51 protein-coding genes and 1 pseudogene (2 of these 52 running past the window's edge) are annotated in these 57,671 nt (G+C 61.8%); 35 read left to right on the forward strand and 17 right to left on the reverse strand.

Annotation, left to right across the window (positions count from 1 at the left end; translation table 11 throughout):
• Positions 1-468, reverse strand: the start of a protein-coding gene (locus AC15MQ_RS01035; RefSeq protein ID WP_483079072.1) for a PAS domain S-box protein. The gene continues 3,675 nt to the left of window position 1, outside the view; 468 of the gene's 4,143 nt are visible here — the first part of the coding sequence; the start codon lies at positions 466-468; its stop codon lies off the left edge, out of view.
• Between the two features lie 464 nt (positions 469-932).
• On the opposite strand from AC15MQ_RS01035, the gene AC15MQ_RS01040 reads away from it, so the two are divergent.
• The gene (locus tag AC15MQ_RS01040) at positions 933-1,355 is read left to right on the forward strand and encodes an ACT domain-containing protein (RefSeq protein WP_287654592.1); all 423 of its coding nucleotides are present in this window, start codon (positions 933-935) and stop codon (positions 1,353-1,355) included.
• A gap of 228 nt (positions 1,356-1,583) precedes the next feature.
• On the opposite strand, the gene AC15MQ_RS01045 is transcribed toward AC15MQ_RS01040, so the two are convergent.
• The 4 genes from AC15MQ_RS01045 to AC15MQ_RS01060 form a co-directional block, all read right to left on the reverse strand.
• Positions 1,584-4,010, reverse strand: a complete 2,427-nt coding sequence (locus tag AC15MQ_RS01045; protein WP_483079073.1) for a tetratricopeptide repeat protein — start codon at positions 4,008-4,010, stop codon at positions 1,584-1,586.
• Between the two features lie 235 nt (positions 4,011-4,245).
• Positions 4,246-5,280, reverse strand: a complete 1,035-nt coding sequence (locus tag AC15MQ_RS01050; protein WP_483079074.1) for an HAD family hydrolase — start codon at positions 5,278-5,280, stop codon at positions 4,246-4,248.
• Positions 5,281-5,375: 95 nt separating this feature from the next.
• Positions 5,376-6,977, reverse strand: coding sequence for an arylsulfatase (locus AC15MQ_RS01055; RefSeq protein ID WP_483079224.1), 1,602 nt, complete (start codon positions 6,975-6,977; stop codon positions 5,376-5,378).
• A gap of 363 nt (positions 6,978-7,340) precedes the next feature.
• Positions 7,341-7,928, reverse strand: a complete 588-nt coding sequence (locus AC15MQ_RS01060) for a DUF5610 domain-containing protein (RefSeq protein WP_287654588.1) — start codon at positions 7,926-7,928, stop codon at positions 7,341-7,343.
• A gap of 393 nt (positions 7,929-8,321) precedes the next feature.
• On the opposite strand from AC15MQ_RS01060, the gene AC15MQ_RS01065 reads away from it, so the two are divergent.
• Positions 8,322-10,964: a response regulator gene (locus tag AC15MQ_RS01065; protein WP_483079075.1), complete on the forward strand. Its 2,643-nt coding sequence runs from the start codon at positions 8,322-8,324 to the stop codon at positions 10,962-10,964.
• A 164-nt stretch (positions 10,965-11,128) separates the two neighbouring features.
• On the opposite strand, the gene AC15MQ_RS01070 is transcribed toward AC15MQ_RS01065, so the two are convergent.
• Complete coding sequence (locus AC15MQ_RS01070; protein ID WP_483079076.1) at positions 11,129-14,053, reverse strand: Rne/Rng family ribonuclease; 2,925 nt, start codon at positions 14,051-14,053, stop codon at positions 11,129-11,131.
• A 400-nt stretch (positions 14,054-14,453) separates the two neighbouring features.
• Here AC15MQ_RS01070 and AC15MQ_RS01075 point away from each other — a divergent pair, with 400 nt between their 5' ends.
• From AC15MQ_RS01075 to AC15MQ_RS01090, 4 genes are all read left to right on the forward strand, one after another.
• Positions 14,454-15,446, forward strand: coding sequence for an RluA family pseudouridine synthase (locus AC15MQ_RS01075; protein WP_350496103.1), 993 nt, complete (start codon positions 14,454-14,456; stop codon positions 15,444-15,446).
• On the forward strand, positions 15,430-16,086 hold the full coding sequence (locus AC15MQ_RS01080) for an HAD family hydrolase (RefSeq protein ID WP_483079077.1): 657 nt from the start codon (positions 15,430-15,432) through the stop codon (positions 16,084-16,086). Before AC15MQ_RS01075 ends, AC15MQ_RS01080 begins: the two co-directional genes overlap by 17 nt.
• Complete coding sequence (locus AC15MQ_RS01085; protein ID WP_287654167.1) at positions 16,065-16,433, forward strand: Rieske (2Fe-2S) protein; 369 nt, start codon at positions 16,065-16,067, stop codon at positions 16,431-16,433. The genes AC15MQ_RS01080 and AC15MQ_RS01085 overlap by 22 nt, the downstream gene beginning before the upstream one ends.
• Before the next feature lie 99 nt (positions 16,434-16,532).
• On the forward strand, positions 16,533-17,498 hold the full coding sequence (locus AC15MQ_RS01090; RefSeq protein ID WP_287669464.1) for a S49 family peptidase: 966 nt from the start codon (positions 16,533-16,535) through the stop codon (positions 17,496-17,498).
• Positions 17,499-17,518: 20 nt separating this feature from the next.
• Here the strand turns inward: AC15MQ_RS01090 and AC15MQ_RS01095 are convergent, their stop codons facing one another.
• Positions 17,519-18,238 carry an SAM-dependent methyltransferase gene (locus AC15MQ_RS01095; RefSeq protein ID WP_332336407.1) on the reverse strand — a complete coding sequence of 240 codons (720 nt, stop codon included), beginning with the start codon at positions 18,236-18,238 and terminating at the stop codon, positions 17,519-17,521.
• 25 nt (positions 18,239-18,263) lie between these two features.
• Entirely contained in the window at positions 18,264-18,848 is a 585-nt protein-coding gene (locus AC15MQ_RS01100) for a Maf family protein (RefSeq protein WP_332336406.1), read from the reverse strand.
• Positions 18,849-18,975: 127 nt separating this feature from the next.
• On the opposite strand from AC15MQ_RS01100, the gene AC15MQ_RS01105 reads away from it, so the two are divergent.
• The 9 genes from AC15MQ_RS01105 (at position 18,976) to AC15MQ_RS01145 (ending at position 25,613) form a co-directional block, all read left to right on the forward strand.
• A complete protein-coding gene (locus tag AC15MQ_RS01105) occupies positions 18,976-19,467 on the forward strand; it encodes a YceD family protein (RefSeq protein ID WP_287654171.1) in 492 nt (163 codons plus the stop codon).
• A 24-nt stretch (positions 19,468-19,491) separates the two neighbouring features.
• Complete coding sequence (rpmF, locus tag AC15MQ_RS01110) at positions 19,492-19,671, forward strand: 50S ribosomal protein L32 (RefSeq protein WP_287654172.1); 180 nt, start codon at positions 19,492-19,494, stop codon at positions 19,669-19,671.
• Between the two features lie 69 nt (positions 19,672-19,740).
• Positions 19,741-20,754, forward strand: a complete 1,014-nt coding sequence (gene plsX, locus AC15MQ_RS01115) for a phosphate acyltransferase PlsX (RefSeq protein ID WP_287654173.1) — start codon at positions 19,741-19,743, stop codon at positions 20,752-20,754.
• A 1-nt stretch (position 20,755) separates the two neighbouring features.
• Positions 20,756-21,715 carry a beta-ketoacyl-ACP synthase III gene (locus AC15MQ_RS01120; protein ID WP_287654174.1) on the forward strand — a complete coding sequence of 320 codons (960 nt, stop codon included), beginning with the start codon at positions 20,756-20,758 and terminating at the stop codon, positions 21,713-21,715.
• 15 nt (positions 21,716-21,730) lie between these two features.
• Complete coding sequence (gene fabD, locus AC15MQ_RS01125; protein WP_483079078.1) at positions 21,731-22,672, forward strand: ACP S-malonyltransferase; 942 nt, start codon at positions 21,731-21,733, stop codon at positions 22,670-22,672.
• Between the two features lie 6 nt (positions 22,673-22,678).
• On the forward strand, positions 22,679-23,419 hold the full coding sequence (gene fabG / locus AC15MQ_RS01130; RefSeq protein WP_483079079.1) for a 3-oxoacyl-ACP reductase FabG: 741 nt from the start codon (positions 22,679-22,681) through the stop codon (positions 23,417-23,419).
• A 154-nt stretch (positions 23,420-23,573) separates the two neighbouring features.
• Complete coding sequence (acpP, locus tag AC15MQ_RS01135; protein WP_287654177.1) at positions 23,574-23,810, forward strand: acyl carrier protein; 237 nt, start codon at positions 23,574-23,576, stop codon at positions 23,808-23,810.
• Between the two features lie 111 nt (positions 23,811-23,921).
• Positions 23,922-25,160, forward strand: a complete 1,239-nt coding sequence (gene fabF / locus AC15MQ_RS01140) for a beta-ketoacyl-ACP synthase II (protein WP_483079080.1) — start codon at positions 23,922-23,924, stop codon at positions 25,158-25,160.
• 18 nt (positions 25,161-25,178) lie between these two features.
• Positions 25,179-25,613: a protein YgfX gene (locus AC15MQ_RS01145; protein ID WP_483079081.1), complete on the forward strand. Its 435-nt coding sequence runs from the start codon at positions 25,179-25,181 to the stop codon at positions 25,611-25,613.
• Here AC15MQ_RS01145 and nadB read toward each other — a convergent pair.
• The 4 genes and pseudogenes from nadB to AC15MQ_RS01165 all read right to left on the reverse strand — a co-directional run bounded on the left by nadB (position 25,585) and on the right by AC15MQ_RS01165 (position 29,582).
• The gene (nadB, locus tag AC15MQ_RS01150) at positions 25,585-27,168 is read right to left on the reverse strand and encodes an L-aspartate oxidase (protein WP_287654180.1); all 1,584 of its coding nucleotides are present in this window, start codon (positions 27,166-27,168) and stop codon (positions 25,585-25,587) included. The genes AC15MQ_RS01145 and nadB overlap by 29 nt on opposite strands.
• 61 nt (positions 27,169-27,229) lie before the next feature.
• Positions 27,230-28,114 carry a UTP--glucose-1-phosphate uridylyltransferase GalU gene (gene galU, locus AC15MQ_RS01155; protein ID WP_287654181.1) on the reverse strand — a complete coding sequence of 295 codons (885 nt, stop codon included), beginning with the start codon at positions 28,112-28,114 and terminating at the stop codon, positions 27,230-27,232.
• 223 nt (positions 28,115-28,337) lie between these two features.
• On the reverse strand, positions 28,338-28,658 hold the full coding sequence (locus AC15MQ_RS01160; protein WP_287654182.1) for a hypothetical protein: 321 nt from the start codon (positions 28,656-28,658) through the stop codon (positions 28,338-28,340).
• A 97-nt stretch (positions 28,659-28,755) separates the two neighbouring features.
• Positions 28,756-29,582, reverse strand: a pseudogene (locus AC15MQ_RS01165) (class I SAM-dependent methyltransferase).
• A 129-nt stretch (positions 29,583-29,711) separates the two neighbouring features.
• Here AC15MQ_RS01165 and ylqF point away from each other — a divergent pair.
• The 13 genes from ylqF (at position 29,712) to AC15MQ_RS01230 (ending at position 43,699) form a co-directional block, all read left to right on the forward strand.
• Positions 29,712-30,683: a ribosome biogenesis GTPase YlqF gene (ylqF, locus tag AC15MQ_RS01170; protein WP_287654219.1), complete on the forward strand. Its 972-nt coding sequence runs from the start codon at positions 29,712-29,714 to the stop codon at positions 30,681-30,683.
• A gap of 110 nt (positions 30,684-30,793) precedes the next feature.
• Complete coding sequence (locus tag AC15MQ_RS01175) at positions 30,794-31,693, forward strand: acyltransferase (protein WP_287669446.1); 900 nt, start codon at positions 30,794-30,796, stop codon at positions 31,691-31,693.
• Positions 31,694-31,830: 137 nt separating this feature from the next.
• Positions 31,831-34,521: a winged helix-turn-helix domain-containing protein gene (locus AC15MQ_RS01180; protein ID WP_483079082.1), complete on the forward strand. Its 2,691-nt coding sequence runs from the start codon at positions 31,831-31,833 to the stop codon at positions 34,519-34,521.
• Positions 34,522-34,784: 263 nt separating this feature from the next.
• Positions 34,785-35,450: an AAA family ATPase gene (locus AC15MQ_RS01185; protein ID WP_483079083.1), complete on the forward strand. Its 666-nt coding sequence runs from the start codon at positions 34,785-34,787 to the stop codon at positions 35,448-35,450.
• A gap of 35 nt (positions 35,451-35,485) precedes the next feature.
• Positions 35,486-36,148, forward strand: coding sequence for a hypothetical protein (locus AC15MQ_RS01190; RefSeq protein WP_350496109.1), 663 nt, complete (start codon positions 35,486-35,488; stop codon positions 36,146-36,148).
• Positions 36,149-36,468: 320 nt separating this feature from the next.
• The gene (locus AC15MQ_RS01195; RefSeq protein ID WP_287654187.1) at positions 36,469-37,107 is read left to right on the forward strand and encodes a DUF47 domain-containing protein; all 639 of its coding nucleotides are present in this window, start codon (positions 36,469-36,471) and stop codon (positions 37,105-37,107) included.
• A 13-nt stretch (positions 37,108-37,120) separates the two neighbouring features.
• Positions 37,121-38,134 (forward strand): inorganic phosphate transporter, encoded by a 1,014-nt coding sequence (locus AC15MQ_RS01200; protein WP_287654188.1) that lies wholly within the window; start codon positions 37,121-37,123, stop codon positions 38,132-38,134.
• A 110-nt stretch (positions 38,135-38,244) separates the two neighbouring features.
• Positions 38,245-38,880: a DUF47 domain-containing protein gene (locus AC15MQ_RS01205; protein WP_483079084.1), complete on the forward strand. Its 636-nt coding sequence runs from the start codon at positions 38,245-38,247 to the stop codon at positions 38,878-38,880.
• A gap of 351 nt (positions 38,881-39,231) precedes the next feature.
• The gene (locus AC15MQ_RS01210) at positions 39,232-39,912 is read left to right on the forward strand and encodes a TIGR00153 family protein (RefSeq protein ID WP_287654190.1); all 681 of its coding nucleotides are present in this window, start codon (positions 39,232-39,234) and stop codon (positions 39,910-39,912) included.
• Between the two features lie 88 nt (positions 39,913-40,000).
• Positions 40,001-41,281, forward strand: coding sequence for an inorganic phosphate transporter (locus tag AC15MQ_RS01215; protein ID WP_483079085.1), 1,281 nt, complete (start codon positions 40,001-40,003; stop codon positions 41,279-41,281).
• 50 nt (positions 41,282-41,331) lie between these two features.
• Positions 41,332-41,946: a serine/threonine protein phosphatase gene (locus tag AC15MQ_RS01220; RefSeq protein ID WP_287669434.1), complete on the forward strand. Its 615-nt coding sequence runs from the start codon at positions 41,332-41,334 to the stop codon at positions 41,944-41,946.
• On the forward strand, positions 41,943-43,403 hold the full coding sequence (locus tag AC15MQ_RS01225; protein WP_483079086.1) for a metallophosphoesterase: 1,461 nt from the start codon (positions 41,943-41,945) through the stop codon (positions 43,401-43,403). Before AC15MQ_RS01220 ends, AC15MQ_RS01225 begins: the two co-directional genes overlap by 4 nt.
• A gap of 92 nt (positions 43,404-43,495) precedes the next feature.
• On the forward strand, positions 43,496-43,699 hold the full coding sequence (locus AC15MQ_RS01230; RefSeq protein WP_287654194.1) for a SlyX family protein: 204 nt from the start codon (positions 43,496-43,498) through the stop codon (positions 43,697-43,699).
• A 14-nt stretch (positions 43,700-43,713) separates the two neighbouring features.
• On the opposite strand, the gene AC15MQ_RS01235 is transcribed toward AC15MQ_RS01230, so the two are convergent.
• Complete coding sequence (locus AC15MQ_RS01235) at positions 43,714-45,609, reverse strand: peptidase U32 family protein (RefSeq protein ID WP_483079087.1); 1,896 nt, start codon at positions 45,607-45,609, stop codon at positions 43,714-43,716.
• Positions 45,610-45,794: 185 nt separating this feature from the next.
• Here AC15MQ_RS01235 and AC15MQ_RS01240 point away from each other — a divergent pair, with 185 nt between their 5' ends.
• The gene (locus AC15MQ_RS01240; RefSeq protein ID WP_287654197.1) at positions 45,795-46,079 is read left to right on the forward strand and encodes a hypothetical protein; all 285 of its coding nucleotides are present in this window, start codon (positions 45,795-45,797) and stop codon (positions 46,077-46,079) included.
• A gap of 744 nt (positions 46,080-46,823) precedes the next feature.
• Here the strand turns inward: AC15MQ_RS01240 and dnaQ are convergent.
• From dnaQ to AC15MQ_RS01255, 3 genes are read right to left on the reverse strand one after another with little or no spacing between them, the layout of a single operon-like run.
• Positions 46,824-47,543 carry a DNA polymerase III subunit epsilon gene (gene dnaQ, locus AC15MQ_RS01245; RefSeq protein ID WP_287669428.1) on the reverse strand — a complete coding sequence of 240 codons (720 nt, stop codon included), beginning with the start codon at positions 47,541-47,543 and terminating at the stop codon, positions 46,824-46,826.
• 58 nt (positions 47,544-47,601) lie between these two features.
• Positions 47,602-48,069, reverse strand: a complete 468-nt coding sequence (rnhA, locus tag AC15MQ_RS01250) for a ribonuclease HI (protein ID WP_287654199.1) — start codon at positions 48,067-48,069, stop codon at positions 47,602-47,604.
• Positions 48,059-48,784 (reverse strand): class I SAM-dependent methyltransferase, encoded by a 726-nt coding sequence (locus AC15MQ_RS01255; RefSeq protein WP_287654200.1) that lies wholly within the window; start codon positions 48,782-48,784, stop codon positions 48,059-48,061. Before AC15MQ_RS01255 ends, rnhA begins: the two co-directional genes overlap by 11 nt.
• A 27-nt stretch (positions 48,785-48,811) precedes the next feature.
• Between AC15MQ_RS01255 and gloB the strand changes: the two genes are divergently transcribed.
• Entirely contained in the window at positions 48,812-49,573 is a 762-nt protein-coding gene (gloB, locus tag AC15MQ_RS01260) for a hydroxyacylglutathione hydrolase (protein ID WP_287654224.1), read from the forward strand.
• Positions 49,574-49,581: 8 nt separating this feature from the next.
• Here the strand turns inward: gloB and AC15MQ_RS01265 are convergent, their stop codons facing one another.
• Positions 49,582-49,989: a response regulator transcription factor gene (locus AC15MQ_RS01265; protein ID WP_287654201.1), complete on the reverse strand. Its 408-nt coding sequence runs from the start codon at positions 49,987-49,989 to the stop codon at positions 49,582-49,584.
• 168 nt (positions 49,990-50,157) lie between these two features.
• On the opposite strand from AC15MQ_RS01265, the gene AC15MQ_RS01270 reads away from it, so the two are divergent.
• The 5 genes from AC15MQ_RS01270 to AC15MQ_RS01290 form a co-directional block, all read left to right on the forward strand.
• Positions 50,158-50,424: a DUF748 domain-containing protein gene (locus tag AC15MQ_RS01270; RefSeq protein WP_483079088.1), complete on the forward strand. Its 267-nt coding sequence runs from the start codon at positions 50,158-50,160 to the stop codon at positions 50,422-50,424.
• 14 nt (positions 50,425-50,438) lie between these two features.
• Complete coding sequence (locus AC15MQ_RS01275) at positions 50,439-53,549, forward strand: DUF748 domain-containing protein (protein ID WP_483079225.1); 3,111 nt, start codon at positions 50,439-50,441, stop codon at positions 53,547-53,549.
• A 58-nt stretch (positions 53,550-53,607) separates the two neighbouring features.
• Positions 53,608-54,957, forward strand: a complete 1,350-nt coding sequence (locus AC15MQ_RS01280; protein WP_483079089.1) for a DNA recombination protein RmuC — start codon at positions 53,608-53,610, stop codon at positions 54,955-54,957.
• Positions 54,954-55,397 carry a DUF3293 domain-containing protein gene (locus AC15MQ_RS01285; protein ID WP_350496118.1) on the forward strand — a complete coding sequence of 148 codons (444 nt, stop codon included), beginning with the start codon at positions 54,954-54,956 and terminating at the stop codon, positions 55,395-55,397. The genes AC15MQ_RS01280 and AC15MQ_RS01285 overlap by 4 nt, the downstream gene beginning before the upstream one ends.
• 87 nt (positions 55,398-55,484) lie before the next feature.
• On the forward strand, positions 55,485-57,671 hold the 5' portion of the coding sequence (locus AC15MQ_RS01290; RefSeq protein WP_287669416.1) for a serine/threonine protein kinase. The gene runs 228 nt beyond the window's last position; 2,187 of the gene's 2,415 nt are visible here — the first part of the coding sequence; it begins with the start codon at positions 55,485-55,487; its stop codon lies beyond the right edge, outside the window.

Raw genomic sequence — 57,671 nt, forward strand, 5'->3', positions numbered from 1 at the left:
GAATGTCGTGCCGTCGCGTTTGACCATCCGCAGTTCACACACCTGCCGTACACCGGTGTCGAAGAGTTGCTTCCGATACTGGTAGTAGCTGTTCTGGTCTTCATCCAGGACGAACGCGGAGAACGGCTGCTTGAGCAACGCCGCGCGCACTACACCCACCAGGGTCCCCGCGACGAGGTTGGCCTCCAGGATCAGCCCCTTCTTCGAGAGGGTGCAAAAGCCTATCGGCGCCAGTTCGTAGAGGTCGAAATAGCGTGCCCGTGCGTCCTCCAGTTCCCCCTGGATCCGGCGCAATTCCTCATTCTGCATCTCCAGTTCGACCTGATACACCCGCAGATCATGCAGTGACGCGCGCAGGGCCGCGGGCGACATCGCTTCAACCTGGTCGGAATACCTGGTCTTGCGAAGAAACGCTTCAGCGTGTGAGCGCAATACCTGTTCATCGGAACTCTTGTCCTCGGTACTCACGGGCTACCCCCTGCACGCATTGCGGCCGCAATGCGGCCGCTCTCCCTTCCGGGCCGGCAATCGCGCGCCGCCGCCCCGCCTCTCCGGAAGCGGCGCACAAGGAATCGATTTGTCGGCACGGGAATCCCTCTTGATGTCATCTGCAGCAGTGCTCAGGTCTTGTCCCCTGCTACGCAGGCCTTGCCGCCACAGGCCGGCGACCCGGCGCGTACCCCGACGCCGTGTGCTCCAGCCATCCGCAGTTCGACGAGCAATCTCACTATAAGCCCTCTGGCGGGTTCTCGCCACGGCAACGACGAACGATCGGGTCATGGCCAGCGATTGAGGCCTTGCCTGCGTTGCCGGACGGTTCTCCAGTTTCCGGCGCGCCTGCGATCGCTTCTAGGCCCCGGCAGCTTGATGAGCAGGCGGCCTTGGTATATAAGTCGACATTCAGCAGTGGTTTCGTGAGTGGAGGCGTGGAAGTGGACCTTATCGTAGAGCATGCGGAAGTCTGGGCAGGGACTATCGACGACCAGCCCGGTGCCCTGGCCGGCGCGCTGGCGGTGTTGAACCGGGCCGGAGCCGATCTGCAGTGCGTGATTTCCCGGCGATCGCCTGATCAGCCCGGGAAGGGGGTGGTTTTCGTCACCCCGCTGCTGGGTGATGGCGAAACCGCCGCAGCCGCACAGATCGGTTTCAACGTCAGCCAGACCTTGCACTCGGTGCGCATCATCGGGCCGAACCAGCGGGGCATTGTCGCGGAGCTGACCGAGAAGCTGGCGGAAGCCGGCATCAACCTGCGCGGTTTTTCCGCCTCGGTGATCGGCGCACGCTTCATTGCCTACGCGGCGGTCGACTCGCATGCGGACGCCAGGAAGGCGATCGAAATCCTGGGGTGGGATTGATCGCTCCGGCCGGCGCGCGCGTCGCCGCGTCGTAGCCGGCGAGCGCATCGTCGCAAGGTATGGGCCGATCGCCGTCGGCGCCATTCGCTTGTTTCGTGGCCTGACGGGATGCCATCGATGACCGGGTCGAAAGCAGGGGTCTGCGGAGCGCCGCACCCGGCCGCGGGCGGATCGGGGAAGACCAGATTTTCCGCCTGGAAAATCTCGCGGGCTACTGTCGCGCGGCATTCATCTGACGCCGCTGTGGGCGCGGCGGTCGGCATTGTCCGGTAACAGCATGGCAGCTTCGCGGGCATAGCGCAGTGAGGCCTGCAGGTCACCTGCTTCGCGGTTGATCGAAACCAGCGCCCCGAGGATGTCCAGGTCCTGCGGGTGGCGCTTGTTGGCGCCACGCAGGACGGCCAGCGCTTCAGCACGCCGGCCGGCAGAATGCAGTGCGATGGCCTGGACGAAGGCGTAACGCGCGTTGTCGGGCGCCAGCCGGGCGGCCTCGACCAGTTCCTGCATGGCGCCGTCATGGTCATGCCGACGCACCAGCAGCAGGCCCAGCGCATAGTGCAGTTCGGCGTCCCGCGGCATGACCGCCAGCCCCTGGCGCAGCACCTTCTCCGCCTCCGCTTCGCGTCCCTGCTGGCGCCAGGCGTCGGCGAGGTTGATGTAGGCGCCGGGGAAACGCGGGTCAAGCCTGATGGCTCGCTCGTAGGCGGCCAGCGCCGCGTCGATCCGGCCCTGACGCAGGCGCAGGTTGCCGAGATTGACGTTGGTCGCCGGCCAGTCGGACTCCTGCGCCAGCGAGGCCTCGTATTCCTGCAAGGCAGCCTGGCGGGCTGCACGCTTGTCGTCCGGAAGCCGACTGTCGGGCACATCGGCGAGGATTTGTGCCGCCTCGATGCGCACCCCGCGCACCGGATCGCCAAGCAACGGCACGCTAGCCGCCACGCGCTCCGGCACGTCGAGCGGCGCCAGCAGGCCGAGCGCCGCTATGCGCACCAGCGGGTCGGAGTCGTGCAGCAACGCCCGCGCCGCCGGCTGCGTGGCGGGGGTGGCGTAAGGCTGGGCGAGTGTCGCCGCAGTGGCGCGGACGATCGCCGGGGCGGTCGGGCTGGCGGCCAGTTCGAGCAAGCCGGTCAGGGCCGGTGCGCCGCGCGTCTCGCCGGCATGCAGCGTCGTGCCGTACTGCGGGCGTTCGCGCCATGCCTTGCCGTACCACTTGTCCATGGCATTCGCCGCCCATGCCGGCTTCTTGTCCGTATGACACTGGCTGCAGGCATTCGGGCTACCGAGCGACTGCGACAGGTCGGGACGCGGGACGCGCAGGCTGTGGTCCTGGCGGGCATGGATCACCATGTAGTTCTGCGTCGGCATGTGGCAGGTCACGCACTGGGCGCCCTTGCCGCCGGCCTGGTGGTGGTGGTGCCTGGGGGCGTCGAATTCGGCGGCGTTGTGGCAGCGCGTACACAGCGCATTGCCCTCGGCACGCAGCTTCAGGGCATGCGGCTCATGACAGTCCATGCACGTGACGCCGTTCTGGGACATCCTGCTTTGCAGGAAGGAGCCCCAGACGTAAACCTCCTCGCGCTGCTGACCGTCGGCGTGGTAGTTGGGCGCGGTCAGCATGGCCAGCCGGTGGCTGTCTTCGAGCGCCGCGCCCGGCTGGCGTTCCTCGCTCAGCGTCGAGCGGCGGGCGTGGCAGGCCGCGCAGGTGTTCATGCCGGCGCGGTCGGCCGGCTGGTCGCGCACGGCAATACGGGCATCGCTGGCCGGGAATTTCCAGGCCTCGTTCCAGCGCGTAGCCAGCGACGGCAAGCCCTTGTCGCCGCGCTGTGCCGTGTCGGATGGCCGGGCATTCCGCGCCCGGTCGACATGCCGGGAACCCTGGCCGTGGCAGGCCTCGCAGGCGACATTGATTTCGCTGTAGGTCGTTTGGTAGGTGTCGCTGGCCGCAGCGTAACCCTTCTTCAGATCGGTCGAATGGCATTCGGCGCACTGCAGCGCCCAGTTCTGGTAGCGGCCGGTCCAGTGCAGCGGATCCTGGTGATCGATCTTCTCGCCTTGCTGAAGATGGAACCAGCGCTGGCCGCCCTGATCCTGCGGCCGCGCATCCCAGGCGATGGGTAACGCCTGGTAACGCCCGCCGGGAAAGGGGATCAGATATTGCTGCAGCGGATAGACGCCGAAGGTGTAGGCGATCGGGTAGTCGGCAAGCTTGCCGTCGGGGCCGTCGGTGCGCACCATGAACCGGTTGTCACGCTTGAAGAAGGTCGATTCGACGCCCTGGTGCCGGAACCTGACGTCGGCGAAATCGCCGAGAACGCTGTTCTGCGTCGCCTCCTGCATGGCCAGAGCGTGATGCGATCCTGCCCAGGCCTGGTATTCGGCTGCATGGCAGGTCATGCAGACCGCGCTGCCGACGTGGGTGGCCAGCTCGCCGGAAGGCGCGGGGGTGAGCGGGTTGGGTGGCCCGGATGGGCTGTGCGACAGGGATGGCTTGACCATGCCCGCCAGGAGATAGACGCTCGCGCAGCCGATGGCAACCAGCAGCAGGATGACGGTGGCTAGCTGTCGCCGGCGCTGTTTGTTGCTCTGCGTCGAGTCGGGTACTGGTACCCCATCGGGAACCGGGTTGATGGGCCTGTTTCTGGATTTCCTGGTCAAGGTCAATTGTCCGTTGTCGTCAGCCAGCTACTGAATTGGTTATGCGCTGAGCAAGCCGATTTCCTCCGGCATCCCTCTCGAAGCGAATCAGGGCATCAGTTCGGCACCAACGGCACGCATTCGGCAACCAGCCCGATACACGCTTCCAGCAGCCCAGGTGGAACTTGCTGAACCCGTGTAGTGGTGACGCGACTCCGCCTGTACAGAGCACTCGTTAAGCGCGGCGGCGTGGCCATCACTCGAAGGCAAAAACTTTTCTCCAGTCATTCTTCATGCTGACGACCGTCCAGCCCTGCTTCTGCGCCTCGTCGTAAAGCGGCTGCGTGAAGTTGCCCACCTTGGTTGCCGGCAAGCCCTGCGCCGGTCCGTAGGCATATTCGCGCCTGGCATCGTCGTGCAGGACCAGCATCGCCAGCCGTGCCCCGTCGCCGGTCCTGGTGTATTCGAGCATCTGCTGGTCGCCGATCGAGTTGCCGACCGCCATGTTCGGGCGACGCCCGATCATCAGGTGGATGGCTTCCGGCTTGCCGGCGTTGTTGTCGTTGAGCAGCAGTTTCGGTGCCTTGGTCAGGAAGGGTTTGCCGTCCTTGCCATAACCGTAGGTGGTGCCGAAGGCGGTGCCGACCACCTGTTCCGGTGGGATTCCGTAGGTGGCTTCGGCATACGCGCGCACGAAGTCCTGGCCGCCGCCAGTGACGATGTAGGTCTTGTAGCCGCTGGCACGGAGGTATTTCAGCACTTCCTGCATCGGCAGGTAGGTCAGGTCGGTATAGGGCTTTTTCCAGCGCGGATCCTTGGCCTCGGCCAGCCATTTCTGCGCCTCGCCCTGGAAAGTCTCGACCGGCATGCCGCTCAGCGTTGCGCCAGCCAGTTTCGTGAGGTCGGACAGGGTCAGCCTGGCGATAGCCGAACGATCCCCCTTCAGGATCTCCAGCACGGTAGAGAACGGTGCTACCTTGGCCAGTTCGGGCTTGGTCCTGACCAGCGCGGGTACACGCTCGAGGATAAACATCACCTGCGAATACATCGGCTGTTCGACCCACAGCGTGCCATCCTGGTCGAAGGTGGCGACGCGCTCGGCGGTCGGTACGAAATTCGGACTGCCCTGGGTCGTGGTCGTGTGAACGAAGTCGAGGATTGCCTTCTTGGCGGGTCCATCATTCCATGAGGGCAGCGGGTCGGATTGGGCGCTGGCCAGGCCACCAAACGCGATGCAGGCGGCCAGCACCAACGCTCGGACAAAGTGGGGTCGATTGAAACCGATCTTCATGATTGTTGCTTTCCTGATATGCGCACGCACGGGGGCGGTAGTCTGCCGCCCCCGTGCCTTTCCAACAAGTACTATCTTTCGCCTTGCTGGTGTGCTTAGTTTCCGGTCGGTATGCCGATGTTTATCCCATCCTTCTGGAGTTGTTCCCGCACCGATTGAAATTTCTGGAACTTTGACAACTCGATCGGCCCATCATAGCCCATGCTCTGCAACTTGCGCGGCGGGTGCTGGATGTAGGTCTTCATCAGCTTTTCGATCGCCTGGGAGATCGGCACCAACGTCCATGTGCGCTCGGTGAAGTTGTTCATGAACAAGTCATAGCGCTCCTGCGGATCCTGCCAGAGGTCGAACACCTGCGGCACGGTCGCCACGTATTTTTCAGCCCCTTTCCAGCCCAGGTTGGAGTCGACGGCCAGACCGCCGGTTGCCTGCCCGTTGTCGCCACGCAGGTTGAACACCGCCTTGTAATTGCCGACACGCGCTGCGCCCGGCGACAACTCGTTTTCGGTAAAGTAGAACCACTCGTTGCGCGGTGACTTGCCGGAGCCGAACAGGACCGGGGTGATGTCGTAGCTGTCGAAGACCATCGACTTGCCTTCGCGGTCGTTCTGCGGGAGTTTGACCCCGGCGAGCGCTGCAAACGTGGCCATGAAGTCGAGTCCGCCGACGATCTCGTGATTGACGGTCCCCGCCTTGATGTTCGGCCCCCAGGCAATCGATGGAACCCGATTGCCGCCCTCGCGAACGGTACCCTTGGTGCCGCGGAACGGGGTGTAGCCGGCATCCGGATAGACGTCCTGCCAGGCACCGTTGTCGGTGGTCCAGAAAATGTAGGTATTCTTGTCAAGGCCGAGCTGACGGACCTTTTCAATGACGCGGCCGATCCGGGTGTCGTTCTCGACGATGGAATCGGCATACTTGCTCTTGGACATCGACTTGTGCACAAAGTCCGGGTGCGGCATGTTCGGCTGGTGCACCTTCATGAAATTGACGCTCATGAAGAACGGCTTGCTCGATTTCGCCACCTTGTCCAGGTGCTCGATGGTCGCCTTCTCGACATACTCGTCGAAGAAAGGAATGCCGACCACGCCTTTCTCGGGGGTGTTGACGTACTGCCCGTTGATCTTGAAGTCCTCGCTGACTTTACCGCCCGCCGTGCCGGAAAGGGCGCCCTTGGTCACTTTCTGGAACATCTCGCGCAACTTCGGATCCATGTCGGGGAACCAGGTCGGATCAGCGTAGGTGTAGGCATTGAGGTGGTAGAGACCGACATATCTCATTTCGTCGTAGCCGTGGGCTGTGGGCAATGCGTAATCGGCTTCGCCCAGATGCCATTTGCCGGTAAAGAAGGTCTGGTAGCCACCCTGCTTGAGAACGGAAGCCAGGGTCCACTCCGCCTTCGGCAGCCCGCCGCCCTGGCCCTGGAAGGCGACGGTCGTCATGCCGCTGCGGTTCGGGATGCGCCCCGTCTGTACGGCGGCGCGACCGGGGGTGCAACTGGGTTGGGCATAGAACGAGTGGAACGTCATGCCCTCCTTCGCCAGCCGGTCAAGGCTTGGCGTCGGCATGCCCCGCCCTTCGCCGCCGCCATAAGGGCCAGAGTCACCGTAGCCGAAGTCGTCGGACAGGATGAGGATGATGTTGGGTTGCTTGGCCGCTGCGCTGGACTGAGCCACCGCCGTAGACATTGCCGACATGGCCAAGACCGTCGATGCCAAGGTGCACCCGAGCAAACGGACGAATGGGTTTGTGTGATTCATGTGGCGCTCTCCATACAGAATCAAACGATCCGCGACCCAGCCCGGTCGCATCACTGAAAGTTGCCGGACCCATAATACCGATTTCAGACGTAAGGTCAATGGCCGAGTTGAGTTCACGGATCGACCTGGTCAACCGGCGAAACCAACCTGTTGACGGCAAGCGGCACGGAGAGCAAGCCGCGTGCGACGGCTAACCGATATAACGACGCCAGTTCCCGGAAAGTCGGCAACAGGCCAGGCAGCGAGGGAAATAAGTAGATAACAGCGACCGGGTCTGAGACCCGTTCTGGTCGTGCTGCTCTAGTTTTCCGCAGTCACCGACTGAGTACCGCTGATCCTGCTGCTCTGAGCCGCTTCGAAGTCCGCGTAACCCTGTTGCACCAGTTCATAGGTCTTGCCGATACCGCTGGCGACATCACCGTTCAGCACATTGAGGCCTTGAAGAATGTTGCTCGCTTCCTTGTAGCCCTGCTCGAAGCCGCCTCGCAGGGTGGTCATGAAATTCTTGAGTACGGTCGCCTCATCTTCACCGACATGCTGGTTCTTGAAGGCTTCATAGAACCCGGTGGATAGCGACACGATGCGTCCCGCCGTGCCTTCGGCGGTGTTGTCCTGGCCCGCCGCACGCTGCAGGGCATTCTCGCCAAACTCGGGTTGCAGCAGGTCGTTGATGCCGGTGATCGCGGTCTTCAGCAGTAATGCCAGCGGTTCATTCTGTGAATTGATCGCGACTTCGAAAGAAGCGGTGATAATCGACGCATTCAGTTGCGAGCGGGCCTGCGCCGGCGTGGCAATCTTTTCGCCCGGTTTTGCCGCGGTTGTTGCCGCTTTCGGGGTGTTGACGTCCGCTAACTGAAGCGAACTGCTGGCAGTGATGGACAAGGACATGCCGATCTCCCTGGTTTCGTCTGTGGATCGATGACGGCTGGCTTGCTTCCCCCGTACAGCAACTCGCCAGCGGTAGTGGTCCCCCTTGCGATGACCCGACCCGAAAAGTCATACACTGTCTTCACTTTACGCCGATGCCATTGGCCGCACAATGTTGTTGCAATCAGGTCGGCACGTGAGAGTCCGGAGGGTATGTTCCATGGTAGACCATTCGTTCCTCCTTTGCCTGGCTGATGGCCGGTCTGTGGCGATAGAATGGATGGGAGTGGACGGCACGATCGCTCGCGCCGGCGCCTGGATGTTGTGGCATTGGGCTGAGGGTAGGCTTGGCGGCGATCGACCGGTCTTTGCTCGCCAGGAAAGGGAAAGCATGCAGACCACAGGGGATTGCCCGTGCGCGGTTTCTGGCCGTCACCGAGTCACCGCGCAGCGACTGCGGGTGAGCCGTTGCCGTCCTGGCGCGCAGTGCGCAAGCGGTTGCTGGCGATGAACGATTCACCGCTGCTTCGCCGACTTGCCGGCGCACTTGGCGGGGACACCGGCAGTGGGCTCGCGCAGTTGATGCGGGCGCTCTCCAGCCGGGAGCCCGAACTTGCCGGTAGGGTGTCCCAGGTCCTGGAAGGCGTTGATGTCCTGCTGGCCAGGCATGCCCGGCTGCGCAGCGTGCAGGCCCACCTGTCGGGCGACGCCTTTTCCGATTGGCACTTGCGCAGCGGTCGCATCGAGTCCGGTCGGGGCTGGAAAGCGTTGCTCGGTTACCCGCCGGATGAACTGGCAGACAGCATCGCGGCGTGGCAGAGCCTGATGCACCCGGATGACTTGACGTTGTTCAGGACGGCGATCGCGGTGCACGCTCAGGGAAAGACGCCGATTTTCGAAACCGCCTGCCGTCTGCGCAGCAAGGCCGGGCCCTGGCGGTGGCTGCTGCTGAAGGGACGCATCGTCGCCCGCGACGACCGCGATGAGCCCCTGCGCATGCTGCTCCTGCAGCGCGACATCACGGCCTTCAAGCAGGCCGAGCAGGCGGCGGTGGTGGCCAGGGACGCTGCCGAAGCGGCCAACCGGGCGCGTGGCACCTTCCTGGCCAACATGAGCCACGAAATTCGCACGCCGATGAACGGAATTATCGGGATGACCGATCTGGCGCTCGATACCCGGCTCGACGCCGAGCAGCGACGTTACCTGAAGACGGTCAAGGCGTCGGCTGAATCGCTGCTGGCCATCGTCAACGACATTCTGGACTTTTCCAAGATCGAAGCGGGCAAGCTGCGATTCGAGGAAGTTCCCTTTGCCTTGTCCAACCTGGTCTATGAGGTGATCCGCGCGCAGGCGGTGACCGCTCACCTGAAAGGCCTGGAAATCCTCGTTTCGGTCGCGCCCGAGGTGCCCGCGCGCGTGATCGGTGATCCGGCGCGACTTCGCCAGATTCTCGGCAACCTGGTCGGGAACGCGATCAAGTTCACCGAGCGGGGAGAGATCGGGGTCACGGTTTCGCTCGAAGGATCCGCTGCCGACGCGCCGACGCTCCGTTTTGCCGTGCGCGATACCGGCATCGGCATCCCGGTGGACCGGCAGCGCGCAATTTTCGACGCGTTCGCCCAGGGCGACGATTCGACGACCCGTCGTTTCGGTGGTACCGGGCTGGGCCTGACGATCTGCAGCCACCTGGTGCAGATGATGCATGGCCGGCTGTGGCTGGACAGCTCCGAGGGCCAGGGGTCGTGTTTTTACTTCACCTGCCGCTTCGGCAACGCCGCGGGTACCGCCGTTGCCCCTGCGGCGCTGCAGTTCAGTGGCCAGCGGGCGCTGCTGCTCGAACAGCATCCGGCGGTTGCCGAGCAACTGGTGGCGATGCTTGCCCGCCACGGTATCGAGGCGTCGGTGATCAGCAGCGCCGCGAAGGCGGTGCAGGTGATCGAGCAGTCGCGGGCGGTCGGTTTTCCGTACGACTACGTGCTGGTTGACGCCCTGATGCCGCCTCCCGGAGGTCTGACGCTCGCGGACTCGTGGCGGGAGGGGGCTTGCCCGGAGAAGCTGATGGTCTTGCTGACCACCGAACAGCAGCGCCAGAACATCGAGCGTCTGCGTGCTCTCGAAGCGGTTACACATCTCGTCAAGCCGGTTTCACCGGAAGATCTGCTGGCCGCCCTGCAACTGCTCTGCGAGCCGTCGGGCGGTGAAAAGCTGATGCTGGCGCCTTTCGAGTTTGAAGCGCCGGCGCTGACGAGCAACGCGCGGACGATTGAGGTCCTGCTGGTGGAAGACAATCCGGTCAATCAGGAACTGGCCAGACGGTTGCTGGAAAAGCGCGGCTATCGTGTGACGCTGGCCAACAATGGTGCGGAGGCCGTTGATTGCTTCGAACAGGGGCGTTTCGAGTTGATCCTGATGGATATGCAGATGCCGGTGATGGGCGGCATCGAGGCGACTGAGTCGATTCGGGCACGCGAGATGCGACGGAGCTGGGTGATGTCGCAGGAATTCAGTCCGGTGCAGATCATCGCCATGACCGCCAACGCCATGGATGGTGACCGTGATCGTTGCCTGCAGGCGGGTATGAACGACTATGTGGCCAAGCCGATCAGTTCGCAGGAACTGTACGCGGCGATCGATCGTTGCCTCGTCGCGCGCACTGAAGGGGAACTGCTGCGATCAGGCGCCGGCGTGGCACTCACCGCCACTTCGCTCGACCTCGCGGCGGCAGCGCGCGATCTGGGCGATAACGATCTGTTGTCGAGGATGGCGGACATGCTGCTCGGCGAATGGGATGATCACCTGCTGCAGATCCGCTCGAACCTCGGCCACCGCGATGCACCGCAATTGTCCATGGGCGCGCATACACTCAAGAGTCTGCTCGCCATCTTCCATGCCGAAAAGGCGCGGTGCCTGGCCCTCGATCTCGAACGCGCGGCGCAGGCGGCTGCGGGGAGCGTCGATTGGCCGCGCTGCGCGGGAATCGCTACCGCGCTCTCCGAGGAAATGGACCGTTTGAAGCCCGAAATGGAACGTTTCGTCCGCGGCGATCTGCCACTGTAGGTCGGTGTTGCCTTTGACGTGGCACGATGATGACACCGCCCCGGCCACCTTTCGGCAGTCGGGGCGGTGTGCATCTCTTTCAGTACTGGCCTGGATTTCCTGCGGAGTGGCGGACAATCTCCCTGGGACCGCCGGGAGATTGTCCTGAGCCTGGTGGGACTGGCTTACCGGCGGGTTTCGACCAGTACCAGGGGTTCGTCAGGAATCTCCACCACGGTTCGCCGGCGGCGCGGAGGCGTCGCCGCAGGTTCCTCGCTGCTTGCCTGGGTTGGCATCGCGGCGATGTCCCGGCGCGTTTCGACCATGATCAGACCGCTTTGCTCGATCGCTTGCTGGATGGCGAGTGACGGTGTCGTCGCTGGCGCCGGTGCGACAGGATCGGGAACGTCGTCCGCCGGGGAGGCATGGTCGAGGGCGGCAGCGGTTGTGCTGCTGGTCGACACGGTGCTGGTCTCCGGGAGCGGCGATTCTGCCACCGTGGGCGTTGCCGGAGGCGTTGCGGCCGCGCCTGCCGGCTCGACGAACTCCGCCATCGCCGGCGTTGCCGGCGTATCGGACTCGGCAGGCGGGACAGCAAGGGGAGCGGGATCGGCGTCTGCCAGAGCGGCATGCACCTCGTCGGCAGGAGCCGGAGTTGCCGCCGTTGGGACGGATTCGGCAATCACCGCAGGAAGTTCCACGCTGACGACAGCGGCCGGCTCTGCGACAGCAACTGCCGGGCTGGACGCCGGTTCCTCGGGAGCACCGGTTAGCGGTGCAACGGCGAGCTTGCTGTCGGCGGGAGCGCTGCTGACAGCATTTTCCGCGGCGATCGCGCGGTTGTGCAGCTCAACCGGGTCTTCCATCCTTTCTCCGCGCTCACGGCGGCCACCGCGACGCCCCCGTCGACGGGTGTTGTTGCCGGACTCTTCGCTGGTTTGCCCAGGCTCGGACGCGGCCAGCACGGGCGCGGTCGCCGGTGGCGCAAGGTCGGTGCCGGTCGCCGCGACGGCGGTGGCCGTTGGCGGCCGCCGCTCGCCGCGTGGTGGCTGACGGCGGGGTTCGCGCGCCACCCCTGGCTCACGCGCTGTCCCCGCCTCGCGTGGCGTGCCGGCAGCCGCCGGTTCACGCGGCTCACGTGGGGGGGCCGGCTGACGAGCGCTCGTCGCCTCGCGTGGCTCACGCGGTTTCTGCACGCCGTTGCGATCGGCTGCAGCCGTCTGCCGTGATGTTTCCCTGTTCTCCCGGCTGCCGCGCGTCTCACCCTCGGGAAGCTCGCGCGTCTCGTCACGGCGTGGTCCGCGGACACTGGGTCGACGCGGGTCGCGCGTGCCATCACGGGCAGGTGTGCCGGCGCGTGTTGATGGTGGGGGTTGTGGAACCGCTGCGGGCTCGTCCTTGCGGCGGAACCAGGAAGCGATCCACTTCAGGAAGCGACTGATGACCGTGCCGGTCGGTTCCGGTTCGAGCGCTGTTTTTTCGGCGACGATCGGCGCCGGCTGCGACGCTGTGACGCCCTTGATCGCCGCCTCAGCGCGCGGCGTCCTGTTTTCCGGAGTGGACGCGGCGTCCTTGCCGTCATCCGCTGTCGGCAATGCGACCATCCGGTAGGAGGCCTGCTGCAGATCCTCCTGGGCGGCGTCGTCGTTGCGAACGCGTGTGATGGTGTGCTGCGGCGTTTCGAGGTGAATGTTGGGAATCAGGAGGATGGTGACCTTCTGCCGCAACTCGACCGCCTGGACATCGGTACGTTTCTCGTTGAGCAGGAAGGTGGCCACATCAACCGGCACTTGCGCATGCACCGCCGCGGTGTTGTCCTTCATGGCTTCCTCTTCAAGGATGCGCAGGATATGCAGGGCGGCGGATTCGGTGCTGCGAATGTGGCCCGTGCCCGAGCAGCGCGGGCAGGGGATGTAGCTGGTCTCGGCGAGTGCCGGGCGCAGGCGCTGGCGCGACAGTTCGAGCAGGCCGAAGCGGCTGATCTTGCCGGTCTGCACGCGCGCGCGGTCGAAGCGCAGCGCCTCGCGGACGCGGTTCTCGACTTCGCGCTGATTGCGCTGATTTTCCATGTCGATGAAGTCGATGATGATCAGGCCGCCGAGGTCGCGCAGGCGCAACTGCCGGGCGACTTCTTCGGCGGCTTCGAGGTTGGTCTTGAGTGCGGTTTCCTCGATGTCGGCACCACGTGTCGAGCGGCCGGAGTTCACATCGACCGATACCAGCGCTTCGGTGTGGTCGATGACGATCGCCCCGCCCGAGGGCAGGCTGACCTGGCGCGAATAGGCGGACTCGATCTGATGCTCGATCTGGAAACGCGAGAACAAGGGCACATCGTCGCGATAGCGCTTGATGCGGTTGACGGTGCCCGGCATCACATGTTCCATGAACTGCTGCGCCTGGTCGAAGACCTCGTCAGTGTCGATCAGGATCTCGCCGATATCGGGCTGGAAGTAATCGCGGATCGCGCGGATCACCAGGCTGCCTTCCTGGTAGATCAGGAAGGCGCCTTTCTGCTGCTGGGCAGCGGCCTCGATGGCCTTCCACAACTGCAGGAGGTAGTTGAGGTCCCACTGCAGTTCTTCGGCGTTGCGTCCGATCGCTGCGGTGCGCGCAATCAGGCTCATGCCCGGCGCGACCAGCAACTGATCCATCACTTCCCGCAACTCGGTGCGCTCGGTGCCCTCGACGCGCCGCGAAACACCGCCGCCGCGCGGATTGTTGGGCATCAGCACCAGATATCGTCCGGCGAGACTGACGAAGGTGGTCAATGCCGCACCCTTGTTGCCACGCTCGTCCTTGTCGACCTGGACGATCAGTTCCTGCCCTTCGCGCAAGGCCTCCTTGATGGTCGCGCGCCCGGCTTCCACGCCCGGCTGGAAGAACGCGCGCGAAACTTCCTTGAAGGGCAGAAAGCCGTGCCGTTCCGATCCGTAATCGACGAACGCCGCTTCCAGGCTGGGTTCCAGGCGGGTAATGACCGCTTTATATATGTTGCTTTTTTTCTGTTCCTTGTTGGCCGATTCGATGTCCAGGTCAATCAGCTTCTGACCATCGACGATGGCGACACGGAGTTCCTCGGCCTGTGTCGCGTTAAACAGCATGCGTTTCATATTTTGGCTCCCGCGCGCTATCACGGGGGCAGGGCCTTGTGCAGGCAGTAACGGATTAATTGCGGCTGGGATGCCTGAGAGGCTTTCCGGCAAGGCAACTAATAGGGGTATCTCGCCGACTCGACTGCTCGTCGGGCCTTCAACGTCAAGGACTCGGGAATCTGCCTGGGCCACGCCACAGGTGCTCGGCGCGCGCAGTTCAAGTAGTATCGCTACTTTGTGGTGAGCGTACTTAACCAGGTGTTTGGCGTTGAGTGATCTTGCGCAGGTGGCGCAAGCGAGGCGGCTGAGGCCTGCCGGAAAGTGCGTCGCAATGGCTTTAGATTCGGCGTCGCTCGACGGTCTCACGGGTCAGCGCCTCTTTCAACCCAAGACGCAAAACGAATGAAGTATATTCAAAATGGCCGAAGTTAGCAAAAACTCCGTTACCACGACGCTGATTACCGAGAATGAGCACGGACAGCGGCTCGACAATCTGCTGCTGAAGAAATGCAAGGGGGTGCCCAAGAGCCACGTCTATAGCATCGTGCGCAGCGGCCAGGTGCGCGTCAATGGTCGGCGCGCGGAGGTTTCCTACCGCCTGCAGAGCGGTGACCTGCTGCGCATGCCGCCGCTGCGCATCGCCGTCGCTGAACACGAAGTCGTTGCCGGTGCCGAGTTGAAGGTGCACCTGCCGGTGATCTTCGAAGACGATGGCCTGCTGGTGGTCGACAAGCCGGCCGGCATCGCCGTGCATGGCGGCAGCGGCGAAAGCTTCGGTGTAATCGAGGCCTTGCGCCGACAGCGGCCACAGGCGCGTTTTCTCGAACTTGCACACCGGCTGGACCGTGAAACCTCCGGCGTCCTGCTGCTTGGCAAGAAGCGCTCGGTGCTTCTGGCGCTGCACGAGATGTTTCGTGCCGGCGGTCTCGGCGGCGGCGCGAGGGGCGCCGACAAACGTTACCTGGTGCTGGTCTGCGGCCGCTGGATGGACCCGCTGCGCAATGTTCGGCTGCCGTTGCTCAAGTATCTGCAGGCCTCGGGTGAGCGGCGGGTGCGTGTTTCCGAGGAGGGCAAGGCGGCGCATACGGTGTTCCGGCTGCTCGCGCGCTGGCAGCACTTCAGTCTGCTCGAAGCGGAACTGCGGACGGGGCGAACGCACCAGATCCGCGTGCATCTCGCGCAACTGGGCTATCCGATCGCCGGCGACGAGAAATATGGTGATTTTGCGCTGAACAAGGCCTTGTCCAGGGAAGGTCTGAAGCGGATGTTTCTGCACGCCTGGAAGATGCGCCTGCCACATCCGTTGCACGGCACAGAGTTGCGGCTGGAAGCGGCGCTTCCAGCCGCCCTGAACGGCTTCCTGCAGGGAATTTCGGTGAAGGAAACGCAGGACTATGGCGAGAAGATTTGAATTGCTGGTGTTCGACTGGGACGGCACGCTGCTCGACTCGGCGGCGGCCATCGTCGCCGCCATCAAGGCCGCCTGCCGCGATCTGGGGTTGCCGACACCGGACGATGAACGGGCGCGGCATGTGATCGGACTCGGGCTGCACGACGCCTTGCGGCACGTGTCGCCCGCCCTGCCCGAAGAGCGCTACCCGCAGATGGTCGCGCGCTACCGTCATCACTACCTGTCGCACGACCACGAGTTGCAGTTGTTCGCAGGGGTGGCGGAGTTGATCGGCGAACTGGCCGAGGCGGGTTACCTGCTGGCCGTGGCCACCGGGAAGAGCCGTCTCGGTCTCGATCGCAGCTTGCGCATGAGTGGCCTGGGCAGGTATTTCCATGCTTCGCGTTGTGCGGACGAGTGTTTTTCGAAACCGCACCCGCAGATGCTCGAAGAACTGCTGGCGGAGATGTCGATCGACGCCGGGCGGGCGCTGATGATCGGCGACACCACGCACGATCTGCAGATGGCCAGGAACGCCGGCGTCGCGTCCCTGGCCGTGGCCTACGGTGCGCATCCGGCGGTGGCGCTGGACGCACTGCAACCGCTGGGGCGGGTGCGCACGCCCGGGGAATTGTCTGCATGGCTGCGCACGCACGCCTGATCTGCCGTTCGGAGGACCTGGTCGACGGGGGGCCGGGGGTCCGGTTTACGGTCGCCGGCGAAGGGGCGGAAGAACCGGCATTTGTCGTGCGTTACCAGGGCCGTGCGTTTGCCTATCTCAATCGCTGCGCGCACGTGCCGATCGAACTGGACTGGCAGCCCAATGAATTCTTCGCCGATTCCAAGTTATACTTGATCTGCGCGACGCATGGCGCGCTCTATGCGCCGGAATCCGGTCGTTGTCTGGGCGGCCGTTGCAACGGCAAGGGCCTGACGCCAGTACCCGTCGAAGAACGTGATGGCGCGGTGTACTTCACGCCAACGGTGATGGACTGCTTCCAGGACTGAACCGCATGCGCGTTGCGCACCCCCGTCCCACTGCCGCTTGCGGGAGTGGGGAGTTTCGTGAGCCGTTGACACGGCGCTTACAGTAGGCGAGCAGAAATCTTGAGTACCCCTGAAGAAGCACCACCCTGGGAACGGCAGTTGCTGGAGAAGGTCGCTTTTGCCGCCTTGCACGAGCAGCGGGCGAAGCGGCGCTGGGGAATCTTTTTCAAGCTCGCGGGCTTGTCGTATCTGGTCGCGGTGCTGGTCCTGGTGGTCGATTGGGGCGGTTCCGAGCAGCTTGCCGACGGCCGTCATACTGCGGTCATCCATCTGCATGGCACGATCGAGGCGCAGGGCGAGGGCAGTGCCCAGAACATCAACGACGCGCTGCAGGCGGCCTTCGCTGACAAGGGCACTGCTGGCGTCATTCTGCGGGTCAACAGCCCGGGCGGCAGCCCGGTTCAGGCCGGACTGGTGCACGACGAAATTCGTCGCTTGCGCACCAAGCACCCGCAGATTCCGCTCTACGTCGTGGTCGAGGATCTGTGTGCTTCCGGCGGCTATTACGTTGCCGTGGCCGCCGACAAGATCTACGTCGACAAGGCCAGCATCGTTGGTTCGATCGGCGTGCTGATGGACGGCTTCGGCTTTACCGGGACGATGGACAAACTCGGCGTCGAGAGAAGGCTGCTCACCGCCGGAGAGAACAAGGGTTTCCTCGATCCGTTCTCGCCACAGGACGCGAAACAGAAGGAGCACGCGCAGGTCTTGTTGCGCGAGATTCACAAGCAGTTCATCGAGATCGTCCGGCGCGGGCGAGGGCCGCGCCTGAAGGAAACGCCGGACATGTTCAGCGGCCTGATGTGGACCGGTAGTCAGAGCGTTCGCCTGGGTCTCGCCGATGGTTTTGGTACCGTTGGTTCGGTGGCCCGCGACGTGATCAAGGCCGACCGGATCGTCGAGTTCACGATCAAGGAGAACATCGCCGAGCGCTTTGCCAAACGCCTGCGTGCCGATTCAACGCAAGGGGTGGCAGGTACGCTGTTGGGGACACTCCTGGGCTCCGGACGGCCGCTGTTTCGTTGAGCATGCGCGGGGCGCAGTCGCTAGGCCTGCATCAGGAAGACGGTCGGCCGGCGGGCGATTTCGGGTAGCGGCTGGCTCAGCCATGCGGCTGCCGGGCGTGTCGTGATCTGCTCGGTGTCCAGCGTGAGATCGGTCGCAACGCAGATGCGCGTGCCTGCGGCGCAGGCGCTGACCAGGGATTCCAGCATCTGACGGTTGCGGTAGGGCGTTTCGATGAAAATCTGGGTTCTTTGCAGCAGCCGCGATTCCTTTTCGAGGTCACGCAAGCGTTTTTCCCGCTCCTGACTGCTGCTTGGCAGGTAGCCGTGAAACGTGAAGCTTTGGCCGCTGAGTCCGGAGCCCATCAGGGCGAGCAGGATCGCCGAAGGGCCAACCAGGGGAACCACCTGGATGCCCTGCCGGTGGGCCAGGGCGACCAGTGCTGCCCCGGGGTCGGCCACCGCCGGACAGCCTGCCTCCGAGACCAGGCCGAGGTCGCTTCCGCCCAGCGTCGGCGCCAGCAGTTGCGGGAGGGCGCTGGCCGCGGTGTGTTCGTTGAGCTCCTGGATCTCGATCTGTTGCAGTGGCCAGTCGGACGGTAGCGCTTTCAGGAAGGCGCGCGCTGCCTTGGCGTTCTCGGCGACGAAATGGCTGAGTCGCTGCGCGCACGCCCGCACCGATTGCGGCAGGGCAACGGCGATCGGCGTTTGCCCGAGCGGCACCGGGATCAGATAAAGTCTGCCGGTCCTGGGCGCTTGCACTGGGCGCGAGGGCGCCGGGTCTGGGTCAGAATACAGAGACGTTCTCGATTCGCAGCAGGTCGCAGAGCGCGATCAGCGGCAGGCCGATCAGTGCGTTGGGGTCTTCGCCATCGATCCGGGCAATCAGGGAAATTCCCAGGCCCTCCGACTTGGCGCTGCCGGCACAGTTGTACGGCTGTTCCTTGCGCAGGTAAGCGTCGATTTCCGCGTCGGTCAGGTCGCGGAAGGTGACCAGGGTCGGCACGCCTCGCAGATGGGACCTGCCACTGCTGGCGTCGAGGAGGCAAAGGCCGGTGAAGAAATTGACGCTGCGACCCCGCATCGCCCGCAACTGGCGCACGGCGTTGGCGTGGTTTCCAGGCTTGCCGAAGACCTGACCATCAAGACAGGCCACCTGGTCGCTGCCGATGATCAGGGCTTCGGGGTACGCACTGGCGACCGCTTCGGCCTTCGCCTGCGACAGGCGGAGCGCGCCAGCTTCGGGTCGTTCATCCGGCAACATCGTCTCGTCGACGCCTGGGTTTGCGGTTTCGAACGGCAGGCCCAGACGGGCGAGCAGTTCGCGTCGGAAGGGGGAGGTCGAGGCGAGAATCAGCGCAGGCTTGGGCATTGGCGGGTCGACCACATCGTGAACAGGCTGGAAGGCAGGTTGGGCAAACGGAAAAAACAGCAAATAACCGATTTTCTACTGTCGCTGCTTTGACTTCAAAAGCCGAAAATAATATCATGCGCCCCTTATGTCGCGACGCGTTGTTATTGACAGCCAGGTTTTTGGACGCGAGGGCGGTTCGCTGCAAGGCGAGTTGCCGGTCGTGTCGCTGCGTCGACTGCATGACCTGTTGACCGATACGGCCGGCAGTCTGGTGTACCGGATCGCGGGTGCGATCGGATTGTCGAACAGGCCACAGTTGCTGGTGGAGGTGGATGGTGTCTTGTCTCTCTGCTGTCAACGTTGTCTTGAGCCGGTCGAGTACCCGCTGGAGTTGCGCAGTCTGCTGGAGTTCGTCGATCACGAGGGTGACCTGACGCAGGATGAACTGGAGGATGACTCCCGGGACTTCCTGCCGCATGCGAAGGAACTGGATGTTGCCGTACTGATCGAGGACGAGATTCTTCTGGCACTGCCCTCCGTGGCGCGACATGCGGACTGCATGCTGCCCGGCGGTGGGCAGGAATCTGCGAAGGTATCGCCCTTTTCGGTGTTGGCCGGCCTGCACGGCAAGGCTTAATGAATTAGTTTTTAGGAGTTGGTCATGGCTGTTCAACAGAACAAGAAGTCCCCGTCCAAGCGCGGCATGCATCGTTCACACGACTCGCTGGGTGGCCTGCCGCTGGCGCTTGAACCGACCACCGGTGAGGTGCACTTGCGTCACCACGTCAGCCCGTCGGGCTTCTATCGCGGCAAGAAGGTGGTGAAGGGTTCGGGCGAGTGATTTTTCTGGAATGGGCAGGCAGTTCCCCGCATCGGTGAACTGCCTGCCTTTTCTTTTGTCTGCCAGCGGATGACTATTACCGTCGCCATCGACTGCATGGGAGGGGATCACGGTCCCCAAGTGACCGTTCCCGCGGCACTGGATTTCGTTCGCGATCATCCCGACGTGCGCGTCGTCCTCGTTGGTCTTGCCGAAAGCATTCGTCCCTTCCTGGGGGATGCCGCCGTTGGACGGATTGCCGTTCGCCATGCCTCGGAAGTGGTGGCCATGGATGAATCGCCGGCGCTGGCCCTGCGCTCCAAGAAGGACTCGTCTATGCGGGTGGCGATCAATCTGGTCAAGCTCGGCGAGGCCGATGCCTGTGTATCGGCGGGCAACACCGGGGCGCTGATGGCCATTTCCCGCTTCGTCCTCAAGATGCTGCCGGGCATCGACCGCCCGGCGATCTGCGCCGTTCTGCCGACGCTGGGCGGACACACGCACGTGCTCGATCTCGGCGCCAACGTCGATTGCAGTCCGGAGCATCTGCTGCAGTTCGGGATCATGGGTGCTTCGCTGGTTTCGGCGATCGAGCACCGCGATCGACCAACGGTGGGGATACTGAACATCGGCGAGGAAGACATCAAGGGTAACGATGTGGTCAAGCGGGCCGCCGATCTGCTTTGGGATTCGGGCCTGAATTTCGTCGGCAACGTAGAAGGTGACGGCCTTTACAAGGGCGAGGCCGACGTCATCGTCTGCGATGGCTTTGTCGGCAATGTCGCGCTCAAGACCTCGGAAGGTCTGGCGCAACTGCTGGCCACCTTTCTCCGCCAGGAGTTCCGGCGCAACTTGTTGACCAAACTGGCGGCACTGATCGCCATGCCGGTCCTCAAGCGGTTCAAGAACCGGGTGGACCATCGGCAATACAACGGTGCCACTCTCCTCGGTCTGAAAGGAATCGTCGTCAAGAGTCACGGCTCGGCGGATGCCCTGGCCTTCACGCGCGCGCTGGAGCGCGCCGCGGATGAGGCCCGCAGCGGTGTCCTGGCACGTATCAGCGAACGCGTTGCGCAACAACAACCGCTACAGGAGACCGCATAACATGTTTTCCCGCATTACCGGGATCGGCAGTTTTCTGCCCGGCGAGCCCGTCAGCAACGACGATCTGGCTCGCCGTGGTATTGAAACCAGCGACCAGTGGATCAGCAGTCGTACCGGCATCAGGTTCCGCCATCTGGCGGAGAACGGCGAAACCTCCAGCGATCTGGCCCTGGAGGCAAGTCGCCGGGCGTTGGCCGGCGCAGGTCTCGCGGCCTCCGATCTGGATCTGATCATCGTTGCGACCTCGACTCCTGATTACATCTTCCCGAGCACGGCCTGTCTGCTGCAGAGCAAGCTGGGTAATCATGGCGCGACGGCCTTCGATGTCCAGGCGGTCTGCAGCGGTTTCGTCTATGCGCTGACGATTGCCGACAAGTTCATTCGTTCTGGCAGTCATCGGCGGGCTCTGGTGGTCGGTTCCGAGGTCTTTTCGCGCATTCTCGACTGGTCCGATCGTGCCACCTGCGTGCTGTTTGGCGACGGTGCCGGTGCGGTCGTGGTCGAGGCTTCCGAGCAGCCGGGAATCCTGGCCACCGCCCTGCATGCCGACGGCGCGCACCACGGCATTCTGTCGGTTCCGGGCAGCGTCTGCGGCGGGCAGGTGACTGGCGATCCCTTCCTGCGCATGGATGGGCAGGCGGTATTCAAGTTTGCCGTCCGCGTTCTGGCCGAGGTGGCGGAGGAGTGCTGCCGGGCGGCCGGCATCTCGCCGGCAGACATCGACTGGCTGATCCCGCACCAGGCCAACATTCGCATTCTCGAAGCCACCGCCAAGCGCATGAAGCTGCCCATGGACAAGGTTATCGTCACCGTCGACCGGCATGGCAATACCTCGGCAGCCTCGGTACCTCTGGCTCTGGACGAAGCCGTCCGCGACCGACGCATTCAGGCTGGACAGAAGATCCTGCTCGAAGGCGTTGGCGGTGGTTTTACCTGGGGCGCGGTGCTGATCGAGCTCTGAAGGAGGATAAGGTACATGGCGTTCGCGTTCGTTTTTCCAGGTCAGGGGTCGCAGTCAGTCGGGATGATGGCGGCCTATGGCGATTCGCGCGTCGTGCGCGCCACTTTCGACGAGGCGTCGGCGGTACTCGACCAGGATCTCTGGCAACTGCTTGCCGAGGGACCCGCCGAAGCGCTGGCGCAGACGGTCAACACCCAGCCCGTGATGCTGGTCGCCGATATCGCGGTCTATCGGCTGTGGCTGGACAAGGGCGGCAGATTGCCGGCGGTGGTGGCCGGACACAGCCTGGGCGAATACGCGGCACTGGTCGCCGCCAGGGTGATCGCGTTTGCCGATGCGGTGCCCCTGGTGCGTCTGCGTGCGGCCGCGATGCAGGAGGCGGTGCCCGTGGGCGCTGGCGCGATGGCGGCCATTCTTGGTCTCGACGACGACAAGATCGCCGCTGCCTGCGCCGAAGCAGAGGCATCGGCAGGCGCTGGCGCCGTGGTGCAAGCGGTCAATTTCAATGGCCCCGGGCAGACCGTCATCGCCGGCAGCAAGGCGGCAGTCGAACTCGCCTGCGCGGGGTGCAAGGCGCGTGGTGCCAAGCGCGCGCTATTGCTGCCAGTTTCTGCACCCTTCCATTCCTCGTTGCTGCGACCGGCGGCGGACAAACTGGCCGCCGGGCTGGCCGGAGTGAACTTCGCAAGCGCATGCATTCCGGTGATCAATAACGTCGATGTGCTGATCGAGTCGGAGTCCGACAAGATCAAGGACGCGCTGATCCGGCAGGCGTACTCGCCGGTGCGTTGGGTCGAGACGATCCGGAAAATGGCGGCGATGGGCATCACGACGGTGGCCGAATGCGGTCCCGGCAAGGTCCTCGCCGGTCTCAGCAAACGCTGTGCCGACAATCTGGCCAGTGTCGCGCTGGCTGATCTGGTGGCCCTGGAAGCCGCCGTTGCAAACCTGGAGTAGGTGAGAATGCTCGACGGACAAGTTGCCCTCGTGACCGGTGCGTCGCGTGGCATCGGCCGGGCGATTGCCCTGGAACTCGGCCGCCTTGGGGCCAGCGTGGTCGGGACGGCAACCAGTCCCACGGGTGCCGAAACGATATCGGCGTTTCTGGGTGAGGCAGCTTGCCGGGGTGAGGGAGCAGTACTGGAAGTGCGCGATGCACTGCAGGTCGATGCGTTGATCGGTCACATCGAGAAGACCTACGGAGCGGTGACGGTCCTGGTCAATAACGCCGGCATTACCCGCGACAACCTTGCTCTGCGACTGAAGGACGACGAGTGGGATACGGTCCTCGACACCGACTTGAAGGCCGTCTTCCGACTTTCCAAGGCGGTCATGCGCGGGATGATGAAGGCCCGGCAGGGTCGGATCATCAACGTGACTTCGGTTGTCGGTCACGCCGGCAATCCGGGGCAGGTGAATTACTGCGCCGCCAAGGCCGGGGTCACCGGCATGAGCCGCGCGCTGGCTCGCGAGTTGGGCAGTCGCAACATCACCGTGAATTGCGTCGCGCCCGGTCTGATCGATACCGACATGACGCGGGCGCTTGACGACCGGCAGAAGGAGTCCCTGCTCGCGGGCATTCCGCTGGCGCGGCTCGGATCGCCTCAGGAGGTCGCCGCCGCCGTCGCGTTTCTCGCTTCGGCCGGCGCCGCTTATGTCACCGGCACGACGATACACGTTAACGGCGGCATGTTCATGGGTTGAGCAGTCCGGACACTCGCCCTGGGTCATGGTCATGAGGTTTTCCGGCAAGTCAACCAGGGCTGGGGCAGCGTTTCCAGGATGATTGGTAAGTTGCAGCCATTTTGTTAGAATGGCGCGTTTTGTTTTACTTTTGAACTTTGGAAGGAACATTTTGATGGAAAATATCGAGCAGCGTGTCAAGAAGATCGTCGCGGAACAACTTGGTGTCAATGAGGCGGACATCAAGAATGAATCGTCGTTTGTCGATGATCTGGGGGCCGATTCGCTTGACACGGTGGAACTGGTGATGGCTCTCGAAGAAGAGTTCGAGTGCGAGATCCCGGATGACGAAGCCGAGAAGATCACCACCGTTCAGCAGGCCATAGACTACGTGTCTGCTCACAAAAAGTAATCAACCGTGCGTGGGAGGTCCCTGTGGACGGGTCGCTGGCCGTGTCCTGCAGGGGTGACCATGAAGAAGGGAAGTTCCGGCTTCCGCATGTTCTAGTGTTCGGAGTTCAAGTTGGCACGTCGCAGAGTGGTCATCACCGGCCTTGGCATCGTTTCTCCAGTCGGTAATTCTGTCGCTGAAGCTTGGCAGAATATTCTTGCGGGGCGCTCGGGGATTGGCCCGGTTACCCGTTTCGATGCTTCGACCTTTCCCGTTCGCATCGCTGGTGAAGTGAAGGGTTTTGACGTCGGCCAGTATCTGTCGCCGAAAGAAGCCCGGCGGATGGACGTTTTCATCCATTACGGCATGGCGGCCGGACTTCAGGCCATACGTGACGCGGGATTCGACGCCAATCAGGTGCGGCCTGAGCGGATTGGGGTGTCCATCGGCTCGGGGATTGGCGGCCTGCCAATGATCGAGAGCACCTGCGACGATTTCGCTGCGGGTGGAGTACGCAAGGTGTCGCCATTCTTCGTCCCTGGTTCGATCATCAACATGATCTCGGGCAATCTGTCGATCATGTGCGGCTACAAGGGTCCCAATATTTCGCTGGTCAGCGCGTGTTCGACGGGTACCCACAGCATTGGTGATGCCGGGCGCCTGATCGAATATGGCGATGCGGACATCATGATTGCCGGCGGGGCTGAAGGCTGTGTCTCGAACCTGGGGCTGGGGGGCTTTTGTGCGCCGCGTGCGTTATCGACGCGCAACGACGATCCGCAGACGGCAAGTCGTCCATGGGACAGGGATCGCGATGGCTTTGTGCTTGGCGAAGGGGCCGGCACCGTGGTGCTCGAGGAGTACGAACATGCCAAGGCTCGGGGTGCCAGAATCTACTGCGAGCTAGTAGGGTTTGGCATGAGTGCCGACGCCCATCACATGACTGCACCCTGCGAGGACGGTGAGGGCGCGGCGCGCTGCATGACCAACGCCCTGCGTAATGCCGGGTTGAATGCGGACGAAGTGCAGTACGTCAATGCGCATGGGACGTCGACCCCGCTGGGCGACAAGGCGGAGACGATCGCCGTCAAGCGTGCCTTCGGTGATCACGCCAGCAGGCTGGTGGTGAACTCGACCAAATCGATGACCGGCCATTTGCTGGGCGCAGCGGGTGGTATCGAGGCCCTGTTTACCGTGCTCGCGATTTATCATCAGGTGTCGCCGCCGACCATCAACCTCTTCAATCAGGACGCGTCCTGCGACCTTGACTATTGCGCCAACGAAGCGCGTCCGATGAAGATCGACGTCGGAATCTCGAACTCTTTCGGCTTTGGCGGCACCAACGCCACGGTGGCCTTCAAGCGCCTCTAGATTCGCACGCGGGGCCAGGTGCAGTTTCCGATCCAGATCGAACTGCGCCGCTCGCGCCTGCTGTGGTGCCTGACGTCCCTGCTGTATGTCGTCGCTGCCAGCTGTTTGCTGGCCTTGCCCTGGCCTCCGGGGTTGCTCTGTGTGCTGCTGGTCGCGCTTGCACTGTCGGCTTGGTACGCGTTGCGGCCATCGAGAGTTGTCGGCCTGCGCCTTGGTAATCGCGGCGATCTGTTGCTGCTCCTTGCTGGTGGCGACGCGCTGTCTGTGGCGGTGCAGCCGGAGACAGCGGTGTTTCGGCAATTGATCGTCCTGCGCGTGCGCGGCGACGATCAGCGGCGTACAGACAGTCTTGCGCTGTTGCCGGACAGCATGTCGGCAGAGCAGTTTCGTCGGCTTCGCTTATGGTTGTGCTGGCTGGCCGATGCTAGAGATCAGGCCGCTGACGGCGTTTGAGCACCGTGTTGCGCGCGGTTGGCAGGATTTCCGGATAGTTGCGACTGAAGTGTAGTCCTCGGCTCTCGTGGCGCCGTAGCGCACAGCGGACGATCAAATCCGCAGTGACGACCAGATTTCGCAGTTCGATCAAGTCGTGGCTGACACGGAAGTGCGAGTAGAAATCGTCGATCTCACGTACCAGCAGGCGGATGCGGTTCTGGGCGCGCTGCAGGCGCTTGGTGGTGCGCACAATACCCACGTAGTCCCACATGAAGCGGCGCAGTTCGTCCCAGTTGTGCGAGATGACGATTTCCTCGTCGGGATCGCTGACGCGGCTGGCATCCCACGCGGGCAGCTCCGGAAGATTGCGGGCGGCTTGCCCAAGAATGTCGGTGGCCGCGGCTTCCGCGAAGACCAGGCATTCGAGCAGCGAGTTGCTGGCCAGCCGATTGGCACCGTGCAAGCCGGTACAGGAGGCCTCACCGGCGACATAGAGGCCCGGGAGGTCGGTGCGCGCGCGCAGGTCGGTGACGACGCCGCCGCAGGTATAGTGCGCGGCCGGCACGACAGGTATTGCCTGGCGCCGGATGTCGATGCCCAGATCCAGGCAGCGCGCCAGAATGTTCGGGAAATGCTCGGCGAGAAAATCCGCCGATTTGTGCGAGATGTCGAGATAGACACAGTCCAGTCCACGTTTCTTCATTTCGAAGTCGATGGCCCTGGCGACGACATCGCGGGGCGCGAGCTCGCCGCGCGCATCGTGTCTGGGCATGAAGCGGCTGCCGTCTGGCAGCAGCAGGCGTCCGCCTTCGCCGCGCACCGCCTCGGAAATCAGAAAGGACTTGGCCTGAGGATGATAGAGACAGGTCGGATGAAACTGGATGAATTCCATGTTTGCCACGCGACATCCGGCACGCCACGCCATCGCAATGCCGTCGCCGGTCGAAGTGTCCGGGTTCGTCGTATACAGATAGACCTTGCCGGCGCCACCGGCAGCGATCAGCGTGTGCCGTGCGCCGAAGGTCAACACTTCGCCGCTGCTGCTGTTCAGCACGTAGGCTCCAAGGCAGCGCTTCTCCCCGAGTCCGAGCTTGCCGCCGGTAATCAGGTCGATGGCGATGTGGTTTTCGAGCACGGTGATGTTCGCTTGCTGGCGAATCTTGCTGGTCAGCGTGTTTTGTACCGCGAGGCCGGTGGCATCGGCAACGTGGATGACGCGGCGGGCGCTGTGACCGCCTTCACGGGTCAGATGATAACCGTCGTCGTCGCGTGTAAAGGGGACGCCCTGCGCAATCAACCAGTCGACCGCGCGTCGACCGTTTTCGATCACGAAGCGTGTCGCGCGCGGGTCATTCAGAAAGGCTCCGGCGGTAATCGTATCGCGGATGTGCGCTTCGATCGAATCGCGATTGTCCAGCACTGCGGCGATACCGCCCTGCGCCCAACTGGACGCACTGTCTTCCAGCGTGCGTTTGCTGATCAACGCCACTTTGTGTGTTGGCGCAAGTCGCAGTGCGGCGGCTTGTCCGGCCAGACCACTGCCGATGATGAGTACGTCGAAGCTGAGCGCCAAGGTGGGGTCATCCTGCCAACAAGGGGCTGCAACTATAGCACGGGTTCAGCCCCTGACCCGACTACGCGGTCTGCTGCCGATCCTTCAGCCAGGCCCGGAACTCGAGGCCGAGTTCCGGGTGTGTCTCCCCGAGTACCACGCTGGCCTGCATCAGGCCCAGCTTGCTGCCACAGTCATAGCGTTGTCCGTGGTAGCGATACGCCAGCACCTGTTCGCTGGCCAGCAGCGCGGCGATACCATCGGTAAGCTGGATTTCTCCGCCCGCACCACGTGGTTGCTCGCGGATCCGGGCAAAAACGGTTGGGGTGAGGATGTAGCGCCCGGCCACGGCGAGATTGGATGGGGCAGCGCTGGGGTGGGGCTTCTCTATCAGACCCCTGATGTTCACCAGATCTGGTGCCAGGGGCTCGCCCTTGACAATTCCGTAGCGGTTGGTCTGGTCCAGGGGGACCTCCTGTACGGCGAGAATGCTGCACTGGTGCTCATCGAACAATTGCGTCATCTGTTGCATGATCGGTGGCTCGCCGATCATCAGGTCGTCAGCGAGCAGGACGGCGAAGGGTTCACCGTGTACCAGACGCTCGGCGCACAATACCGCATGCCCCAGGCCGAGTGCCCGGGGTTGCCGCACATAGACGCAATCCATGTCGTCCGGCTTGATCGAGTGTACCAGCGTCATCAGTGCGTCCTTGCCGGTGGCGGCAAGCTCGGCTTCGAGTTCGTAGGCGGTGTCAAAATGGTCTTCAATGGAGCGCTTGTTGCGGCCGGTGACGAAGATCATCTCCCGGATCCCAGCGGCGTAGGCCTCTTCAACAGCGTACTGAATCAACGGCTTGTCCACCACCGCCAGCATTTCCTTGGGGCTCGCCTTGGTGGCTGGGAGAAAGCGGGTCCCCAGGCCAGCGACCGGGAATACCGCCTTTTGAACTTTTGTATTGACTTTCATTCGAGTTCCCATGAAATCCAGGTTGAATGGAGGTGCCTGCGGGCAGTATGCCCAATCCCTTGCAAGTTGATGTTTCCCGGACCATGTCCGCGCTACACATGTTTTTCTCGCGGGGGGACGTCAGGGATGTTGGGCTCTGCCACCCCCGCGTGCCGATCCGTTTGCAGGTTCGAGCGCGGGCCATTCTATGCCCGTGCAAGGTCTCCGGTGGTGACTTTTTTCCTCAGCCTGTGACGCGCGCCGCTGCCCATGACATGCCGCCGTTTATCGCCAGCACCGCGGCGACCAGCAAGGCCACGCGCAGCGTCTGGTAGAGCCTCGGCCGGTGGGCCTGGTCCGCAATCGCAAGAATATGCAGGGCACCCCAGGCGACAACCAGTCCGGCGACCAGCGAGATGCCGAGGACCTGCAATTCGACTGCGCTGAGCGACAGCAGCCGCCCTTCGCGCCAGGGCACCGCGAGAAAGACGCCGAAGGTCCAGAACAGGGCGGTACTGCCGCCGGCGCAGATTGCGGCGACGCCGCGCGTGATCCAGTTTTCCATGGCAGGTCCTTGATCTGCCAGGTTAGTCGTCCTGGCAACGTGGGTCGGTCTGAAATTTGTTGGCGGCACCACGGCGAATGCTGCCTCGCTGCCTCGGTCAAGGGCTGAAACGTGCATGCAATTCGTCGAGATTGAGCAGGTGCAGGATTTCTTCGAGGCGCGCAGCGGCATTGCTGCGGGCTGTGCCGGTGTACCTGGCGATGATCAACTCGTTTTTCAGCGAGTGTTCCCAGCCGACGAGTTCAGTCACCGTCAGTTGATAGCCTCGCGCTTCGAGTTGCAGGCAGCGCAGGGCGTTGGTGACTTGGCTGCCGAATTCGCGGGTGTGGATCGGATGCCGCCAGAGTTCCGACGAGGGGTGTTCTGCGCGAAGGACTCGTTTTTCCTGCGCGCGCAGTACGGCAGCCACTTCAGCCTGGCAGCAGGGGACGAGAATGATGAACCGTCGCCTGCTTGTGCAGCGCGAAGCGAATCGCGTCGTCGGTGGCCGTGTCACAGGCATGCAGCGCGGTGACCATGTCGATGCGAGCAGGCAGCTCCGGCGAATCGATGGCGTCTTCAACGCAGCAGGTTCAAAAACGACATGCGCGCAAAGCCGAGTCTGCCGGCCAGACCGCGTGCATGCTCCACGAGTTCTGGGCGTGCCTCGACCCCGTAGACGTGGCCCGTCGATCTGTCCTTGAAGAACAGGTCGTAGAGGATGAACCCGAGGTAGGACTTGCCCGCCCCATGATCGGCAAGGGTCGGGTGGCTGCCCGGCGTGTCGAGTTCGGCGAGCAGCGGCTCGATGAAGTGGCACAGGTGGTAGACCTGCTTGAGCTTGCGCCGACTGTCCTGATTGAGCTTGCCATCGCGCGTCAGGATGTGCAACTCCTTGAGCAGTTCGATCGACTGCCCAAGCCTGATTTCGGGGAAAGCCAGCAAGCGTTTTCCTGACACTGGAGGGGAACGATCCGCATTCTAGCGCCTTGCAGGCGGTTGTGAACGCAATGCGCGCGCCAGGGTTGCCAAACAGGTGGGATAATGGCCCGTTTCCCGTTCGTTGGACTGTTCATGGCCATCCAGTGGTATCCCGGTCACATGACCTCGGCGCGCAAGAAGGCGGCCGAGGCAATGGCGTCGATCGATGTGGTCATCGAACTGGTCGATGCTCGCCTGCCCGAAGCAAGCACCAATCCGCTGGTTCGGGAACTCCGGCAGCAGCGTCAACGTCCGTGTCTCAAGGTGCTCAACAAGGCTGACCAGGCCGATCCGCTGGTGACCCAGGCGTGGATCGAATACTACAACCGGCAGGACGGCGTTCTCGCCGTCGCTCTGTCGTGCAAGAAGCCTGCGGACGTGGCACGGCTGCCTCGCCTGTGTCAGACACTGGCGCCGCATCGTAGCGACAACACGAAGCCGCTGCGGATGATGATCATGGGCATTCCCAACGTCGGCAAGTCGACACTGATGAATGTCCTCGTCAAGCGCAAGATTGCCAAGGTCGGCGATGAACCAGCGGTGACGCGTGCGCAGCAGACCTCACAGATCGATGTTCGGCATACCCTGACCGATACGCCGGGGCTGTTGTGGCCCAGGATCGAGTACCCCGGCGACGGCCTGATGCTTGCTGCCAGCAATGCTGTGGGCCGCAACGCGATGATCGAAGAAGAAGTGGCGACCTTCCTCGCCGGGCTACTGCTGGTGCGTTACCAGCCCCTGTTGGCCAAGCGTTACGGATTCTCGCCGGACGCCACCGGCGTTGATGCGGTGAGCCTCATCGACAAGATCGCCAGAGTTCGCGGTCTGCGCATGCGCGGCGGCGGCGTCGATCGCGAGAAGGCAGCCAGGGTGCTGCTGCAGGATTACCGCGATGGTCTGCTTGGGCGCATCAGCCTGGAGACGCCGTCGACGCGCAGCGTGATGCTGGCCGCTGAACGGGCCGCGAAGGAAACCCCACCGGCGGTGTCCGAGGACGACCGGCTGGTCGGGCAGGACGCGGACGAACTGCGGGAGTGCGGGGCGTCTGCAGGCGTTCGGACCTAGCTCATCATGCCGAGCATGCCCCACTCTTGGCGTCACTTGTCGCCGCGGACGCAAGCAGGCGACGCCGGCGCTCCGGCCGGTGTCGTCGATTTTTGCTCGCAGGTGTAGTCATGCTCGGTTTTCTGCCCGCGCCGTTGATCGGCCTGATCGCTGCCATGCTGCTGGTGCTCAACAGCTTCTTCTGGGTCCCGATCCTGCTGCTGTTGGCGGTGTTCCGGTTGATGCTGCCGTTCAAGATGGCACGCCTGCGTCTCGATCCGCTGCTGGTGCGCATTGCCGAAGCCTGGATCGTCTGCAACAATGGCTGGATGGCACTGACGCAAAAGGCAACGTGGGATGTCCAGGGAATCGCCGGCCTTGACCCGTGCGGCTGGTATCTGGTGAACTGCAATCATCAAACCTGGGCCGACATTCTGGTACTCCAGCACCTCTTGACGCATCGCATTCCCCTGCTCAAGTTCTTCCTCAAACAGCAGTTGTTGTGGGTGCCGGTAATGGGACTGGCCTGGTGGGCACTCGATTTTCCGTTCATGCGCCGGCATAGTGAGGAAGTTCTCAAGGCGCATCCGGAATTGCGCGGCAAGGATCAGGAGGCGACGCGTCTGGCCTGTGAAAAGTTTTCACTGATCCCCACCAGCGTGGTCAATTTCTGCGAGGGGACGCGCTTCACCCCGAGCAAGCACCAGCTACAACAGTCGCCCTATCGTCATCTGCTGAGGCCGAAGGCCGGGGGCATTGCCTTGGCACTGAACGTGATGGGCGACAAGTTCCGCGCCATTCTCGATGTCACCATCGTCTATCCCGATGGGGCACCGGATTTCTGGCAGTTCCTCAGCGGCGGTATGCGACGGGTTCGGGTTAGGATACAGACGCTGCCGGTACCCAGGCACCTGGCATGTGGCGACTATGCCAACGATCCGGCGGTTCGCGAGGCCTTCCAGCAGTGGATGCAACAGATCTGGCAGGACAAGGACGCGCAGATCGAGACACTGCTCAACACTGGACCATGAGCGAAGGCTGCTCACCTGCCGAGGCCGAGCCACAGACAGAACCGGTTGCCTGCACACTTTGCCTTGCCTGGAAGTATCATCGCGTACTTTCAGTTGAGGCTGCGCGGGTCAGATGATGGCAGCCGCGTCAGGAAGAAATGTCAACCGTCCAGATCATCCGTAGCAAACTGCAACGTCCGCGTGTCGCGGGCGACTTTGTCAACAGCAGCGATTTGCTGGCCTTGCTGGAAGGTGGCCGCAGCCTGCCCTTGACCTTGCTGTCGGCGCCGGCAGGCTATGGCAAGACTTCCCTCGTAGCGCGCTGGCTCGATGGCCGTGATGGCTTGTCAGCCTGGCTTTCACTTGATCGCGACGACAGCGATCCGGCGGTCTTCGTGAGCTATTTCGTCGCCGCCGTGCGGACAGCGATAGCCGACGCCTGTGCCGACACGCTGGCCTGCCTTAACGCCGGAACGCCCTCGTCGGCGGCCCTTCTGGCCAGTTTGAGCAATGACCTGGATGCATTGTCAGCGCCACTGGTCGTGGTGCTCGACGACTACCACCGCATTGACTCGCCGCAAACGCACGCCTTGCTCGATCGCCTGTTGGCGCATCCTGTGAAGGGTCTGCATCTGGTGGTGTGTGCTCGTCAGGATCCCCCTTTGTCCCTCGGGGTACTGCGTGTTCGTGAGGCGATGCTCGAGATCCGCATGCGTGAACTGCAGTTCAGCGAGCGCGTCACGGCGATCCTGATCGAGCGCTGTAGCGGACGTGCCATTCCCGAGATGCTGTTGGCCACTCTGCAGCACTGTACGGAGGGGTGGCCGGTTGGCGTTCGCCTGGCGGCGCTTGCGCTGCGCAACAATGGCGCTGCCGGCGAAAGCGGGAGTGCTTTCAGTGGTCGTGCGCTGCAAGTGCAGCAGTACTTCGTCGAGGAGGTACTTGCACGGCAGTCCGATCGCATGCGTGACTGCCTGCTCAGGACGTCGATCCTCGGGCGCTTCTGTGTGGCGTTATGCGATGCCGTCCTGGGGGAATGCGTGTCGGTTGGCGAGGGAACCGATGGCCGGGAGTTCATGCGTCTGGTATCGAGCGGTGAGTTGCTCTGCAGCCCCGTCGACGATAGTTGCGAGTGGTATCGCTATCACCGTCTGTTTCAGGAGTTTCTGCAGCGGCAACTGGGCTTGCAGCATGCGGCGGGAGAGATCGCCGGGTTGCATCGACGGGCGGCGGCCTGGCTGGAAGCGCAAGGTCTGCTGGAGGAAGCGATTCCGCATATTCTGGCCGCTGACGGCGCGATCGCCGCGGGAGAATTGCTGGCGCGTCATCGCAATCCACTGCTCAACCGGGAGCAGCGGCACCGACTCGGTCGTTGCCTGCAGCTGTTGCCGCCAGATACCGTTGAGGATGCCGTCGAACTCCTGCTGATGAAAGCCTGGCTGATGTATCACCAGGGCCGTCACCTGGAGACGCCGTTGGTTCTCGATCGCATCGAGGCTTTGCTCGAGCGCGATCATGAGATTCTCGACGTCCAGAGCGTTGCTTCGCTGCGTGGCAGCGTTCTGGCGCTGCGCAGTCTGCAGAGATACCAGCAGGGGCTGGCTGACCTCGCAGTCGCCTGCGCGGAAGACGCACTGCGGCACCTGCCCACTGATTGCTCGCATGCCCGAGTAATTGCGCAGGCGGTGTTGGCCGGTACCCGCCAGATGAACGGCGACCTCGGTGGAGCACGCCAGTGGATTCATGAGGCGCTGACGCGCGCGTCCGGACCGATAGACATTTGCCAGGCCCCGTTGGTGGCAGCATTGTGCTTCATCAACTGGATGGCAGCCGATCTGTCGGCGTTGCAGCGAACTGCCAATCAGCACTACAAACTCAGCGAGGAGCGTTTTCCCAACGAGGGCAGTCAGGCACTCGGGCGTTATTTCCATGGACTGGTTCAATACCAGCGCAATGATCTGGCGCAGGCCGAAGCCACCCTGGCCCCGGCGCTCGCCCCGCAGCATGCCCCCCGTATCGGCTACCGCACCGAAGTTTCATTCGTTCTGGCAGCGGTCTACCAGGCGCTCGGTCAGGCGGACCGCGCACGTGAGATTGTCGATACGGTCTGCGGACATTTGTTACGCAGCGGCGATACGCCGGCCTTGTTTCGTGCTCAGGCCTGGCAGGCTGACCTTGCTCTCCGCCAGGGGCGGATTGACGAGGCACAGGCGTGGGCGCGCAACTTCGATCCGGGCCCTTTGCAATTCGTCTACCGCTTCTCCAGCGCGCCGCACTTGACACTGGTCCGGGTGTGGCTTGCCGAGGGGAGTGCCGAGAGTCGCGAGCAGGCAGGACGGCTGTTGAACCTGCTGGAAGCGGAGTTGGCGTCCAGGCACAATGTTCGTTTTCTGATCGAGGTGTTCGCACTACAGGCACTGCTACAACACGCGCTCGGCGACGAAGTCGCCGCTGATGATCTGCTGGGTCGTGCGTTGGCACTTGCCCAACCGGCTGGGTTCATTCGTTTGTTCGTCGATCTCGGGCAGGAACTTGTGAGGCCGCTGAAACGACTCGACCCCGTCAAGGGCAACGCCCGCTACGTGGCGCAGATCCTTTCCGCACTCAACGACGACTGGCTGGTCAGTGCCGGTCGCCAGCAAGTGGGCGCCGACCTGACCCGGCGCGAACTCAAGATCCTCAAACTGTTGGCGGTCAGGCTTAGCAACATCGAGATTTCGGAGGAGCTGTGCATTTCGCGGGCGACGGTGAAGAGACATACGCAGAACATCTACCGCAAGCTGCGTGCGTCGAGTCGCCGCGAAGCGGTCGTCAGGGCCAGGACACTCAACATTCTTGCCGACGGCTAGGCGCCTGTGCAACAGTCGCCGGGCCAGTCAGAGCAGTGGCTGTTGTGAGCCGGGCCAGCGGGTTTTGCTACAGTACTTTTCAGGCGGCGAGGGAGCCTGGCGACGGGTTTCGTTGACTTACGTCATACAATGGTCCGTTTGCAAAAAAATGGCCCATTTCATGGCCCGTTACAGTCCCATTTCGGCTTGTCCGATTTTCCCGCGGTGGCATAATCGTCACTTATGCGGATCCACATCCACACGCTTCTGAAGAGGTAGGATTCATGTCATTGTCATTAGGCCGGGTGATTGCCGTCGTCTCGCAAAAGGGCGGCGCCGGCAAGACCACTGTCGCCATGCAACTCGGAGGAGGGTTTCAGGCTATCGGCGGTTCTGTGCTGCTGGTCGACCTGGACCCGCAGGAAAGTGCTTTTCGCTGGGCAGAGTCGGCGCCGTTGCTCGATTCTGACCTGCAACTCGATGTCCGCAAGATGACCGGCCTTGAACTGATCAAACACATCGGAAAACTGCAGAAGGAGGCAGATTACGTCGTTCTCGACACCCCGCCGTCGATCTACCATCCGTCGACACTGGCGGCACTGGCGGTTGCACATCTGGCGGTGATTCCGGCGGTGCCCAGCCCAACCGACCTGTGGTCGACGCTGGCGGTCGAACGTCTGGTCCTCAATCGCATGGAGCAAAGCCATCGTCTGCATGGTTGCATCCTCCCGAATCGCGTGCAAAACACGGCTTTGGCCAACGATGTGCTTGAACTGCTGCATGAATTCACCCTTCCGATTCTCGATGTGGTGCTTTGCCAGCGCAATGCTTATGCCCAAAGCGCGGTGATTGGGGCATCCGTTTTTCAACTCGGCTCTGCCGCTGACGCCGCGCAGCAAGAAGTGCGCAAGCTGATCGCAGCCGTTCTTAAACAATTGGGAGAAAACTGATGACGACCCCTGTAACCACCAGCAACAAGACCGCTTTGCGTGCCAGTCTGAAAAAGGAAGACGAGTCGCTCGCCGAGCGTTTGGTGGCCACTGACGTTCCCCTGGTTGCGCCTCCTGAGACCGAAGTCGTTGCTCCCACACCACCCGCAAGCCCGGTTGTTGCTGCGCCGCCTAGCGTAAAACCGGATGCGACGCCCGCTCCAAAGGCGAGCACCAAGGCAGCCGCCAAGCAGGTTGCCAAAGCAAGTCCTGGGCCAGCAGGTAAAGCTGACACCAAGGGCTTGAAGAAGGCGGTTGATGCGAAGTCCAAGCCGAGCAGCAAGAAAGCAGCCGCTAATAATCCTGGCCTGTCGGCAAAGGTGCAGAAGGCGGTCAAAGCCGGGGCCGAAGCAGCGCCTGTCAATAAGGGGGATACCGGCAAGCAATCGGCCAGGCTGGCGGAAGCGGTTGAGATGCTTGAGGGTGCTGCCAAGGCGAAGGGTGACAAACTCGTACGCTACACCGTCGAGTTGCTGAAGACCGAAGAGGCCGCCATCGAAGCCTTGCGGGCGGAATTGTCCAAGGCAGCGGGTTGGGCGGCGAGCAAGTCTGACATCCTGCGTGCAGGTGTACGCCTGTTTGCCGAGCAAAGGCTCGAGCAGATGAAAGAGTTGCTTACGGCACTGGCAGCGCCAGCGAAAGGGAAGAAAAAAGGCTGAGCGTGAGGCAGTTTTCGTGAAGGTCGCGTAGCGACGCACCCACCAACCCCGAACCGTCGATGGCTTGGGGATTCCGGGGGGCGGTCGCCGGACCAGGGGGATTTCAGCATTCGGAGTGAGTCTGTGCCATGACATCGTGGCGCAATGGGATTCTTGTGTCCGTCGTTCGCATGCAGTCGACACCAGATCTTCGAACTCCGCATGCGGCTCGAATGGATAGTGTTTGTCTTGGCTGGTCCTGAAGTGGTGCCGATCCCCGATCGGGGCCAAAATTTTAACTGAAATCTGCTCGCTTGGGCAGATAAACCCATGGAGGTCGTATGTTTAGTAGTCTGATGCCGCAACGCCGGGAATTTTTCGAGCTTCTTGCCGCGCATGCCGAACAGGTTGCCGCCGGCGCCAATGCCACCTTGCGCCTGATCAATGGCCTGGGCGATGGCAGTGGCAACGCTGCTGCCCTGGTCGCGGAGGTCAATCTCAACGAGAAGAATGCCGACCAGATCAAGGCCAAGGTGATTTCTCGCCTGCACCAGTCCTTCACGACGCCGATCAACCGCGATCAGATCCATTCGCTGGTCACGGATCTCGACATGACGCTCAATGTCCTGCAGTCGGTGGCCAACGCCATTGACATGTACGGCATCAAGCAGTCTACGGTGGAGGCTCGCGAAATGGCTTCCCTGAGTGCTGACGCCTGCATGCGTCTCAACCGTGCGGTTGCTGCTCTGGGCGACAAGGCGCGCGGCGCGGAGACGCTCAACCTGTGCAAGGAAATCGAGGAAATCGAGAGCAAGGCCGACCGCGTACAGCACAAGGCGATCACGGCGTTGTTTCAGGAGGGGGCCAACGTCTGGCAGACGATGCGGATGCGGGAGTTTTATGCTCTTCAGGAATCCGTCCTCGACTGCTGCCAGGATGCGGCCAAGATGATCGAAGAGATCCTGATCGAAAACTCCTGAGAGGTAGTCGAAAATGGAAGGCCTAAATATGAGCATCTGGACGCTGGCGTTGCTGATCGCAATTGCGCTGGCGTTCGACTTCATGAACGGGTTTCATGATGGTGCCAACTCGATCTCGACGATCGTGGCAACCGGCGCCCTGACACCCAAGCAGGCGGTTCTGTTCGCCGCGTTCTTCAACTTCGCTGCCTTGTGGGTGTTTCAGCTCAAGGTGGCGGCAACGATCGGCAAGGGCACCGTCGACCCGAGTTTCGTTGATTATTACGTGATCTTCGGGGCGTTGATGGGCGCCCTGATCTGGAACATCATCACCTGGTACTACGGCATTCCTTCGTCGTCGTCACACGCGCTGGTCGGTGGCCTGGTCGGAGCGACGGTGGCCAAGGCCGGTTCGGGGGCGCCGATCGTCTGGGAGGGTTTCGGCAAGATTCTCGCTTTCATCATCATCTCGCCGCTGGTCGGGGTAATCATCGGCGGTTTGTTGATGGTTCTGGTGGCCTGGATATTCCGAGGTACCTCGCCGTATCAGGCCGGGAAGTTTTTCAAGGGCGGGCAGTTGTTTGCCGCTGCCGCGTACAGCCTGGGCCACGGCGGTAACGACGCCCAGAAGACGATCGGCATCATCTGGCTGTTGATGATCACCGCTGGTGTGGCGACCAAGGACGTGGCGACCCTGCCGTCCTGGGTGATCTATTCGTGCTACGCCGCGATTGCCTGGGGAACGTACCTGGGTGGCTGGCGCATCGTCAAGACGATGGGTACCAAGATCACCAAGCTCAATGCGGTGAGTGGTTCGTGCGCTTCGATGGGCGGTGCGATCACGCTGGGCCTGGCGACGCTGGGCGGCATTCCGGTGTCGACGACGCACACCATCACCGGCGCGATCATCGGTGTCGGCGCGGCGACCGACGTCAAGGCGGTGCGCTGGGCGATTACCATGAATCTGATGGTCGCCTGGGTGCTGACGATTCCTGCCGCGGGTTTGGTCGCGGCGTTTTTCTGGTATGTCGGGACCAAGTTCATGTAAGCGCGGCGCGCTCGCACGACCCCCCCGTCAGGGGGGGGCGTCGGAGTATCAGAATCCACCACACCGTGTGCACCACTCGTTACAACAGATGAATATCAAGGGAGTTACTTATGCTACCGAAGCGGACCGAGTTTTTTGAGCTTCTCGCGGCCCACAGCGAGCGTGTCCTGGCAGGTGCCAATGCGATGTTGCGCCTGATCACCAGCCTGGGGGTCAGCCAGGCGGATGTCGCCGCGCTGGTTCAGGAAATCAACATGAACGAAGCGAGCGCGGACCAGATCAAGGCTGATCTGATGACGATGCTGCACAAGTCCTTCGTCACCCCGCTCAACCGCGATCAGGTCTACGCACTGACGCTGGATATCGACCGCGTGATGAATGCGGTGCAGGATGTTGCCCAGGCGGTCGGCATCTACAACATCACCGAGGTCAATGCCGAATCACGCGAACTGGCGTCGATGGCGGTGGAGGCCTGCTCGCGGCTGACGCGCGCCATCGCCGCCTTGAAGGAAAAGGAGCGCAGCGACACGACGCTCAACCTCTGCGTTGAGATCGAGCGCATCGAAGAGAAGTCCGATCTGGTCATGCAACGGGCGATCAAGGCGCTGTTTCAGCAGGAGGGAGATGATCGTGCGGCTTTGCGGGCGCTGGGCTTGCGGCAGTTCTATGCGCTGCAGGAGAAGGTGCTTCGTGGCTGCAAGGCTTCTGCCCAGATGCTCGAAGAGATCCTGATTCAGAATGCCTGAGCACTGGCGTTGAACGCACGGCACACGACGCTCATCCGATGGCGTGTTAGCCCACTGTAATAATGCGACGCCCCGGCAACAACGGGGCGTCTTCTTGTGTGCCCGGCGTTGCGACGACAAGAATGTGAAGGCGTCGGGCGTGCTCACCGGTCCTGGCCGGCGCGCGCGCCTGCAGCTGACGTGGAAACGTAGGTCTGCACAATCTCCCCTCTGTCGAACTTCGGAATACAATGCGCGCGCAGAGTCGCGTGCGGGCCAGAAGGGGGTCGAAGAGTATCTGATCCGACATAGGCGACCGTTCGGGGCGTCCATTTGCCTCGATTTCTTCACCTGCGCCAGCGGAGGATGCCGATGTTATCGACCAACCCGATGGCGGCTTTGTTCGGCAGGTCGCCGTTCAAGCCGCTGCAGCAACACATGTGCGTCGTGATCGAGTGCGTTGCCGAGGTGCAGCCCTTGTTTCAAGCCTTGATTGATGACGATCAGGAGCAACTCGAAGAGCGAAAGAACAGGATTTTTCTCAAGGAGCGTGAGGCTGACGCGATCAAGAACGACATCTGCGACCACTTGCCGAAGCGGCTGCTGCTGGCCGTGGACCGCCAGGATTTGCTCGAACTGCTGGCCATGCAGGACGCCATTGCCGATACCGCACAGGACATTGCCGGCCTGCTCGTTGAACGCCGGATGGAACTGCTCTCAGGGATGGCCGAACCGCTGATGCGGCTGGTGGTACGCTGCCTCGAAACCTGCACGCAGGCTCAGGCGACAATTGAAAGACTCGACGAGTTGTTGGAAACCGGTTTCCGCGGGCGTGAAGTCAAGCGGGTGGAAGCGATGGTCGTGGAATTGGGAAACATGGAAAGCGATACTGACGTAATGGGCATGGCGCTGACCCGCGCATTGTTCTCTGAGGAAGAGAAGCTCAAACCGCTGTCGGTGATGTTCTGGTATCAGTTGATCCAGTGGGTTGGCAATCTGGCCGATCACGCCGAAAGAGTGGGCGATCGGCTGCGGCTGCTGATCGCCCGTTGACGATGGTCATTTCGACGCGTAGACAAGGTCCGTCCTCCGACCGGTGGCCATTGCCCACGCAAGATACGCGAGTTCTTTGCGGCGATTGATGGCTGAGCGCCGGAACATGGAAATCATCGAACAGCATCAAACCATCCTTCTGGTCATGGCCCTTGTTTTTGGCCTCTACATGACTTGGGGAATCGGTGCCAACGACGTCGCCAATGCCATGGGCACGTCGGTTGGATCAGGTGCGATCAGCATCAGGCAGGCGATCGTCCTGGCAGCGATCATGGAACTCTGCGGCGCCTACCTGGCGGGAGGTAAGGTGGCCGACACGATTTCGAAGGGCATCCTCAACGGTGGACGGTTTGAATCGACTCCGGAGCTCTTGGTGTTCGGCATGATTGGGGCCTTGCTGGCCGCCGGCATCTGGCTGATGCTGGCGAGCATGCGTGGGTGGCCGGTGTCGGCAACGCATGCGATCGTCGGCGCAGTGTCCGGCGCCGGCCTTGCTGCGCTTGGTGTTGACGCCGTGCAATGGGGAATGCTGGGAGAAATCGTCGCCAGCTGGTTTGTCTCGCCGGTTCTTGGCGGTTTGGTGTCGCTGGTGCTGACCTTGAGCATCCGCAGACTGATTCTGAACCGCGCGGACCCCATCGGCCAGGCGCGCAAGTGGGGCCCGATGTACGCCTTCCTGGTCGGCTGGATCGTCTCGCTGATCACCGTCAGCAAAGGACTCAAGCACGTCGACCTTGACCTCGGCGTGGTCGATGGCCAGGTGCTTTCGATCTTGATCGGTTTGCTCCTGGCCGTCGTCGCCTGGCTGATGATGCGGCGCATCAAGCTCGACGATTGCGCTGATCGGGCTTTTCACTATGCCAGCGTCGAGCGGCTTTTCATCCCTCAGATGGTATTCACCTGTGCTGCCCTGGCTTTCGCGCACGGTTCGAACGATGTGGCCAATGGCATCGGGCCGATGGCTGAGGTCATTCAGATCATCGAAACAAGGGCGGTATTGGCGGAGTCGGCGGTAACTCCTTTCATGTTGTTCATCGGCGGCGCCGGCCTGGTCGCCGGTCTGGCGACCTATGGCTACAAAGTCATCGCTACATTGGGCTACAAGATTACCGCCTTGACGCCAACACGTGCTTACTGCGCCACGGTTGCTGCCTCGTTCGTGACCGTGGCAGCTTCTGGCCTGGGCCTGCCGGTGTCCACCACCCACATTGCGGTGGGTGCGGTGATGGGGGTGGGGATTGTACGCGGGATCGGTGCCCTGGACCTGCGGGTGATTGGCGGCATCGTGCTCTCCTGGTTCATCACTGTGCCGGTTGCGGCACTCCTGGGAGCGCTCATTTTTCACTTGCTCCGAGTTGTATTTTCCTAGCATGGCCGCCATAAACTGCTTCGCTTGCCCGAGCCCCTGAAGCTGCAGCCATGCCGGATCTTTCCACACAACCGATCGACTCGGTGCAGCACTTCAAGGGGACGGACTTTCCCGCCGACATACGGTTTCGCCAGATCCTGGTGACCGGTCCCCCCGGGGCTGGCAAGAGTACCTTGATCATGCACCTCGGCGGCTGGTCTGAGGAGGGCTACCTGGACCTCGCCCGGAAGCATTGGTGGCGATCCGAGGTGCTGTCGGTGCGGCCACGCGAGATTCATCTGGGAATACCCTTCCAGGGTCTGCCCAATGCGGTTTCGGTTTTTGATGCCGAGTTCCTGGAGTGCGATCCATTTCCGCCGATCGATTTCGCTCGTGTCGTCCTGCCGCCTCGCAAGCGCTATTTTTTCTCGGTAGACTGGTATCGCCGTTATGTGTTCGAGTTCCTGCTGCCTCCCCCGGAACTGGTCCTGGCACGTCGTACGGAACGGGCGCGCCATAGCACACACCCGGTTGATGCCCAACTCAGCCTCGAAATCTGCACCGCGCAGCTTGATGTATTCCGCCGTATTGCGGAGTACTTGCACCACCAGGGGCTGAATGTGTATCTTCGCGAGGGCATGGAGGGATGTCTGCGACGTTTCGTCAAGTCGCAGTCCGAACCGTGAGAAGGACCGCGACCCCACGCGTATTCAGGCTGGCAAGCCTGCTGGCCTGGCTGAAAGCCGTCGTCGCCCGGCTGGGTTTTGGCTGGGGGCATAACCTCAAGCTGGGCGATGCCTACCGCTTGGGTAGTACCAAGGTTCGAGTCCCGCTCGACGGCCTGTCTATCGAGATATCGCTCGGGTTGAACGAAAAGCGGCTGCACCTTTACCCCGAGACGCGCCTCAACCCGCGCGGTGAACCGGTCCCGCTGGAAAGTTTCGTGATCGTTGATCCCAGTGCACATCGTCGGCGGATCAGCGGCTTTCTGCGCCTGACGCAAAAAAAATGGCTGGCTCTGGGCTCGGCCGACGCGGTGCAGCAGGCGCTTTTCCAGTATCCGCCGGCAGTTGCCGAGCAGCATCTGGTCCTCATTTATGGTCGGGATGCACTGGTCTTTCGCAATTTGAGCGACGCCGGCACTTCAATTGGCCCTGCGCTTGATGAGCCAAGATGGATTCGTGACAGCCGTTTGCGGCGGCTGCGCCAGATCTTCGGCGGCCCTATCCGGTTGCTGCCGAGAGACGAGGCCATACGCCTCATCGACGAGGTCATTACGGTGCTGCAGGGGGAAAGCTATCGCGCCAAGGATGACCGGGGCTTGCCCGGTGGGCTGCTGATGCTGCCCCAGAGGCTGACTCCGATTCTGGTCGCCGACCTGCATGCGCAGGTCGACAATCTGCTGACCGTGCTCAGTCAGAATGCTTTTCTCGACGCCCTGGAGGACGGTAGCGCAGCCCTGATTCTGCTGGGGGATGCGGTGCATTCGGAGGAAGACGGACAACTCCGGGAAATGGACAGTTCGATGCTGATGATGGACTTGATCTTCAGGCTCAAGCTGCGTTTTCCGGAGCAGGTGTTCTATGTTCGGGGTAACCATGATTCGTTTTCCGAGGACATGTCCAAGGACGGGATTCCACAAGGCCTGCTGTGGGCTCGGGCACTGAGCGAGCGCCGGGGAACGGCCTATTTGAAAGCCATGGAGGCGTTCTATCGGCTGTTGCCTTATGTTGTCGCCTCCCCGGACTTCGTGGCCTGCCACGCGGCTGCACCGACGACCCGTGTGAACCAGGAGATGCTGGTGCAAATTCACCGTCACCCGAAATTGATGCTCGAATTGATCAACAACCGCTTGCGTCGTCCCAATCGCCCGCAAGGCTATTACCGCGGCGACGTCGGACGCTTGCGGCGCGCTCTGCAGCTTGACCCGGCGACGCCTTTCATCGTTGGTCATACGCCGATCGATCGGGAAGATACCCTTTGGCTCGACGTGGACGGTATCGCCAACCATCACGTGCTGTTCAGCGCCAACCCCGATCAGGTCGGCGTATTCACCCGTGTTGGTGAGACGATGATTCCCCTGGTGTATCCGGTCGACGCGTTGACGCCGCTCATCAATACCCTTGAAGGGGAGGTGGGCTGATTTGCGTTGCCGGGTTCGACATACAATGGCTGCACGCCTGCGGCCCGCGATAGGGGTTGCCTGGGGTGGCGCAGCATCAGGAGAAGTCAGCGATGGAAGAACGCCTGAACGAAGTCGAAACAAGGATTGGTCTCGCCGAGGATCTGGTGGAAGAACTCAATCTCGTGGTTTACAGGCAGCAACAACAGATCGAGCTTCTGCAGAGCCAATTGCGCCATCTGCATCAGCAATTGCAGGACGGTCTCACCGCTGCCGGCGAGCGGCACCCACGTGAGGAAATTCCGCCGCACTACTGAGCCGGCAATACCAGCTATCTTTCCCGGACCGGCAGCGTGCGCTGCTTGCCGGGCTTGCCGATGACATGCATTTCGCAGGCCTTGCAGTCGAAGCGCAAGGTCAGTTTCTCCTTGCCGTTGATCAGGATCATCGGTTCGGGGCGGATTCCCTTGACCTGCTTCGGGCAGAGATCGAAGGAGTAGCGCAGACAGTGCTTGGTGATCATCAGCGAAACCTCGCCTTTGACCTGACCACATTCGTATGCCGGTTCAATCACACTGACTCCGTGGCGCGCATAGAAGGTGCGCGCGCTGGTATTGAAAACACCAGCCAGGTAGTCCAGAGACTGTTCAGGGTAGGGAACCGGTGGTTCAATCGGCGGCCGACGAAGAGGCCGCTGGTAGGCGGCGCAGCGGGCTGCATCCAGCGTTGCAAGAGTATCGCGTCGCAACTGGTTCAGGGTCGCTGCCGGAAGGAACCAGTCGCCTGCCAGATCAATACCGATGCGCTCGGCGAAATAGATGCTCTCTCCCAGTCGACCTAGGCAGTCACGCATGCTCGTCCTTGCCTGCTCGGCGTTGCGGGCCGGTTGCTGGCAGTGGCTCGTGGTGACAACGACACTCACGCCTTGATCGTCGGTCATCATCAAGGCGAAACCGTCGCCACTTTCGAAGAGGCGCAGGTGCAGGGGAATTCGGCGGTGGGCCGATTCCTTTGCCAATACTCGCTCGAACTCCTGGTCTCGATTGCGATAGATTCTGGTCCCGGGCCTGAGTTCGGGAGGAAGCCGCTTGGCACCGCTCAGTTGTGGAAAAAGACGGTAGCCATCGGCGCATTTTTCCGCTCGATTGACCTGTGTGCCGAATAATTCCCCCTTTGCGTCGAACCACGCAATGCCATCACCATTGTGCAGCTCGGCGCAACTGCTTACTTCGAAATTGTCGGGGCCGAGAAAGGTGAGCGTGCCGATTTCGTCGCCGATGAACTTTGGCGAGTCAAATGCACCGATGTCCAACTGGCGACCTTTGACAAAATAATCGGTGCTGCCCCTGTTGAACGTCTTGTCGGGCTGTGGCGTGAACAGGAAGGTGCTGCGGCCCGAGGAACTGCGGCTGTAGTGCGGCCGTTCGGCGATAATTTCGTCGAGCAGCAGACGATAATGTGCGGTGATATTCTTGACATAAGCGAGGTCCTTCAGGCGACCCTCGATCTTGAACGAACTGATTCCGGCATCCAGTAGCGCACGCAGGTTGTCACTCTGGTTGTTGTCCTTGATCGAGAGCAGATGGCGATTGGCAGCGACGAGTTGGCCGTTCTGGCTGGCGAGCGAATACGGCAGTCGGCAGGCCTGCGAGCACTCGCCACGGTTGGCGCTACGCCCGGTCTGGGCATAGCTGAGATTGCACAGACCACTGTAACTGACGCAAAGCGCGCCGTGGACGAAGAATTCCAGCACGATCCTGGTTTTGTTGGCGATCACACGAATCTGATCGAGCGCCAGTTCGCGCGCCAGCACGATCTGGGAGAAACCCACATCCTCGAGGAAACGTGCTTTCTCAAGCGAACGGATGTTGGTTTGCGTGCTGGCGTGCAACTGGATCGGCGGCAGGTCGAGCTCGAGCAGCCCCATGTCCTGGACGATCAAGGCGTCTGCGCCGGCATCGTAGAGTTGCCAGATCAGGCCGCGCGCCTGCTCAAGTTCCTCGTCTTTGAGCAGGGTATTCATCGCCACCAGTACCCGTGCGTTGTAGCGGTGGGCGAAGCTGGCGAGGCGTCCGATATCGGCCACGGAATTGTCTGCCTTGGTCCGAGCGCCGAACGCCGGACCGCCGACATAGACAGCGTCAGCGCCATGGATGATCGCTTCGATCCCGAACTCGGCATTCCTGGCGGGAGCCAGCAGTTCGATCATTTTTCGGTTCAGGGGCATGTGGGGGGGCGCGCAAGCAATGCACGCATTGTATAACGTACGCATGTCAAGGCTGATGGCCATGGCCAATGTGCTGGGCCGTGTGGGAAGGGCAGCTTTCTTGACCCTGGCTGTCAACCGCTGCGCACAGCGAGCGTTACTCGGACCATGGGTGAGACGCTAAAATACTTCGACAGGAGAACAAAATGGGTAGCTTAAGCACCGAGTCCTTTGACCAGTTTCTGGATTCACTCAAGCAGGCTGGTGTAGAAATCAGCAATGAGTGCGAATTGCGGGAGCGGTTGGCAGAAGCCCAGCGCTGGCGTTTTGCTTTTGCCACCTTGGCGGCCAATGGCCGACCGTTGGGAATTCGTTTTCAGGACAGGAGCAGTGGGGCTAACGAGGCAGATATTCACCGGACCCTTGCGCGCTTCCAGTTTCCAGAAGTCCTGCAGACGACGTTTGCTGCCAGCTTGCGGGCTGAGCATTGATTACAAGCTGATCTCCCCGCGGGAAGATCAGTCTCATCGAGTCCGCCGATCCTTGGGTCACTCCGGGGTGTCGGGGAACTAAAAGGCCCGCTTCGAAGCGGGCCTTTTTCAGTGAACCTGATGCCCTGCTGACTCTGACTCGGGTGGCGGATATTACCCCTCGGCTCTCCGCGCATCAGTGTCTAATCGGTTTGGCTTGTGGGGGGAGTAGGCTCCCTGCGAGGATGCCCCTTGAACGCTGCGACGAAATCGACACGTGCAAGCTTGTTGAACCTCTGCCGCTGTGTGAGTCATAATGTCGGCATGAACGATCCAATTCCTCAAGACCCGCGTCGGCGGCTTCGTGAACTTCTCGCCATACCAGAGCGAGATCGCTCCGATGAGCAGTGGGATGAGATCATCGAGATCGAAATCACCATCGCTCCGGGAAACCGCGAGTCAGACCGACCTGCGGACAGACAGCCAGAGCGGCAGGCCGAGAAACGTCAGGGCGTCCCTTCGCCGGGTCGTCGCCAGGAACAGCGGAAGACTGGAACCAGACCTACGCCTCCGAGACCGGAGCAGCGGCCACCACCGGCCCGACCCGAGACTGTTTCCGACGCGCAGCCTGATGCGCGAGCGTCCGAGCCTCGGACGCCCAAGCGGCACGTTCGGCGACCCCGACGCCCTCCCGATACGCCCGGCGAAAGCTGATACACGCTACGGCACGCCAGGTTGCAGGCATTCACGAGGATGGGTGTAGCCTCAGCCGCTGCTGTCGCGTGGTAGCCACAGGCATTTGCCTTTGCTGAATTGCTCTATGCTCGCCAAGACATCCGCGTGGGCAACGATTTCTTCCGGGCTGGCGCGCCTGACCAGTTGTGGCCGGTGGCGGTTGGCGATAAACGCGTTGCTGGTGACTTCGATACCCGCGTTGTTATCGTCGCCGAGGTCGATAATCAAGCTTTCCTGACCGCGGGTCATTGCCAGGTAAACCTCGGCGAGAATCTCCGCATCAAGCAGGGCACCGTGCAATGTGCGCTGTGAGTTGTCGACTCCGTAGCGCTCGCACAGGGCGTTCAGGTTGTTCTTCTTTCCGGGATGCAGATCCTTGGCCATGCGCAGGGTGTCGCAGATGCCGTTACAGACCGTGCCGATCGGAGCCATGTCGAGAAGAGCCAGTTCGGCGTTCAGAAAACCGATGTCGAAAGCGGCGTTGTGGATGACCAGTTCGGCGCTGCGCACAAAGTCGAGAAACTCGACCGCAACGTCGGCGAAGCGCGGTTTGTCGACGAGAAACTCGCGGCTGATCCCGTGCACCGCCAGAGCACCGGCGTCGATATCCCTTTCCGGGTTCAGGTAGCTGTGGAAATGCCGGTTGGTCAGACGCCGATTGAACATCTCGACACCGGCGATCTCGATGATGCGGTGTCCGAGCTTGTGCTCCAGGCCGGTGGTTTCAGTATCGAGAAAGATCTGGCGCATCAGTAGGTTCCCTGGTAGTGAAGGTCGCTTCAGCGAATCGTGATCGGTGCTGCGGCTGTCAGGACGTAATGCTTGTCGGCGCCCGTTGCAGTTCGTCCATGCCGCGATTGGCCAGGGCGTCGGCACGCTCGTTTCCGACGTGACCCGCATGTCCTTTAACCCAGCACCACTTGACCTGGTGTTGCCCGGCGAGTTCATCGAGTCGTTGCCAAAGGTCGGCGTTCTTTACCGGCTTCTTGTCCGAGGTTCGCCAGCCATTGCGCTTCCAGTTGTGGATCCACTCGCTGATGCCTTTTTGCAGGTATTGCGAATCGGTATGCAAATGTACGGTCGCAGGCTTCCTGAGCGCTTCCAGGGCGCGTATGGCGGCGGTCATTTCCATGCGGTTGTTGGTGGTAGTTTTTTCGCCGCCCCAGAGTTCTTTTTCCTGACCACCAGCCTGCAGGAGAACTCCCCAACCACCGGGCCCAGGGTTGCCACGACAGCCTCCGTCGGCGTAGATGTTGATGATCGCTTCATGGTTCATACAGTTCAATCTCCTTCTTGCTGACTACCGACAAGGCCTTTCGTGGTGAAGCTTGCTGCTTCCAGTTCGGAAGGATCAAGCGCATGCCATGCACGCGCTTGATCGCACGCAGCAGGTAGACACCTCCGGCAGGGTTCCACCAACGATTGCCGGCGGCCTCCACGAAATGCCAGCGCTTGAGCCAGCGTTGATGATGGCAGGGTGGCGAATAACAGCCGAAGCACCCGCGGTCGACCTCAAAACCGAGAAGTTGCAGCCAGTCCTTGAGGCGCGGCACCGAGAGATAGTGGCCGTTCCACGGGAAGCCGCCGGGGCAGTTGGGCAGCCGGCGCCGCAGCCCCCAAAGTGAGAGTGGATTGAAACCGGTAATCAGCACTTCACCTTCCGGAATCAAAACGCGCTCAACCTCGCGCAATATCTGGTGCTGGTGGTCATGGAACTCCAGTACGTGCGCCATGACCACCAGGTCGATGCTGTGCGCCGCGAATGGGAGTTGACGCAGATCGCAGACGACGTCGACAGTTGCTGAATCGCCAACCATCTGTCGCAAGGGGATGCGGTTCTGAGCCAGCAGGTCGCGTTGCGGCAGGCCTAGCTGGATCGCGTTGTAGCCGAAAAGGTCGGCAACGATGGCGTCGATCCGGGCCTGCTCCCAGGCCATGACGTAGTTTCCTTGCGGGCTTTGCAGCCAGTCGTCGAGTCCAGCGATTGACATTTTCCGCAATTCTTCCAAAATTCAATGATGTTCGATGTCATCCGTATTCCAGCATTCAAGGATAACTACATCTGGCTGTTGCGCAAGGGCGCTGCAGCAGCCGTGGTTGATCCCGGCGATGCGCAGCCGGTCCTCGAAGTGCTGGAGCGCGAGCACTTGTCTCTGACCGCAATTCTCGTTACCCATCACCACGCCGATCATCAGGGAGGGGTGTCCCGCCTGCTGGCGCACTACAGGGCCGAGGTTTTCGGTCCGGCGGTGGAATCGATCACCGGCAGGACCACCCCGGTACGCGGCGGCGATACGGTTCGCATTCCCTTCTGTGACATCGAGTTTCAGGTGCTTGATGTGCCGGGGCATACACTCGGACACGTCGCGTATTATGGCGCAGGCTGTCTGTTCTGTGGCGACACCTTGTTCGGTGCCGGTTGTGGACGTTTGTTCGAGGGGACGGCGGCGCAGATGGCCGATTCTCTGGCCAGGCTGGCGGCGCTGCCGGAACAGACAGCGGTCTATTGCGCACATGAATACACCCAGGCGAATCTGCGTTTTGCGTTGGCGGTTGAGCCCGGGAATCGTTGCCTGCGAAGCCGGGCGGAGGCGGTGTCGTTGGCTCGCGACGAGGGGTTGCCGACGATTCCATCGACCATTGCGCTGGAAAAGGCGAGCAACCCTTTTCTGCGTTGTGGAGAACCGGAGGTCGTTGCCTCGGCACGACGACGGGTGCCTGAGGCGAAGGATGCGGTGGCCGTGTTTGCCGCCCTGCGTGCCTGGAAGGACGGCTTCTGAACGTTCCTTCAGGCGCTTACTCGGCGTGCGGCAGGGCTCTTTGCGGCCCACGCCTGCCTGACCGTATCGAGCACCTTGCCGGCATTGAATGGCTTGATGATGAAGCCGCTGGCACCGCCTCGGATTGATTCCCGGACGTTATCCACGCTGGGGCTGCCGGTAACCATGACGATGACGATCTCCGGGTGCATCGTCTTGATCGTGTGCATGGCTTCTATGCCGCCCATCTCGGGCATCATGACGTCCATGCAGATGATGTCGGGCCGCAGGCGTTCGGCGAGTTCGAGTGCACCGACTCCATTCTTGGCCTCGCCGATGACCGGATATTCGCTGTTGCGCAGGATGGTGCGCAACAGCGTCCGCATCAACTCGCAATCGTCAACGATCACGATGCTCGGAACCGGGGGAGAACTCATGTTCCTGCCCTGCTTGAACTGATTCTCAGCAGCACGTGGCGGCTGCCAGTGGCGGTGGCGCATGCCGGGCTTGCCTGTTGAATCGCCCGTTCGCTCGCGACGCTTGCTGCGCCGCCGTCCGTTCGTGCTAAATTCAGCATTCCACCTGCCAGTCCGCGCCTTGCTGCCATGACTACAAGAAACGATAGCCCTCCCAAGGCGAATGCCTCCCTGAATGTCAGAAAATACGCACTGCGTGTCGCCGTCGCCTTGTCCATCATCGGCGTGCTCGGTTTTCTTGTGCTGCCACCGCTGGTCAAATCTACGCTGGTCGAGAAGCTTTCCGCAGCACTCCACCGACCGGTAAGCGTCGGGAACATCAGCATAAACCCGTACACGCTATCCGTGCAAGTTGCCGGCCTGGCCATACAGGAAAAGGGGGGGGCGAAACGGTAGCAGGTTTTGAAAGCCTGTATTTCAATGTCGAGGCGGTTTCGCTCTTCCGCGGTGGGCCGGTGATCAGTGAGTTGACGCTGCTGGGACCGACAGTCAAGGTCATCCGCCTGGCTGACGGGAGGCTCAATTTCTCGGACCTGATCGACGAGTTCATGGCCAAGCCGGATTCGGATGATCCTGCTCCCCTTTTTTCGTTCAACAACATACAACTCAACGGCGGCAAGATCGAATTCGACGATCGGATGATGAACGAGAAGCATCTCATCAGTGAGATCAAGATCGCCTTGCCTTTCATCTCGAGCTTGCCGCACGCTACTGAGATTTTCGTGGAGCCGGCCTTCTCCGCATCGATCGATGGCTCGCCGCTGGTCGTCGAGGGCAAGAGCAAGCCCTTCACCAATTCTCTGGAAAGTGAGTTGGCTTTCGACCTGCATGGTGTGAAGCTCGGCAGCTACGTCGATTATGCGCCGCTCAACTTACCGATTCAGGTCGTTTCAGGGGCCCTCGACAGTGATTTGAAGCTGCGCTTTCGCCGACAGGAGGCGAATCGTTCGACGCTCAGCCTGGTCGGCAATGTGGTGATCAAGGATCTCGTGGTGCAGGATTCCCAGGGTGCTCCACTGCTGTCCTTGAAGCGTCTGGAGGTGTTGCTCGGAGACGTCGATCCGCTCAACCGCCGCTTTGTCATCGAGCGCGTGTCAGTAGATTCGCCGGAGATTTACGGTCGGGTCAGTCGGCAGGGAACGATCAACTGGGTCGACTTCTTCACCAGGGAAACGGCGGCGCGTGCGGCCACCGCGACCGGCCCTACTACACCGGCTGAATCCTTGCCGGTGGAGTGGTCTGTGGGCGAAACGAAGATCACTGGCGGTGCTCTCCGCTGGCTCGACGAGTCGCATGGCAAGCCGTTCAATGCGAGCGTTGAAGGGCTTGACCTGGGCTTGCGGAAGCTTGATAGCACGTCTGGCGCACCCGCTGAGTTCGAGGCTGCCTGGCGTCTGCAGGCGGCCCCATGGGTCAAGGCGGACGCGGTATCGATCAAGGGCGGTCAACTCGATCTGGCAAAGCGTGCAGTGGTGATCGACGAAGTTGCGGCACGCGGTGTCGGCATGCTGATCCGGCGTGCCGGCAACTCCGGCATCGAGTTTGTTCAGGGCCCTGTCTTGCGCGTCGTCAAGGCCTCTCAAAAAGACACCGCGGAGCCATGGAAGCTGATGGTCGCCAAGTGTCGCGTCGCCGACCTCGGACTGCGTTTCGAAGATGGTGCCGTGACGCCGGCCGCAACCCAAACCATTGAAGGGTTGAGCGCCGAGGCTGAGAACCTGTCGACCGAACCCGGCCAGGTCGCCAAGGTATCGACCCGTTTTCGCGTCAATCGCAAGGGAGATGTCGAGGTCGGCGGTAGCGTCAAGGTGTTCCCGCTCGATGTGGATCTCAATTTGGCCGTCAAGACCCTGGAGCTATTGCCCCTGCAACCGTATTTTACCGATCGGCTGAATATCGACGTCACGCGCGGGCAACTGACGCTGAGTGGCGCTGTGCAGTTGCGGCAGACCGGCAAGGGCGAAGTGGACCCGAGCAATCTCAGCGGTGGCTTTTCCGGACAGGTGACGGTCGGCGATTTCTACGCGGTCGACAAGATCAATTCCGCCGACTTCCTGAAATGGAAATCGCTGTACCTCGGCAAGCTCGACGTACACGCCAACCCGGAGTCGCTGTCGATTGGCGAAGTGGCACTCGCCGATTTCTTCGCACGGGTAATCATCAGTCGCGAGGGCAAGCTGAATCTGTTGCAGATCATTCGGCAGCCCGGCGTGGTGCCCCCGGTGGCCGCAGGCGAAAGGTCTGACAAGGCACCGCCGCCTGCTGTCGCCGCTGCGGGCAAGTCCGTGGTCCCGGTCGTTGCTGGCGACAGACCGCTGCTGCCGGTAAGGATCGGGAAGATCACTCTCCAGGGCGGCGACATCAAGTTCAGCGACAACTTCATCAGACCGAATTATTCGGCGAATCTGAAGAAGATCGGCGGCACGATCAGCGGTCTGTCATCCGCGGCGGACAGTGTCGCAAGTCTCGAACTGCGGGGCAGTTACGACAATATCGCGCCACTCAACGTGTCAGGGCAAATCAACCCGCTGTCGGCCAAACCCTATCTCGATCTGCAGGCAGACATCAAGGGTATCGAGATGACCTCCCTGTCGCCCTATTCGGGCAAGTACGCCGGTTACGCGATCGAAAAAGGCAAACTTTCTCTGTTCGTCAAGTACAAGATCGAAAACAGTCAATTGACAGCCGAGAACCGCGTTTTTCTGGATCAACTGACTTTCGGCAATCCGGTCGACAGCCCGGAGGCGACCAAGTTGCCGGTTACGCTTGCGGTTGCTCTGCTCAAGAACCGCAACGGGGAGATCGATATCAATCTGCCAATCGCCGGTTCGCTCAATGACCCGGAATTCAGCGTCGGGGGTCTGGTGGTCAAGGTGATCGTGAACCTGTTGGTCAAGGCAGCGACCTCACCGTTTGCCTTGCTGGGGTCGATATTTGGCGGTGGCGAGGAACTGTCCATTGTCGAGTTCGATTTGGGGCAGGCGGCGATCACGCCACCGGCACAGCAGCGTCTCGAGAACCTGACCAAGGCCCTCCTCGATCGGCCGGCGCTGAAGCTGGAAATCGAGGGGCGAGCCGATCCGCTGAGCGATCCCGAAGGCTTGAAGCGTGCTCGCCTGGAGCAAAGGGTGCGGGCGCTGAAACGCGAGGAACTGACCAGGAAGGGCGTGGAAAGCGGCTCGGCGGATGCCGTAGAAGTCAGTGCCAAGGAATACCCGGTATTGCTTGAGCGCGTTTATCGGAGCGAAAAGTTTCCCAAGCCGCGCAATCTGGTCGGCATGGTGAAAGGCTTGCCGGTGGAGGAAATGGAGAAGCTGATTCTGGCCAATTCGAGCGTGGATGACGAAGATCTGCGCGATCTTGCCGATCGACGCGCCAAATCCGTCCGCGATTGGCTGATTTCCCGAGGTCTCCCTTCCGAGCGTCTGTTCCTGCTCCCGGTCCAGCTTCTTGGTGCGAAAGACAAGTCGGGATCCGAAGTCCAGGCCAGGACAGGCCGCGTGCTTTTGAACTTGAAGTAAGAAGGCCATCGGCAATTGTGCTGTTGGTCAGTCGGCAGTCTTCTGAAAGAAGCGGCGCATGGGTGAGGGCGTGGGGTACATCGTGGTGTTGCTCGGTCTCGTGATGATCGTTCTTCAGGTCGTGCTGCTGTTGCGCACAGGGGGTTCAGCGAGCGAGATTATGGAGGCGCGTTTTCGCGACCTGCAAGGTGGTCAGGAGCGGCTCGAGCGCGAGTTGCGTCAGGAAATGGCGCTGGGTCGGCACGAGGCGGCAAGCGCCGCACGTGGCGACCGGGAGGAGCAGTCGGTGTCGCTGACTCGCCTGTCGCAGACCCTGGCCTCGCAGTTGGCGCAGCTCGGCAAACTGCAGGCGCAGCAACTGGAATTGTTCGCGCAGCAGTTGGCGCGCTTGATCAACAGCAATGAGCAGTGCTTCGAGAGCTTGCGCCTGGCGCTTGAAGTACGCCTAGCGGCCATGCAGGCGGACAATGCGGCCAAGCTTGAGGAGGTGCGCCGAACGGTGGACGAAAAGCTGCACGCCACGCTGGAGCAACGACTGGGTGAGTCATTCAAGCTGGTCAGCGACCGCCTCGAGCAGGTGCATCGCGGCCTGGGTGAAATGCAGACTCTGGCCACCGGCGTCGGCGATCTCAAGCGCGTCCTGACCAATGTCAAGACGCGTGGTAGTTGGGGCGAGGTGCAGTTGGAAGCGCTGCTGGAGCAGTTGCTGACCGCCGAGCAATATGCCAGGAACGTCGCAACCCGGCCGGACCGGATTGATCGCGTCGAGTTCGCGATTCGTTTGCCCGGGCTCGAGAAGGGTGATCAGGAGCAGCGGCCGGTGTGGTTGCCGATTGATGCCAAGTTTCCGCTGGAGGACTATCAACGGATGCTCGAGGCGCAGGAGCGCGCCGATCCGGTAGCGCTCGAGATGGCAATCAAGGCACTGGAAACCAGGCTGCGTGAGGAGGCGAGAAAGATTCACGACAAGTATGTCGAACCACCATACACGACGGATTTCGCGATCCTTTATCTGCCGACCGAGGGCCTGTACGCCGAGGCCTTGCGCCGACCTGGACTGGTTGACGCCTTGCAGCGCGAACTGCGGATCTGTCTCGCCGGCCCGACGACCCTGGCGGCGCTGCTAAACAGCCTGCAAATGGGCTTCCGAACGTTGGCCATCGAGCGCCGATCGTCGGAAGTCTGGGCGGTTCTTGGCGCCATCAAGACCGAGTTTGGCAAGTTTGGCGAGGTCCTCGAAGCGACGCGCAGGAAGCTCGAACAGGCGAGCAGAAGTATCGAGTCAGCGGGCGTTCGGACGCGTCAGATCGAACGCAAGCTGAAGAGCGTCGAAGCCTTGCCGGTGATCGAAGCCCAGTTGCGGCTCGGTGATCTCGAAGACCTTGCGGCAACTACCGGGGAGGCATGAATCGCGCAGCGCTCGACGCCGCGTTTCGGGCGACAAGCTATCGGGTAGTGACGTCGAAAGGGATCTTTGCTCTCCGGATTGGCGTTGCCGATGCCGCTTTTGACGCCTTTCTGTATCGCGAGGTGACCTTGGGACAGAGCCTGGGCAGCACTGGAAGGGCAATCCACTGGGGGATTGTGACCGCGTACAACCCCGGGGTTCTCCTTCCGACCGAAGAGAATCAGCTTCGGCAGCAGCGCCTGCACGACCGTATCGCCGCCGCCGGCTGGCGTTTCCTTAGAGGTTGCAACCTGGCTGACGATGACCTTTGGCCTGCCGAACCGAGTTGTTTACTGCTGCACGTCGATGAAGGGCAGTTGCGTATCCTGGGACGCGAGTTCGATCAACTTGCCGTCGTTTGTGGGCGAACGGGCACGGCGCCAAGACTGCTCTGGATTTGACGATTCCGGTGCCTGCCAGTCGTGCCACTTCCGGTGGCGAGCAGACACGTATGGAATGCCAGTCTTCTGTGAGGACGATCGGATACTGTGAGCAAGACTATTGGACGTTTCGAGATCATTCGTGAGTTGGGTCGGGGTGCCCAAAGCATTGTCTATCTCGCGCGTGACCCGCATCTGCAGCGGCAAGTGGCGATCAAGACGCTGCACTTCGCGCACGCCGATCCGCAGCAGAACCGCCAACTGCTCGATGAGGCAAGGATGGTCAGCCAGTTGCGCCACCCGAACATCGTTCCGATCTTCGAGGCGGCCGAGACGCAAGGTGATCTCTATCTCGTCTTTCAGTATGTGCCGGGCAAGAATCTTGCCGAATTCCTGAAGGTCAGTGGTGGGTTGACGCCTGCCAAAGCGATCGCGATCATGCAGCCGATCCTGGATGCCATTGCGCATGCGCACGCGGCAGGGATCATTCACCGGGATCTCAAGCCCAGCAACATCCTGATTGACGACGATGGCGTGCCGAGAGTAATGGATTTCGGCATTGCGGCGCGTACCGAAGGTTTGACCGACGACCGCGGGCAACTGATCGGCACACCCGCGTACATGGCTCCAGAGTACATCCTGCGGCGAAGCAGCAGCAAGAGATCGGACATCTTTTCAGCGGGACTGGTGCTTTACGAATTGCTCACCGGGCAGCGGGCGGTTCCTGGGACCGACAGCGCGGAGGTGATGAAGCGGATTGCCAGCGAAGATATCCGCCTGTCGCGAGATGCCCGCAACCTGCTTGAGGAGCGGCTCGCAAACCTCGTGTACCGGGCGCTGGAGCGCGATCCGGAGAACCGCTACGAGTCGGCCGTGCAGATGCGCGAGGCCCTGGACGACTACTTGGTACCCGAGAACCTGGCGCCGTCAACGGATCCCAGGCAAAGCACGATCGACTTCCTGCTGCGGCGAATGCGCCACAAGAGTGATTTTCCGGCTTTGTCGGAGGCGGTCGGGGCGATCAACAGGATCACGACGTCTGAGAATCAGAGTATTTCCGAGGTTTCGAACACGATCCTCAAGGATTTCTCGTTGACCAACAAGATCCTGCGGATGGTCAACTCCGCCTATTACCAGCAAGCTGGTGGGGGGAACATCAGTACCGTCTCGCGCGCAGTGGTTGTACTGGGCCTCGACGCCGTACGCAGCATTGCGATCACGGTGATGCTCTTCGACCATCTGCAGAACAAGGAGAATGCCAGTCAGCTCAAGGATGAATTCCTGCGCGCCAATCTGGCCGGGGTCCTGGCCAAGGACATCGCCGGCAAGGTTTCTGCACGCGCGGATATCGAGCAGGTGTTCATCTGCTCCATGTTCCACAACCTTGGCCGCCTGTTGAGCCAGTACTACTTTCCTGAAGAGAGCGCCGAAATCCGGCGCCTGCTGCTGCAGAAGAGCTCGTCCGAAGAGGCTGCGGCACTGCAGGTACTGGGCATCTCGTTCGAGGAACTCGGTGTCGGTATAGCCCAGGCGTGGGGCTTTCCGAAGCTGCTGGTCAACAGCATGCGCAAGTTGCCGGCAGGCAGCATTCGCCGTCCCGCGAATACTGAGGATCGCCTGCGCATTCTGGCGGCGATGTCGAACGAGATCTGCACGGTCATCGCAGATGTCCCGGCCGATCATCAGCAGAAGGAGCTACGCAAGCTTGCAACGCGGTTCGGGGAGGTTGTCGCGCTCGACGAGCAGGATCTGCGCGATACGCTGGAGAGGTCGTTTGAACAGGTGGGACAATTTGCCGGCATCATCCACCTCAATCTGCAGCAGACGCGGCTCGGCAGGCAGATCAAGGCCTGGACAGGGACTTCGGCCAACCTGCCAAGCACGCAGGCGTCACCTGATGCTGAGGACGGGTTGGCGGGCACCGTGCTATCGGACGTCCTGGCGGCCGAGGTGGCGAGCGATGACATTGCCGGTGAGGCCAACCTCGCCGTGGAAGATATCGCGGCGGTGGTGAGCGAAGCCATTCTTCTGGCAGGGATTCAGGACGTCAGTAACGCGCTGGTCAGTGACTTCAAACTCAATGACGTGCTGCGGATCATTCTCGAGACAATCTACCGGGCGAAGGGCTTCAAGCGTGTAATCCTGTGCATCCGTGACGGTCGCAGCAATGCGATGCAGGGTCGTTTCGGGTTTGGGCCCGATGCACTGGAGATCGCCAAGAGTTTCAGGTTTTCACTGGTTTTTACGCCGGATATCTTTCATGCGGCGCTCGCCAATGGCGTCGACATCCTGATC

The sequence above is a fragment of the Candidatus Accumulibacter propinquus genome (genome assembly GCF_056856495.1).

Coding starts and splice junctions, on each gene's coding strand:
- AC15MQ_RS01050 (WP_483079074.1), bottom strand. CDS start 5,280: ATGAAGATCGGTTTCAATCGACCCCACTTTGTCCGAGCGTTGGTGCTG.
- AC15MQ_RS01055 (WP_483079224.1), bottom strand. CDS start 6,977: ATGTCGGCAATGTCTACGGCGGTGGCTCAGTCCAGCGCAGCGGCCAAG.
- AC15MQ_RS01060 (WP_287654588.1), bottom strand. CDS start 7,928: ATGTCCTTGTCCATCACTGCCAGCAGTTCGCTTCAGTTAGCGGACGTC.
- AC15MQ_RS01070 (WP_483079076.1), bottom strand. CDS start 14,053: ATGAAACGCATGCTGTTTAACGCGACACAGGCCGAGGAACTCCGTGTC.
- AC15MQ_RS01075 (WP_350496103.1), top strand. CDS start 14,454: ATGGCCGAAGTTAGCAAAAACTCCGTTACCACGACGCTGATTACCGAG.
- AC15MQ_RS01080 (WP_483079077.1), top strand. CDS start 15,430: ATGGCGAGAAGATTTGAATTGCTGGTGTTCGACTGGGACGGCACGCTG.
- AC15MQ_RS01085 (WP_287654167.1), top strand. CDS start 16,065: ATGGCTGCGCACGCACGCCTGATCTGCCGTTCGGAGGACCTGGTCGAC.
- AC15MQ_RS01100 (WP_332336406.1), bottom strand. CDS start 18,848: ATGCCCAAGCCTGCGCTGATTCTCGCCTCGACCTCCCCCTTCCGACGC.
- AC15MQ_RS01105 (WP_287654171.1), top strand. CDS start 18,976: ATGTCGCGACGCGTTGTTATTGACAGCCAGGTTTTTGGACGCGAGGGC.
- rpmF (WP_287654172.1), top strand. CDS start 19,492: ATGGCTGTTCAACAGAACAAGAAGTCCCCGTCCAAGCGCGGCATGCAT.
- plsX (WP_287654173.1), top strand. CDS start 19,741: ATGACTATTACCGTCGCCATCGACTGCATGGGAGGGGATCACGGTCCC.
- AC15MQ_RS01120 (WP_287654174.1), top strand. CDS start 20,756: ATGTTTTCCCGCATTACCGGGATCGGCAGTTTTCTGCCCGGCGAGCCC.
- fabD (WP_483079078.1), top strand. CDS start 21,731: ATGGCGTTCGCGTTCGTTTTTCCAGGTCAGGGGTCGCAGTCAGTCGGG.
- fabG (WP_483079079.1), top strand. CDS start 22,679: ATGCTCGACGGACAAGTTGCCCTCGTGACCGGTGCGTCGCGTGGCATC.
- acpP (WP_287654177.1), top strand. CDS start 23,574: ATGGAAAATATCGAGCAGCGTGTCAAGAAGATCGTCGCGGAACAACTT.
- galU (WP_287654181.1), bottom strand. CDS start 28,114: ATGAAAGTCAATACAAAAGTTCAAAAGGCGGTATTCCCGGTCGCTGGC.
- AC15MQ_RS01160 (WP_287654182.1), bottom strand. CDS start 28,658: ATGGAAAACTGGATCACGCGCGGCGTCGCCGCAATCTGCGCCGGCGGC.
- ylqF (WP_287654219.1), top strand. CDS start 29,712: ATGGCCATCCAGTGGTATCCCGGTCACATGACCTCGGCGCGCAAGAAG.
- AC15MQ_RS01175 (WP_287669446.1), top strand. CDS start 30,794: ATGCTCGGTTTTCTGCCCGCGCCGTTGATCGGCCTGATCGCTGCCATG.
- AC15MQ_RS01180 (WP_483079082.1), top strand. CDS start 31,831: ATGTCAACCGTCCAGATCATCCGTAGCAAACTGCAACGTCCGCGTGTC.
- AC15MQ_RS01185 (WP_483079083.1), top strand. CDS start 34,785: ATGTCATTGTCATTAGGCCGGGTGATTGCCGTCGTCTCGCAAAAGGGC.
- AC15MQ_RS01195 (WP_287654187.1), top strand. CDS start 36,469: ATGTTTAGTAGTCTGATGCCGCAACGCCGGGAATTTTTCGAGCTTCTT.
- AC15MQ_RS01200 (WP_287654188.1), top strand. CDS start 37,121: ATGGAAGGCCTAAATATGAGCATCTGGACGCTGGCGTTGCTGATCGCA.
- AC15MQ_RS01205 (WP_483079084.1), top strand. CDS start 38,245: ATGCTACCGAAGCGGACCGAGTTTTTTGAGCTTCTCGCGGCCCACAGC.
- AC15MQ_RS01210 (WP_287654190.1), top strand. CDS start 39,232: ATGTTATCGACCAACCCGATGGCGGCTTTGTTCGGCAGGTCGCCGTTC.
- AC15MQ_RS01215 (WP_483079085.1), top strand. CDS start 40,001: ATGGCTGAGCGCCGGAACATGGAAATCATCGAACAGCATCAAACCATC.
- AC15MQ_RS01220 (WP_287669434.1), top strand. CDS start 41,332: ATGCCGGATCTTTCCACACAACCGATCGACTCGGTGCAGCACTTCAAG.
- AC15MQ_RS01230 (WP_287654194.1), top strand. CDS start 43,496: ATGGAAGAACGCCTGAACGAAGTCGAAACAAGGATTGGTCTCGCCGAG.
- AC15MQ_RS01235 (WP_483079087.1), bottom strand. CDS start 45,609: ATGCCCCTGAACCGAAAAATGATCGAACTGCTGGCTCCCGCCAGGAAT.
- AC15MQ_RS01240 (WP_287654197.1), top strand. CDS start 45,795: ATGGGTAGCTTAAGCACCGAGTCCTTTGACCAGTTTCTGGATTCACTC.
- dnaQ (WP_287669428.1), bottom strand. CDS start 47,543: ATGCGCCAGATCTTTCTCGATACTGAAACCACCGGCCTGGAGCACAAG.
- rnhA (WP_287654199.1), bottom strand. CDS start 48,069: ATGAACCATGAAGCGATCATCAACATCTACGCCGACGGAGGCTGTCGT.
- AC15MQ_RS01255 (WP_287654200.1), bottom strand. CDS start 48,784: ATGTCAATCGCTGGACTCGACGACTGGCTGCAAAGCCCGCAAGGAAAC.
- gloB (WP_287654224.1), top strand. CDS start 48,812: ATGTTCGATGTCATCCGTATTCCAGCATTCAAGGATAACTACATCTGG.
- AC15MQ_RS01265 (WP_287654201.1), bottom strand. CDS start 49,989: ATGAGTTCTCCCCCGGTTCCGAGCATCGTGATCGTTGACGATTGCGAG.
- AC15MQ_RS01270 (WP_483079088.1), top strand. CDS start 50,158: ATGACTACAAGAAACGATAGCCCTCCCAAGGCGAATGCCTCCCTGAAT.
- AC15MQ_RS01280 (WP_483079089.1), top strand. CDS start 53,608: ATGGGTGAGGGCGTGGGGTACATCGTGGTGTTGCTCGGTCTCGTGATG.
- AC15MQ_RS01285 (WP_350496118.1), top strand. CDS start 54,954: ATGAATCGCGCAGCGCTCGACGCCGCGTTTCGGGCGACAAGCTATCGG.